45 protein-coding genes, 1 pseudogene and 1 other annotated feature (1 of these 47 running past the window's edge) are annotated in these 57,671 nt (G+C 35.6%); of the genes and pseudogenes, 4 read left to right on the forward strand and 42 right to left on the reverse strand.

Annotation, left to right across the window (positions count from 1 at the left end):
* Positions 1-400 precede the first annotated feature (400 nt).
* The 32 genes and pseudogenes from secG to RTP52_RS06580 form a co-directional block, all read right to left on the reverse strand.
* Positions 401-646, reverse strand: coding sequence for a preprotein translocase subunit SecG (secG, locus tag RTP52_RS06425; protein WP_312103592.1), 246 nt, complete (start codon positions 644-646; stop codon positions 401-403).
* A gap of 79 nt (positions 647-725) precedes the next feature.
* Positions 726-2,270, reverse strand: a complete 1,545-nt coding sequence (gene gpmI, locus RTP52_RS06430; RefSeq protein WP_312369965.1) for a 2,3-bisphosphoglycerate-independent phosphoglycerate mutase — start codon at positions 2,268-2,270, stop codon at positions 726-728.
* Positions 2,271-2,792: 522 nt separating this feature from the next.
* Positions 2,793-3,659, reverse strand: a complete 867-nt coding sequence (locus RTP52_RS06435; RefSeq protein WP_312103587.1) for an EamA family transporter — start codon at positions 3,657-3,659, stop codon at positions 2,793-2,795.
* 249 nt (positions 3,660-3,908) lie between these two features.
* Positions 3,909-5,894: a class I tRNA ligase family protein gene (locus tag RTP52_RS06440; RefSeq protein WP_312369968.1), complete on the reverse strand. Its 1,986-nt coding sequence runs from the start codon at positions 5,892-5,894 to the stop codon at positions 3,909-3,911.
* 28 nt (positions 5,895-5,922) lie between these two features.
* Positions 5,923-6,262: a binding site (T-box leader), on the reverse strand.
* A 109-nt stretch (positions 6,263-6,371) separates the two neighbouring features.
* The gene (gene tpiA, locus RTP52_RS06445) at positions 6,372-7,118 is read right to left on the reverse strand and encodes a triose-phosphate isomerase (RefSeq protein ID WP_312369970.1); all 747 of its coding nucleotides are present in this window, start codon (positions 7,116-7,118) and stop codon (positions 6,372-6,374) included.
* Positions 7,119-7,260: 142 nt separating this feature from the next.
* A complete protein-coding gene (locus RTP52_RS06450; protein WP_312369971.1) occupies positions 7,261-8,454 on the reverse strand; it encodes a phosphoglycerate kinase in 1,194 nt (397 codons plus the stop codon).
* A gap of 190 nt (positions 8,455-8,644) precedes the next feature.
* The gene (gap, locus tag RTP52_RS06455; RefSeq protein WP_312103576.1) at positions 8,645-9,655 is read right to left on the reverse strand and encodes a type I glyceraldehyde-3-phosphate dehydrogenase; all 1,011 of its coding nucleotides are present in this window, start codon (positions 9,653-9,655) and stop codon (positions 8,645-8,647) included.
* A gap of 283 nt (positions 9,656-9,938) precedes the next feature.
* The gene (lepB, locus tag RTP52_RS06460) at positions 9,939-10,535 is read right to left on the reverse strand and encodes a signal peptidase I (protein ID WP_312103574.1); all 597 of its coding nucleotides are present in this window, start codon (positions 10,533-10,535) and stop codon (positions 9,939-9,941) included.
* Between the two features lie 11 nt (positions 10,536-10,546).
* Complete coding sequence (gene lepB, locus RTP52_RS06465) at positions 10,547-11,152, reverse strand: signal peptidase I (RefSeq protein ID WP_312103571.1); 606 nt, start codon at positions 11,150-11,152, stop codon at positions 10,547-10,549.
* Positions 11,153-11,231: 79 nt separating this feature from the next.
* On the reverse strand, positions 11,232-11,480 hold the full coding sequence (rpoZ, locus tag RTP52_RS06470; protein ID WP_312103568.1) for a DNA-directed RNA polymerase subunit omega: 249 nt from the start codon (positions 11,478-11,480) through the stop codon (positions 11,232-11,234).
* Positions 11,481-11,516: 36 nt separating this feature from the next.
* Positions 11,517-11,792 carry a DUF370 domain-containing protein gene (locus tag RTP52_RS06475; RefSeq protein ID WP_312103565.1) on the reverse strand — a complete coding sequence of 92 codons (276 nt, stop codon included), beginning with the start codon at positions 11,790-11,792 and terminating at the stop codon, positions 11,517-11,519.
* A 12-nt stretch (positions 11,793-11,804) separates the two neighbouring features.
* Positions 11,805-12,683, reverse strand: coding sequence for a YicC/YloC family endoribonuclease (locus RTP52_RS06480; protein ID WP_312103562.1), 879 nt, complete (start codon positions 12,681-12,683; stop codon positions 11,805-11,807).
* 234 nt (positions 12,684-12,917) lie between these two features.
* Positions 12,918-13,874: a TIGR03943 family putative permease subunit gene (locus tag RTP52_RS06485; protein WP_312369974.1), complete on the reverse strand. Its 957-nt coding sequence runs from the start codon at positions 13,872-13,874 to the stop codon at positions 12,918-12,920.
* 101 nt (positions 13,875-13,975) lie between these two features.
* A complete protein-coding gene (locus tag RTP52_RS06490) occupies positions 13,976-15,181 on the reverse strand; it encodes a CobW family GTP-binding protein (RefSeq protein WP_312369976.1) in 1,206 nt (401 codons plus the stop codon).
* A gap of 368 nt (positions 15,182-15,549) precedes the next feature.
* Positions 15,550-17,448, reverse strand: coding sequence for a glycerophosphodiester phosphodiesterase (locus tag RTP52_RS06495; protein WP_312369978.1), 1,899 nt, complete (start codon positions 17,446-17,448; stop codon positions 15,550-15,552).
* A gap of 121 nt (positions 17,449-17,569) precedes the next feature.
* The gene (locus tag RTP52_RS06500; RefSeq protein ID WP_312103551.1) at positions 17,570-18,856 is read right to left on the reverse strand and encodes an MFS transporter; all 1,287 of its coding nucleotides are present in this window, start codon (positions 18,854-18,856) and stop codon (positions 17,570-17,572) included.
* 518 nt (positions 18,857-19,374) lie between these two features.
* Entirely contained in the window at positions 19,375-21,924 is a 2,550-nt protein-coding gene (locus RTP52_RS06505) for a DUF2298 domain-containing protein (protein WP_312369980.1), read from the reverse strand.
* Positions 21,925-22,040: 116 nt separating this feature from the next.
* Entirely contained in the window at positions 22,041-22,748 is a 708-nt protein-coding gene (locus tag RTP52_RS06510) for a glycosyltransferase family 2 protein (protein WP_312107244.1), read from the reverse strand.
* Positions 22,749-22,832: 84 nt separating this feature from the next.
* A complete protein-coding gene (gene glf / locus RTP52_RS06515) occupies positions 22,833-23,927 on the reverse strand; it encodes a UDP-galactopyranose mutase (protein WP_312369982.1) in 1,095 nt (364 codons plus the stop codon).
* Between the two features lie 17 nt (positions 23,928-23,944).
* Positions 23,945-26,041, reverse strand: coding sequence for a hypothetical protein (locus tag RTP52_RS06520; protein WP_312369984.1), 2,097 nt, complete (start codon positions 26,039-26,041; stop codon positions 23,945-23,947).
* 171 nt (positions 26,042-26,212) lie between these two features.
* Positions 26,213-28,288, reverse strand: a pseudogene (gene recG / locus RTP52_RS06525) (ATP-dependent DNA helicase RecG); the annotation flags it as partial.
* A 306-nt stretch (positions 28,289-28,594) separates the two neighbouring features.
* Complete coding sequence (locus RTP52_RS06530; RefSeq protein WP_312104668.1) at positions 28,595-30,277, reverse strand: DAK2 domain-containing protein; 1,683 nt, start codon at positions 30,275-30,277, stop codon at positions 28,595-28,597.
* A gap of 20 nt (positions 30,278-30,297) precedes the next feature.
* Positions 30,298-30,654 (reverse strand): Asp23/Gls24 family envelope stress response protein, encoded by a 357-nt coding sequence (locus RTP52_RS06535; protein WP_029503882.1) that lies wholly within the window; start codon positions 30,652-30,654, stop codon positions 30,298-30,300.
* 623 nt (positions 30,655-31,277) lie between these two features.
* The gene (locus tag RTP52_RS06540) at positions 31,278-31,475 is read right to left on the reverse strand and encodes a large ribosomal subunit protein bL28 (RefSeq protein WP_029503881.1); all 198 of its coding nucleotides are present in this window, start codon (positions 31,473-31,475) and stop codon (positions 31,278-31,280) included.
* A 170-nt stretch (positions 31,476-31,645) separates the two neighbouring features.
* Positions 31,646-32,059 carry a GerW family sporulation protein gene (locus tag RTP52_RS06545; RefSeq protein WP_312104665.1) on the reverse strand — a complete coding sequence of 138 codons (414 nt, stop codon included), beginning with the start codon at positions 32,057-32,059 and terminating at the stop codon, positions 31,646-31,648.
* The gene (locus RTP52_RS06550; protein WP_312369986.1) at positions 32,059-33,249 is read right to left on the reverse strand and encodes a DUF2953 domain-containing protein; all 1,191 of its coding nucleotides are present in this window, start codon (positions 33,247-33,249) and stop codon (positions 32,059-32,061) included. The genes RTP52_RS06545 and RTP52_RS06550 overlap by 1 nt, the downstream gene beginning before the upstream one ends.
* Positions 33,250-33,290: 41 nt before the next feature.
* Positions 33,291-33,599 carry a hypothetical protein gene (locus tag RTP52_RS06555; protein ID WP_312104661.1) on the reverse strand — a complete coding sequence of 103 codons (309 nt, stop codon included), beginning with the start codon at positions 33,597-33,599 and terminating at the stop codon, positions 33,291-33,293.
* A gap of 321 nt (positions 33,600-33,920) precedes the next feature.
* A complete protein-coding gene (locus RTP52_RS06560) occupies positions 33,921-35,318 on the reverse strand; it encodes a hypothetical protein (RefSeq protein WP_312369988.1) in 1,398 nt (465 codons plus the stop codon).
* A gap of 243 nt (positions 35,319-35,561) precedes the next feature.
* Complete coding sequence (locus RTP52_RS06565) at positions 35,562-36,716, reverse strand: ABC transporter permease (protein WP_312369990.1); 1,155 nt, start codon at positions 36,714-36,716, stop codon at positions 35,562-35,564.
* Positions 36,703-37,908, reverse strand: coding sequence for an ABC transporter permease (locus tag RTP52_RS06570; protein ID WP_312369992.1), 1,206 nt, complete (start codon positions 37,906-37,908; stop codon positions 36,703-36,705). Before RTP52_RS06570 ends, RTP52_RS06565 begins: the two co-directional genes overlap by 14 nt.
* A gap of 19 nt (positions 37,909-37,927) precedes the next feature.
* Positions 37,928-39,352, reverse strand: coding sequence for a pyruvate kinase (gene pyk, locus RTP52_RS06575; protein ID WP_312104651.1), 1,425 nt, complete (start codon positions 39,350-39,352; stop codon positions 37,928-37,930).
* 38 nt (positions 39,353-39,390) lie between these two features.
* Complete coding sequence (locus RTP52_RS06580) at positions 39,391-40,257, reverse strand: hypothetical protein (protein WP_312369995.1); 867 nt, start codon at positions 40,255-40,257, stop codon at positions 39,391-39,393.
* A gap of 323 nt (positions 40,258-40,580) precedes the next feature.
* Between RTP52_RS06580 and RTP52_RS06585 the strand changes: the two genes are divergently transcribed.
* Both RTP52_RS06585 and RTP52_RS06590 read left to right on the forward strand, forming a co-directional pair.
* Positions 40,581-42,365: an Rqc2 family fibronectin-binding protein gene (locus RTP52_RS06585; protein ID WP_312369997.1), complete on the forward strand. Its 1,785-nt coding sequence runs from the start codon at positions 40,581-40,583 to the stop codon at positions 42,363-42,365.
* A 160-nt stretch (positions 42,366-42,525) separates the two neighbouring features.
* Positions 42,526-43,350, forward strand: coding sequence for a histidinol-phosphatase HisJ family protein (locus tag RTP52_RS06590; protein WP_312369999.1), 825 nt, complete (start codon positions 42,526-42,528; stop codon positions 43,348-43,350).
* Between the two features lie 278 nt (positions 43,351-43,628).
* On the opposite strand, the gene mnmA is transcribed toward RTP52_RS06590, so the two are convergent.
* The 3 genes from mnmA to nifS all read right to left on the reverse strand — a co-directional run bounded on the left by mnmA (position 43,629) and on the right by nifS (position 46,744).
* Positions 43,629-44,702 (reverse strand): tRNA 2-thiouridine(34) synthase MnmA, encoded by a 1,074-nt coding sequence (gene mnmA, locus RTP52_RS06595; RefSeq protein WP_312370000.1) that lies wholly within the window; start codon positions 44,700-44,702, stop codon positions 43,629-43,631.
* 356 nt (positions 44,703-45,058) lie between these two features.
* Positions 45,059-45,499, reverse strand: coding sequence for a Fe-S cluster assembly scaffold protein NifU (gene nifU, locus RTP52_RS06600; protein WP_312106590.1), 441 nt, complete (start codon positions 45,497-45,499; stop codon positions 45,059-45,061).
* Between the two features lie 48 nt (positions 45,500-45,547).
* Positions 45,548-46,744 (reverse strand): cysteine desulfurase NifS, encoded by a 1,197-nt coding sequence (gene nifS, locus RTP52_RS06605; protein WP_312370002.1) that lies wholly within the window; start codon positions 46,742-46,744, stop codon positions 45,548-45,550.
* A gap of 527 nt (positions 46,745-47,271) precedes the next feature.
* Between nifS and RTP52_RS06610 the strand changes: the two genes are divergently transcribed.
* Positions 47,272-48,801 (forward strand): putative polysaccharide biosynthesis protein, encoded by a 1,530-nt coding sequence (locus RTP52_RS06610; RefSeq protein WP_312370004.1) that lies wholly within the window; start codon positions 47,272-47,274, stop codon positions 48,799-48,801.
* A 139-nt stretch (positions 48,802-48,940) separates the two neighbouring features.
* Here RTP52_RS06610 and RTP52_RS06615 read toward each other — a convergent pair whose 3' ends face one another.
* The 7 genes from RTP52_RS06615 to RTP52_RS06645 form a co-directional block, all read right to left on the reverse strand.
* Complete coding sequence (locus tag RTP52_RS06615; RefSeq protein ID WP_312106081.1) at positions 48,941-50,719, reverse strand: hypothetical protein; 1,779 nt, start codon at positions 50,717-50,719, stop codon at positions 48,941-48,943.
* Positions 50,720-51,243: 524 nt separating this feature from the next.
* Positions 51,244-51,462 carry a hypothetical protein gene (locus RTP52_RS06620; RefSeq protein WP_312106083.1) on the reverse strand — a complete coding sequence of 73 codons (219 nt, stop codon included), beginning with the start codon at positions 51,460-51,462 and terminating at the stop codon, positions 51,244-51,246.
* Positions 51,463-51,658: 196 nt separating this feature from the next.
* A complete protein-coding gene (locus tag RTP52_RS06625; protein WP_312370006.1) occupies positions 51,659-52,924 on the reverse strand; it encodes a cytochrome P450 in 1,266 nt (421 codons plus the stop codon).
* Positions 52,925-53,298: 374 nt separating this feature from the next.
* Positions 53,299-53,901: a helix-turn-helix domain-containing protein gene (locus RTP52_RS06630; protein ID WP_312370007.1), complete on the reverse strand. Its 603-nt coding sequence runs from the start codon at positions 53,899-53,901 to the stop codon at positions 53,299-53,301.
* Positions 53,902-54,065: 164 nt separating this feature from the next.
* The gene (locus RTP52_RS06635) at positions 54,066-54,410 is read right to left on the reverse strand and encodes a GIY-YIG nuclease family protein (protein WP_312370010.1); all 345 of its coding nucleotides are present in this window, start codon (positions 54,408-54,410) and stop codon (positions 54,066-54,068) included.
* Positions 54,411-54,575: 165 nt separating this feature from the next.
* The gene (proC, locus tag RTP52_RS06640; RefSeq protein WP_312106089.1) at positions 54,576-55,373 is read right to left on the reverse strand and encodes a pyrroline-5-carboxylate reductase; all 798 of its coding nucleotides are present in this window, start codon (positions 55,371-55,373) and stop codon (positions 54,576-54,578) included.
* Positions 55,374-55,408: 35 nt separating this feature from the next.
* Positions 55,409-56,197 (reverse strand): helix-turn-helix domain-containing protein, encoded by a 789-nt coding sequence (locus tag RTP52_RS06645; RefSeq protein ID WP_312370012.1) that lies wholly within the window; start codon positions 56,195-56,197, stop codon positions 55,409-55,411.
* 321 nt (positions 56,198-56,518) lie between these two features.
* Here RTP52_RS06645 and RTP52_RS06650 point away from each other — a divergent pair, with 321 nt between their 5' ends.
* Positions 56,519-57,671: the 5' portion of a glycoside hydrolase family 2 protein gene (locus tag RTP52_RS06650; RefSeq protein ID WP_312370014.1), read on the forward strand. 512 nt of this gene lie beyond the right edge of the window; the window shows 1,153 of its 1,665 coding nt (coding positions 1-1,153); its start codon is at positions 56,519-56,521; its stop codon lies beyond the right edge, outside the window.

Raw genomic sequence — 57,671 nt, forward strand, 5'->3', positions numbered from 1 at the left:
AACGAATAATAAATAAAAGAAACTAGAATTGATATAGGTTCTCAGAAATTAATGATTTGGTGAAATCACTAATTTCTGAGAACCTATATCAATTCTAGTTTCTTTTATTTATTATTCGTTTTATGTAGCTTTATTATAATCAAAATCAACAGAAACTTAATTCTACTGAAAGAAATCTGTGATTAAGATAATTTTTTTTATTCCTTTACAAAAGATACTCTGTTTTGGGCTCTTCCTATTATAACATGACATGTGCCATATCAAAAGAAAAAAGTGAAAAGTATAACTATGACTTCAAAAAAACGAGAATAAATGGAACCCCACCTTGAAGCTGACATGCTTCTCTTTGGAATCATCCACTTATTCTCGCTTTACATTTCACTTATGTGTAATCAATTTCCTATAAGCCCCAATTCATATTTAGAACTACAGAAATAACGATGAAAAGAGCTCCTAAAAGTTTTGTAATCTTTACAAGCGCGCCCTCCATGGAACGTCCTTTGTTCTTGCCCCAATAAGTATCTGCAACGCCGTTGATTGAACCAGAAAGTCCTGCAGACTTACCTTCTTGCATTAAAACAACAACTACTAATCCTAAACAGATGAGAACGTATACAACTGTAAGTATTGCTCTTAATATTTCCATCAATAACACCTCCTAAAAGTCACACTGAATATTTTACCACAATCACGGAAATAAGACAAGTAGTAACTGATTTTGGAATTTATTTTTTGATTAATAAAGTTTTTCCAGTCATCTCTTTTGGTTGTTCCATCTCCATCATTTCAATTAAGGTTGGAATGATATCAGCTAAACAGCCACCTTCTCTTAAGGTATAGGATTCATCATAGTTTACTAAAATAAATGGAACTGGATTTGTAGTATGAGCTGTGAATGGCTCTCCATTTGTATAGTCTACTAACTGCTCTGCATTTCCATGATCTGCGCAGATAAACATCTGACCATCTACAGAAAGAAGAGCATCATAAGCCTTACCTACACACGTATCTACTGCTTCTACTGCCTTGATTGCTGCATCAGAAATTCCGGTATGACCAACCATATCTGGATTAGCAAAGTTAACGATGATAACATCGTATTTTAATGATGTGATTGCTTCTACTAATTTCTCCGCTACTGCATTAGCACTCATCTCAGGCTGAAGATCATAGGTTGCGACCTTTGGAGAATTCACTAGGATACGATCTTCTCCTTCGTTTGGTGCTTCCACACCACCATTAAAGAAGAAGGTAACATGAGCATACTTCTCTGTCTCAGCAATTCTAGCCTGAGTCTTTCCATGTGCTGCAAGATATTCTCCGAATGTATTTGTAATAGATACCTTTTCAAATGCTACGCTCTTATTAGGGATTGTAACATCATACTCTGAGAAACAAACATAAGTAAGAGGTAATCTACCACTCTTACGAACAAAGCCGTCAAAATCATCAGTACAGAATGCCCTTGTAATTTCTCTTGCACGGTCAGGACGGAAATTAAAGAAGATAACGGAATCATCTGCTTTAATAGGAGCAATTGCCTTACCATCCTTAACTACTACAGTAGGTAGAACGAACTCGTCATTTACACCTTCAGCATAGGAAGCAGCTACTGCTTCTACCGCATTCGTAGCAGTGGTACCTTCGCCATCTACTAAAGCAGCATATGCTTTTTCTACACGGTCCCAACGATTATCACGGTCCATAACATAGTAACGTCCCATTACAGAAGCAATACGGCCTACGCCTAACTCTGCCATTTTCGCTTCTAGATCTTCCATAAAGCCCTTACCAGAGGTTGGCGCAGTATCTCTACCATCTAAAAACGCATGTACATAAACATTCTCTAAACCATGTTTCTTAGCAAGCTCTAATAATCCATAAAGATGTGTAATATGGCTATGAACACCACCATCCGATAATAATCCGAATAAATGAAGTGCTGTATTATTCTTTTTACAATTCTCTATTGCTTTTAATAATTGTTTATTTTCAAAAAATTCACCATCTTTAATTTCTTTTGTGATACGGGTTAACTCCTGATATACTATTCTTCCGGCACCCATATTAAGATGTCCAACTTCAGAGTTTCCCATCTGTCCCTCTGGAAGACCAACTGCCATTCCAGAAGCATTTCCTTTTACATATGGATAGTCTTTCATCAATTTATCAAGAACAGGCTTTTTGGCTAATGCTATTGCATTACCTTCCGTTTTCTCGTTTAATCCAAATCCATCCAGTATCATAAGTACGGTAGGTTTTTTGCTCATAATTTATTCTCCTTTTGTTCAATGTAGACTTATGTCATACAATTTTTTAGCATGTCATATTACGGCGTTAAAAATTGTATAACTTCATACGGTCAAATATTTCCTATGTAGTGCTTTTTTCCTTTGTTAAAAAAATAGCAGAGGCACTACTTCATTCTTTTCTATCATATCATGATTTATTCATTAGTCAAGAGAATTTCTGTGTCAGCTACCCCTTTTAGCGTTTCAGAGGTACCTGTGCTAATGTCATTGGGATTGCAAGTTTTATTATATTTCCCACTACACTACCTTTTGAAAAATCATTTGTTTAAGCCATGTTATTTTCCACCTTATTTCTGTCTTGATACGCAATTACGGAAGGGTACTATTAAAATACCCTTCCGTAATTCTAGACCCCTTAATTTATTCTGTCAAGTTTCTCACTTTCTGTAAACCTAAAATGAAAGCTTAACATAAGAGTACAACTAGTAAAACATATAACATAAAGTTTGACAATTCCTACTCAACCAAATTTTTAGTAATCTATTTAATCAGCAATAAAAACGTCCCAAGTACAATGGAAGCTAATCCAATAAAGGCTTTCTTACTTAGTTTTTCTTTAAATACAAAACAAGAAAAAGCAATCGTGACTACGATACTTAATTTGTCAATAGGTACAACCACACTAGCTGGTCCAGTCTGTAGCGCTCGATAAAAACATAACCAGGAACCGCCTGTTGCAAGACCGGATAAGATTAAAAACAACCAACTTTTCCGTTCTATATATTTTATAGTATTTTGCTTCTTGGTTATAAACACCACAATCCAAGCCATAATTAATACAACAACGGTACGAATTGCAGTTCCTAGGTTGGAATCGACATGTTCAATTCCAACTTTCCCAAGTATAGAAGTTAAACTGGCAAAGATTGCAGAACCAAATGCGTATAGGATCCATGCTTGCTTTTCAGTTTTCTTATTCTTTTCACCCTGTTTCTTTTCTATCATCAGGTAGGTGCCTATTGCGATAAGGATATAAGCAATAGCCTTAATTACAGTTACACTTTCATGAAGAAATAGAAAAGCGAAGCAAAACGTCAATACCGTACTGGACTTATCAATTGGAGTTACTTTATTAATATCTCCAAGTTGCAATGCCTTAAAATAACATAACCATGAAGCACCGGTAGATACCCCTGATAATATTAAAAATACCCAGGACTTAACAGCTATATTACCAATACCCCCTTGGCTATTCACAAGGAATACCATAATCCATGAGAAGATGAGAACTACAATTGTTCTTAATGCTGTTGCAACATTCGAATCTGTATTTTTAATTCCACACTTCGCTAAAATAGCTGTCAAGCCTGCAAATAACGCTGATAAAAATGCAAATAATATCCACATATCCTTCTACTTTCCACCGATTCGTTTCAATGCACCAATCGAATTGATTTCCTTTCTGTATCCTATGAAATAACTAATTCGTTAATGCCATTATAATTTTAATACAACCGATTAAAAAAGCAACTATTTATTCGAAGTATTGCAACAGTTCTATAAGTGAAATCAACTATTTTATGATGAGTATAATGCAACCGTACTATGAGTGTATTGCAACAGTCCTATTAGTGTAATGCTGTTAAAAAAATAAGACTATCGTTCAAACTGGCTTGGATGCTTTGCAAAAAAATCAACTCTTGGCTCCAAATACTTAAGCTCATGTTCCTTTTCTGATGATATAAAATAAGATAGAGGTTCAAACACGTGATCCCACGAAAAGAACTCTTCTCCAACATTTAGATATTCTTGTATCATTTCACAACCTCTTGGTGCAATAGGATGAAGTAATATGGAAGTGGTACGTACACCATGGAAGCAATCAATTAATAGTTGTTTTAATATCTCTTTATCTGCAGATTCCTGTGCTATCTTAATACCATTCGCCCAACGTTTATTCATAGAACGAATATAAGAATCTAATACATACGTAATACTATGAAACTCATGGCGGTACATATGCTCTTCATAGGTTAAGATAGCATCCTTCGCCTCATCGATTACTTCCTGACTTACAGCTCCAATTGGAAGCTTTCCATCAAAATCAGATTGTACCTGATAAAAACAGGAACGAATCAAACGGTTAAACACATTCGTAAGAAGATTACCATCCTTTAATACCGGATCTGCACCAGTTTGTTTATCTTTTGGCAAATATACCTGTGGCATAAAACTAACACTCTTATTCGCTAACCCTAAACTTAAGAAATGGATTCTAAGCTGCTCATCAGTATAATAATCAAGAAGCTCACCAGCCATCGGAGGCTTGACATCTGAACTGCTACTTGCCTTTTTATCCATAAATAAAATATGATTATTGGCAACAAGCATTGGAAGTTTTACTTTTGTCATATCAATTTGATTTGCATCTTCACTAAAGAGAACAGCAAACATCGCCATCTCAGCAATTCCATAAAAGTAAATATTATCTTCACCAATAAATTGATACACTTCACTATCCTCATGAAGGAAATAATCCTTCCATAAATCCTCGTCCTTCCCTTGAAGTCTTAGATATCCTCTGGTAAATGAAATTGGTGCCCAGAGAGATTCTGGCCATACCCAAAAGGTCAAATCTTTTTCACCCGGTACCGGTACTCCCCATTCGATATTTCCTGTTAAACGAAATGGTACTAATGTTTTACCGGTACGATAGCGAAGCCCTTCTGCAGCTAAGATATCTTTTGCTCTATCTCTATCGTTTAGATTTTTAAACACAAAGGTTACAGAAGACTTCTTCTCCTCATTAATAGTCTCATGTGTTGGAAGTTTTTCTTCTAATTCCTTTAAATCCTCAATTTGCTTTTTTAATACATAAATTACAGGTGCTTTTAAAAACTCTTCGATTGTATTAAGTAAATACTTTCGTGATACCGTATTCTTTCTCAGCCAATCAATCCTAGTCTGAAGCATTTCTGTACAGTCTTCTAATCGAAAGTACCAGTTACTAACCTCTTTCATGATTGGGGTTTTCCCAGATAATGTACTTTGGGGGTTTATCAAGTCACTTGGCATATATTGATGCCCTAGGGAACATTCGTCTGCATAACCATGTTCGGATTGGCAACCTTCAATCGGACATTGGCCTACAACCTGTCTACCATTTAAGAACACATTAAAATCAGGGTCATAAAATTGTGTTGTTGTTAGTTTTTCTAAAAATCCTTGTTCTTCTAACTTTAAAAATACTTCTTCTGAAACCTTCTCGTGAATTTTACCAGCCTCTCCTAATGCTGAGGCTGCATAAAGGTTTGGAGCTATCTGATATTTTTCGAGTACTTCTTTTTGTTTTTCATGATTCCCACGAACATAATCCATAATGGAACCAATATCCGAATTCTCTTCTTTTCTTTTGCGATAACTTTCTAAGATAGGAGAACCATAACAATCAGTTCCCGAAACAAATATTACATTTTCTTCTCCGATTCGATCTCGTAGAAACCTTGCAAAGGTATCGGCATGAACAAACATGCCACCAACATGGCCAAAATGAAGTTCTTTATTGCCATAAGGCATACCTGCTGTAACAACTGCGCGTTTTGGAAATACAGGACGCGTCTTCTCAATCTTTAATTCAGACATAAAAAAATCACCTCTTGCGTTATATTTAGCAAGGGGCGAAGGAATTCGCGGTACCACCCTATTTCATTGATACGTCACCATATCAATCTCATCAAGTACACTAAGATACTCTAGTCCTGTAACGGGGACAAACGTCATAGCATCAATAATATTAGGAATCAAGCATTAATACCTAGGTAACCATTAATACTCTGACTACCATTAATACACTGGCAATCATTAATAATAATTTAATACTCAAGCATTCCTAATTTCATATCCGTATGCAGCTCCGAGCCTTGTTTCATCTATCTTTCACTACCTTCTTCCACCAGACGAAGGTTCTCTGTAAGTGTTAGAAAGACTACTCTTCTCTTCTTAGCCTTTTTCTTGTTTTCTGTATTATAGTTTTAAACTTTGTTTCTGTCAAGGACTAATTGATTGAGAAATTATAAGTATAAAAAAGGGAGTTGCACTCCCTTTTTTATACTCTATGACTTATTTATAATTTACAATCTGTCCAAAGTCAGGTTTTAAGCTAGCTCCACCAACTAATCCACCATCGATATCTGGCTGAACAAATAACTCTGGTGCACTTGCAGCTGTAACACTACCGCCGTACTGAATACGGATAGCTTCTGCAGTTGCCTCTCCATAAAGCTCGTTAATACATACACGGATTGCTGCACAAACTTCCTGAGCCTGCTCTGTTGTTGCAACTTTACCTGTTCCAATTGCCCAAATTGGTTCGTAAGCAATTACGGTTGTTGCTGCTTGCTCTGCTGTAACATTTAAGAAAGCTATTTTGATTTGCTGACGAATCCAGTCAATTGTAATTCCTTGCTCTCTTTGTGTTAAGGACTCACCACAGCAGATAATTGGAGTAATACCGTGCTCTAATGCTTTTAATACTTTCTTATTTACTGTAATATCAGTCTCTGCAAAGTATTCTCTTCTTTCAGAATGTCCAATGATAACATATTTAACACCGATATCTGTTAACATATTAGGAGCGATTTCTCCAGTATAAGCACCACTCTCTTCATAGTACATATTCTCTGCACCAATAGAAATGTTTGATCCCAATGCTGCTTCAATCGCAGTTGTTAAAGAAATCGCTGGTACACAAAATACTACATCTACATCATCACTTTTCACTAATGGCTTTAATTCTTCTATTAATCTAACAGTCTCACTTGGAGTCTTGTTCATTTTCCAGTTACCTGCAATAATTTTTCTACGCATTGTTATTTCTCCCTATTCTTTTTTAGTCTATTATGTATGATGGCTGCTTGTTAGGAGCGCATACCGCTTCCAAACAAACAGCCATGCATCGACTATTGTATTATTATAACCAATAAAAACTGAAAAGATTTATACTTTTATTTTATTTATCGTTAGCTGCAACTACACCTGGAAGCTCTTTGCCTTCAAGGAACTCTAAGGAAGCACCGCCACCTGTTGAGATGTGAGACATCTTGTCTCCAAATCCTAACTGATTAACAGCTGCTGCAGAATCACCACCACCGATGATTGTTGTAGCATCAATATCAGCCATAGCTTGTGCTACTGCGATTGTACCCTTTGCATAATTAGACATCTCGAATACACCCATTGGTCCATTCCATACTACTGTCTTAGCACTCTTAAGAGCATCTGCATAAAGTTCGCATGTCTTTGGTCCAATATCAAGACCCTCTTCATCTGCTGCGATTTCTCTACGGCCTACTATTCTGGATGGAGCATCGTTACTGAACTCTTTTGCAACTACTGTATCGATAGGAAGTAATAAGTTAACACCATTCTTCTTAGCCTTTTCCATCATTTCTTTTGCATAATCAATGTAATCAGCCTCTAATAAAGAATTACCAACTTCTTCTCCAAGAGCCTTCATGAAAGTATAAGCCATACCACCACCAATGATAAGGGTATCTACTTTATCAAGAAGGTTGTTAATTACGGAAATCTTAGAAGAAACTTTAGAACCACCAAGGATAGCAACTAAAGGTCTTACTGGATTATTTACTGCATTTCCTAAGAAGTCGATTTCTTTCTGCATTAAGTAACCAACTACTGCTGTATCAACATACTGTGTGATACCCACGTTAGAGCAATGTGCTCTATGAGCTGTACCGAATGCATCATTTACGAATACATCGCAAATGGAAGCAAGTTCTTTAGAGAAAGCTTCACCATTCTTTGTCTCTTCTGCTCTGTAACGAGTATTCTCAAGTAATACTACATCTCCATCGTTCATAGCAGCAACAGCAGCCTTTGCATTCTCACCAACTACAGTTGCATCTGCTGCGAATTTAACTTCTTGAGAAAGTAATTTAGTTAAAGCCTCTGCTACAGGAGCTAAGGATAACTCTGGCTTTGGCTCTCCCTTTGGCTTTCCAAGATGGGAGCAAAGAATAACCTTTCCACCATCATTGATTAATTTCTTAATCGTAGGAAGTGCTGCTACAAGACGAGTATCGTCTGTAATCTTTCCCTCCTGTAATGGTACGTTAAAGTCACAACGAACTAGGACTCTTTTTCCTTTAACATTAATATCATCAACTGACTTCTTGTTTAACATGTGCAAACTCCTTTCTTTATCGAAACAGAGAAACAGTTTACCTGTTTTCCTGTCAAATTTTTATGGATAAGAATAATTCCCCATAATCAATACATCTATTAAATATCTATAGGTCAATTGCAACGCAATTTCTTATAAATTTTAAAAATGGGCCCGGTCCATAGAGACCGGACCCATACTGGATCTTCTATTATGCTAATTCAGCAAAGTACTTGATCGTTCTTACCATCTGGCTTGTGTAAGAATTCTCGTTATCGTACCAAGAAACGACCTTAACTAAAGTCTTTCCATCAGGAAGCTCTGTAACCTTAGTCTGAGTTGCATCGAATAAAGAACCATATCTAATACCAATGACATCAGAAGATACTAACTCTTCCTCTGTGTAACCAAAAGATTCGCTAGCTGCTGTCTTCATAGCTGCATTAATTTCATTCTTAGTTACTTTCTTGTTAACAACTGCTACTAACTCAGTAGTAGATCCTGTAGGAACTGGAACTCTTTGAGCTGCACCGTCTAATTTACCAGCTAAATCTGGAATAACTAAACCAATTGCCTTAGCAGCACCAGTGCTGTTAGGAACGATGTTACAAGCAGCTGCACGAGCTCTTCTTAAATCGCCTTTTCTGTGTGGTCCATCAAGTACCATCTGATCACCTGTGTAAGCGTGGATTGTAGTCATGAAACCTTTTTCAATTGGAGCTAACTTGTTTAAAGTATCTGCCATAGGAGCTAAGCAGTTTGTTGTACAAGAAGCTGCGGAAATGATAGTATCTTCAGCTGTTAATGTATTTTCATTTACGCTGAAAACGACAGTAGGAAGATCATCACCAGCTGGAGCGGAGATAACAACCTTCTTAGCACCAGCATCAATGTGTGCCTGAGATTTAGCCTTGGATACATAGAAACCTGTACACTCAAGTACAACGTCTACTCCAAGTGTTCCCCAAGGAAGTTTAGAAGCATCTGCTTCAGCATAAATTTTAATTTCTTTACCATCAACTACGATAGAAGACTCTTTTGCTTCTACTGTGTGTCCGTCATATCTTCCCTGAGCTGAATCATACTTTAACAAATGAGCTAACATTGCTGGGCTTGTTAAGTCGTTGATTGCTACTACTTCGTAACCTTCTGCGCCAAACATCTGTCTGAATGCAAGACGTCCGATACGTCCAAAACCATTAATTGCTACTTTTACTGCCATGATTAAATTCCTCCTAAATGAAATTTTATAATATACTGTCATAAATGCTAATCAAAGTGGACAGCTATTAATTTATTTCTTAGATTGTTAAGATTTTGTCAAAGACTAAGTCTGACTATAACCAAAATCCTTCTCTATTTTACCCAATTTGTAATATAATTTCAAGCAAATTTTATTTTTTTACTAATTATTAACACTTAGGCTATAATTCAACCTTTTCCCATCTTTTTTTTGTGCATTTTATATTTATTATTTTGTTAAAGATAAGGCTAAAAAATAAGTATTATTTAATCGGCCCCATCTTATTGATCGGCCATAAACGAAAGATTGCTCTACCACCAATGTTTTCTTTCTTAACAGGCCCCACTTCTTCATAGCGACTATCTAGACTCACAGTTCTATTATCACCAAGTACAAAATATTCATCCTCTGCTAAAAAAATTGGATCCGCCGCAATTCCAGGATTTCTTATTGGGTCTTTTCCAAAGTCTTCCGTCAGTAATTTCCCATTAATAAAGATTTCCTCACCAATGATTTGAACTTTTTCTCCTGGCAGACCTATAATACGCTTGATATAATATTCTTCATCTTCTTTTCCATGAGGATAAAATACAATTACATCAAAACGCTTTAATTTGTCAAAATGATAAGATATTTTCTCTACCCATAGATTCTCACCATTCTGCAGTGTTGTTTCCATGGAGTCTCCTACTACTATTGTTCTTTGTAGTATATATCTAGGTACAATAAAAGCTGCAAAATACAAGGCAACTATGTAGATTAAGATTTCTAACACAATTCGTTTCCTCGAACTCTTTCCTTCTGTGTGTGCCACTTCAGTTTCTAAATCATGAAAACCATCTACTGGTTTATCCTCCATGCTATCACCACCTATTTATGTTTTACTATACCAAAATCTTTAAACGGCCATATTGTACACCACGCACGGCCCAATATTGCATCTTGTTTTACTACCCCAACGCTTGGATCTCTACTATCTTTACTATTATTTCGGTTGTCACCAAGTACAAAATATTCACCTTCGCCAAGAACGATTTTTTCTCCAGCAATACCTGCACCCTTAATAACATTTTCAAGTCCGTAATTCTCATCCAAACGTTCTCCATTAATAAAAATTACACTATCCATTATTTGAACTGTTTCCCCTGGCAAACCAATCACTCGTTTAATATAGTATAACTCTTTATCATACTCATAAGGTCTAAAAACAATGACATCAAAACGTTTTGGCTCTGATAAGCTATACGATATTTTCTCTAAGAGCACATGGTTATTATTATGGAGAGTTGGTTCCATGGAACTTCCATTCACTTCAACAGGTTGTATTATAAATCGCTGTACTAACAACACAACTAAAAATATAATGATAAAGTAAGCTACCGTCTCTATTGATTGTCGCAAGAACGATTTGGCTTCTCTCATTCCTTTATCCTTTTCCACAGTTGCTGTCTCCTCTATTTTAATGTCATTACTCATAATTTCCCTTTCACTGAAACAGGCTGTTGCAAGTCGTCCTATAAGACATCTTTACAACAGCCCTCACACTTGTTATAACTTATTCATTTTCATATTCATCATCTTCGCTTACGATCTTTACCTTTGATTTGTAAAGTTCTTCCACTGCTACAGAAAGTGGTTTATTGCAACTACTTTCTGTTAAAGGTTCTGCGCCGTCAATAATTTGTCTAGCACGCTTTGCTGTAGCTAATACGATAGAATAACGGCTGTTAACTACTGGCTGTTCGCCTGGTTCTACCTCGCTATTTACTACCTGCATTAAGTCATTATAAGATGGATGTAACATCTGAATATCTCCTTCCTTGACAATCCTTAATTTATTTTACAGAGCTTGGAAAACTTCATTGCCTTCTATGCTCTCTCGTTGGTTCACACGATTTGCAATTGTCTCTGGAAGCAATGCTGATAATACAATCTGTCCAGTTTCCATTACAACAACTGCTTTGCATTTCCTTCCACAGGTTGCATCCACACAGCTGCCGCTATCTTTTGCATTCTGAACCATTCTTTTTACCGGAGCTGCCTCCGGACGTATTACAGAAATCATCTTTCCTGCATTTATTACATTACCAAAACCAATGTTAATCAGTTTATTCAACCGTATCCCCTCTTACTCAATGTTTTGTATCTGTTCTCGTATCTTTTCAATTTCAGTTTTTAAATCGATTGCTTGATTCGATACAGACAAATCATTCGCCTTCGACAAGATGGTATTAGCCTCACGGTTCATTTCCTGAGCAATAAAATCTAATTTTCTTCCCACATTTACTGCTTCATTCAGAGTGCTCTTCATATTGTTGATATGTGCACGTAACCGAACTGTTTCTTCATCTACACAGATTTTATCAGCAAATATAGTAATCTCTGTTGCTAAAACACCTTCGTCAATGGAGGTTTCTCCTAATAGTTCCTTCACTTTATCGGATAGCTTTTTGCGATATTCTGCTACGATTTGAGGTTCTCTTTCTTGGATAAATTCAACAATCGTTAACATACTATCTAACTTTGCATGAATATCTTCTAACAAATGCTCGCCTTCTGCGATTCGTGTCTCCACAAATTTTTCTGCAGCTGCTCTTACTGTTTTCTCAAGTAATTCCCACAGCTCTTGTTCATCCATGGTCTGTTCCTCAAGAGTAAAAACATCTGGAAATCTTGATAATATGGAGGCTCTAATATCATTCTCTATACCAAAATCCCGGCTCATTTTTTCAAGACCGTTATAGTATTCTCTTGCAATATCCTCGTTGTACTTAACGCAAGCTTTACCTTCCGTGTAATCCTCGTATGTAATAAATACATCGACCTTTCCACGGCTAATATATTGTTTCAGAACGTTTCGAATACCTGATTCAAAAAAGTTTAATTTCTTAGGCAATTTTACCGAAATCTCAAGGTAACGATGATTGACAGATTTTAACTCTACAATCAACTTACGTTCCCCGGTATCAATCTCACATCTACCAAAGCCAGTCATACTCTTTAACATATCAGCTCAATTCCTCTCGTGATAAGTTTATACGGATATTGGTACCTCGTCGTCTTGGTACAATATCCAGCCTACTAAACAGGCATGTTTTATGAAATAAATTCTTTACACTTTGGAATAACTCCTGTGATTCTTAGTTAACCTGCTGTCTCGATTAGCCATTATCTAAAACATTATATATAAAAATATATTGTTCGTCAAGCAATTTCTAGTTTTTGGTGATTAATTCCATGCTTAGTTAAAGTACACTAATTTTTCTTGTGGTTCCTCTGCCATTTCGATTTTCTTTGCATAAAGAACCGGACCTTTTCCATGATATTCCTTATAGTATTCAACCCGTACCTGAGCTGTTAATGTAATCCACATACGGTTCTTTAACTGATCAATAGCAACTGGTCCCGCATAATCGGTCTTACATAAGAAGCCGATAAATGCGATATCATCCGCGCAACAAGTCATTGCAAATCTACCAGGTACAAATGCTCCCTTTGGAAACCTCTCTGTTTTATATACCATGGCACGGAACGTAATTGTTTTCCCTTGATACATCTTTGGATTATCCATTGCATGCAAATACCATAAACCATAGTCATCATCACATAAGTCAATGTGGTCTGCTGTAATATCAAATGGAAGTACTTCTTCCCCTGCATCGGTAGTTACCCCGTCTACAGATTCATATACAATCTCAGCTTTTCTATTAACAGGCTTAATGGTACGTCTTATCGCAATCTTGTCCGTAGATTCGTCACAACGATTTACTATGACAGTATCCGAATACTTAAATTGTGAAATCATAATGGATTTAAAGTTGCTCATATAGTTTTGGTAGGTGGATGCATCGATTAATGTGATAATCTGTGCCATAACAAGAGGCTCAGGTAACTCCATCTCTAAAAATTCTTCAGTATCCCACATACCATTGTACTCTATCATAACCCGCTGAGGTTTATAAAGCTCATAACAATGTTTCAAAAATTCTTCATTTAATTTATCTTGATCTTCCACGACAACCACATCAACCTTTAACTTCGCTAACATGGCCTCGTCATATTCTACTTCTCCTTCTTCACAAACAAGGAGTAAGGTACGGACGGAATCTGTAAACTCTGGGTCTTTCATTGTTTCTAGTACAAACGTACTTTTTCCACTCTCTAAAAACCCATTGACTAAATATACTGGTATCTCCATATTATCCTCCATGTACCAATTCAACTGAATATGGCATTTCTATATCATTGAAAAACTTTCTTTATTTCAACTTATCTTCTAATTTCATTCTTTTATCTTTCTTAAAACAATTCACTGATGGCTTTCGTATCTAACTTGCTTCCAATTACACAAATTCTTCCTGTGTAATCTGCTCCTCCACGACGTATCTCAAATTCTCCTGGAACCAAGTCAAAGTGGAACCACTCGCCCTCCACAGAGGATACAATGCCTTTCGCACGTAGGATAATTCCAAGATTCTCTGCTTCTGAAAGGGTGTTAAGTACCTTTTTAAGTTCCGCTTCTTCATACTTATGCGCTGTTTCCATACCCCAGCTTGTAAACACTTCATCAGCGTGGTGATGATGATGATTGTGGTCATGTCCATGGTCATGACAGCTGCAGCCTTCATCGTTGTGATTGTGGTCATGATCGTGTCCACAGCAATCTTCATGATGATGTTCGTGGTCATGATCGTGTCCGCAGCAATCTTCATGATGGTGTTCGTGGTCATGATTGTGTCCGCAGCAATCTTCATGATGATGTTCGTGGTCATGATCGTGCCCGCAACAATCTTCATGATGATGTTTGTGGTCATGATCGTGCCCGCAACAATCTTCATGATGTTCGTGGTCATGAACATGTCCGCATGATTCGCAAATGCCTGTCTCACTTAACATCGTATCCATCAAATCATTCTGATGTTCAATTGCACTTAAAATATGTTTTCCATCAATTTTATCCCATGGTGTTGTCACTATCGTAGCATTTTGATTATGCTCTTTGATTAATGCAAGACTTGCTGCTAATTTATCCTCTGTAATATCACCGGTACGGCTAAGTATAATCGTTTTAGCACTTTCAATCTGATCATTGAAAAACTCTCCGAAGTTTTTCATATACATCTTACACTTCTTTACATCAACTACAGCTGTGTAGCTATTTAATACTACATCATCGGTAAGTACCCCAGACACAGCTTTTAATACATCGGACAATTTTCCAACACCAGATGGCTCTATAATAATACGATCTGGATGATACGTATCAAGAACCTCTTTTAGTGCTGTACTAAAATCTCCAACTAAAGAACAGCAGATACATCCTGAATTCATCTCGGTAATTTCAACACCAGCTTCTTTAAGAAAGCCACCGTCAATACCGATTTCTCCAAATTCATTTTCTATTAATACAAGTTTTTCACCTTTTAAGGCTTCTTCTAATAATTTTTTAATTAAGGTTGTCTTTCCAGCTCCAAGAAAACCTGAAATAACATCTATTTTTGTCATAGTAATCCTCCATTCTTGTGCTTTCGCACCTTTTCCTACCGACAGCACCTCGGTAAGGTTTACTTATCTCTTCTAATTTCCTGCCATACATTATACTTCTCTTTATCAAGTATTTCAATGTCACTACTTAGTGGAAATTATTATATTTTAATATTTTTTTCTAGCAGTTTTCATAGAAAATGATATGCACTTAGAAACTTAACCCAAGTGCAATAGTAATAAGGACTGTACTTATTTATCTATATGCTTACAAGAATACTCCCTAACCTCTTAGGTGGAAGATGAATTGAGCGCAGCTATCCTCTAGTTACTTTGTAGCTGTTGGACTACTTGCCCAAGAAGCACCCACTTCAAGTGTTTAGTACATGTTACTTGAGCAAACTCTTAATAAACTCCAAGAAGGTAGAATTTAGTCCTTCTCCGTACACAATCTCACGTACACGAACCGGTTGATCGGTAATGATATTATCTACCCCCAGCTGCTTCATACGTTCTATCTCTGCAATCGAGTTAACAGTCCACGCATGGATTCCTTTACCTAAACTGTGCGCATAACGAATCATTTCTCTAGAAATAAAGCTTGACTTGACACTAAAAAAGTCTGCATTTTCCCAATTATAAAAATATCCATAAGCAAACGACATTATATATCCTGTTTTTATATCTGGATTGAGAGCCTTTACACGTCCTAGAGCACCATAGTTTACTGAACTTAATACACACTGCTCTTCCATATCATACTCTTCAATTAATCGAACTACCTCTTCTACAAGTTGTTTTTCATGGCTATTAATCTTTAATTCAATATTTAACTTCATCGTATTTTGACAAAGGGCTAAAACCTCTTCTAACTTAGGGATCCTTGTTTCTTCAAATTCCTTACCAAATTTCTTTCCCGCATCAATTTTCTGCAGTTCCTCATACGTTAAGTTCCAAATATACTTGTTTTTCCCTGTTGTTCGTTTTAGATTCGTATCGTGAAGCAGTATTATTTCCCCATCCTTTGTCTCCTGAACATCGATTTCTGCATAATCACTAAGATTATCAATTGCAGCCTGGATGGCTGGTATGGTATTCTCTGGTGCTACACTTGAAAACCCACGGTGCGCAGTTATCGCGGTACCAAACAACGGCTCACGATTTGTTAATATATTACTTTTAAAATTTTGTTCAAAATACAATCCAACTAAAGCAAACGATAATCCACCTACAAAAACTACAGTTCTCGTATACTTACTTTTACGAATTCGAAACCAAATACTACGATTTTCAAAAACGAAAGAATCTTCAACTTCTGATATCTTTTCTTGCATTGCAAGGATTTGTGCCTCTCCTCTCATATCTGTTAGCTTATATTGTAAGAATAACCTTGTAACAAGTGAACAGTTTACAATAATAGATAACACTCCAGCTATTAAAGAAAAGTATAGATTTATCTGATCGAAAGTTGTTAGAAATACCGCTACCACAAGATTTTCGCTTACTGTCCAATAGATAATCAAACCAGATAGAAATACTACAGCATAATACAGAGCAATGTAAAATAAACATAAAAGCACATTGTAACCTATCATCGATGAAGCAATCTTGGTACCATGTCCTTTTAATGTTTTACAGCTCATCCGATAAGCATCACGAAAGTTCATTTCATCAAAGCTACAATAATGTAATACAAAGATACCCCGATATAAGAAATAGGCAGCTGCAACGAGTAATATAAGTAAACCAATCACTACAACTTTATAATCTAGAATCGTATTGAAAAGATAAGCAGGTATTCTCATCTGCATAATCATTCCCAGTAAAAGAGGTAAACTATACACAAAATAATAGAATAAAGCATAAAAATTAAGCGCTCGGTTTCCTTTTCTCCTAATCAAACGAAAAGATTCCCATAAACCAGGGAAAAACACATGACTTACCCTAATTTTTCGAAACCTTAGACTACTATGATAGTATACGATCAGTGACATCATCTCCACATAGATAAACACAGAAATCAAAATGAGTAACAAAGCAATACCAGCTATCGATGCTGGTGATGCTATGAACGCAAACAAATTCTCTAAGGTGAGATAACTATATCCTGAAAGCTTTAATGAACCTTTCATAAGTACACTAACTAGCGGTACCATAACAATTAAAAAGATTGCTTTATAAATAAATTCAAATAATATTAATGTCTTTATATTCTTAAGTTTACTAAACCAATTTTTTGATAACCATTGTTTCACTAATTTTTCCGTCTTCTTTCTTTCGTTTTCCATACTCACTTGTCACCTACTATTATCCAAGTGCTCCTATCTATTTTGACACAAAAATGGAGATATTACAATACAAATATAGTGTTCGCAATATCTCCATGAATGGGTTAATATTTATAAATCTTTAATCGTCGACATCAAAGTTTTCCAACATCTTCTGCTTTTTTTCTGGCTTAGCATCACCATGTTTTACAAATAACATCGTAATAAATGATCCGATAGAAAAGAAAACAGCATAAGGGAATAACGTACGGTAAGAAACAAATTCTAATAACGCACCAGATATAATTGGAGTCATGATCTGAGCTGTCATGGAGAACGTATAGTAATAACCTGTATATTTACCCACATCACATCCCTTACTCATCTCAACAATCATCGGATAAGAGTTTACGCTAATTGCAGCCCATCCCATACCAGTGATTGCAAAAACAACATTAATTAATGGTGAATATTCTAAGAAGAAGCATCCACACACATAAGAGAATGTAATCAAGCTAATACCAATTAAAATCGTCTTCTTACGACCAATTTTACTTGCAATGATACCAATCGGTATATAGCTTACAATCGCTGCTCCCGTCGCAACCAAAAGACAGCTAGTAAAACCACCTGTGCCAAGTTTCCACACAACTTCGGTATATCTAGAGAATGCTGTTGTTATCGCATTGTATGCTGTAAACCATAAAAAGATAGATGCTACCAAGAAGATTAAACTCCGTTTTACTTCTGGCTTCATCGGTTCTTTCTTAACCTCTGCAGTTTCTTTTGGCTCATCCACATTATAAATTGCAACTTCTTCTCTCATCTTATTTTCACGGATTGTGATAATTAAAACAATAACAGCGATTATCATAATCAAAGCTACTGCGGTATAAAGTGGTATGTAATTTGGTATGTAATCTGGTGAATCCTCTTTCTTCACTAATAGTCTAATTAACATTAAACTGATTAATCCACCAATTGCACCCATTAAATTAATAATAGCATTCGCCATACTACGAAGTGGCTTAGGTGTTAAATCCGGCATAAGTGCAACTGCAGGTGAACGATAAGTCCCCATGGATATGAGCACTAGACCAAGCGCTATAATAAAGACTACAAATTGCTTTTGCTGGTCAGCAATTGGTATTATCATCATGAATATCGTTGATGCGATGGTTCCTACGACAATAAATGGTGTCCGCCTACCCAATCTAGTACTCGTTTGATCCGACAGCATACCAAATAGAGGTAATAAAAATAAAGCAAGAACATTATCAAGTGCCATGATTACCCCAGTAACTGTTTCTCCTACCCCAAACGTATTCTTTAGGATTAATGGGATAATGTTGTCATATAGCTGCCAAAAACAACTGATCGATAGAAAGGCAAGACCTACAAAAAACGTACGCTTATAATTTAATTTCATAGAACCCTCCCAATACATTTTGATGCCTGTATTATACCATATTCTACCGATTTATTAAAGTAAAAAGTGTATGAGATACTAGAAATATCGAACTCTATCATAATTTATTTGTAGCTAATAAATTGTACTAATTGATTGTATCACTCTAGGATTTCTTAAGATTTAACAAATGGCTTATTAATTTTAATTGATGGCTAATTTACATTTCGCCTTAACTAACCCTATAGGTGAGTGTACACCTCTTGGAGAGTTTTAGATTTATATGAAAATTTCAGCGTAATTTCCAATAAGTCTAGAAAAAGCTGATTCCTGTACTATACAGAAATCAGCTTTTATCTACAAGCTTTTATTTACTAGCTCTTATTTACCAGCTTTTGTTTACTAGTTTTTACTTACTAGCACTAAAATACCTTAATCAAAGGTTATATTTTAGAAATGTAATTTTAAATTAAGAATTAATAGTTATAAAGTTAGTTATAAAGTTCTTTTAACTTCATACTTACCTGAATATTCTCGTATTATGGGTTAACATGAACGATAAATGTTTCATAATCTTTTCCGGATCGAGCATCAATCGAGAATACGATATCTCCTAATGTTTTCAGTAGCTCATGATTTTGTGTTCCAAATTTTTCAGCTTCTAGTTTACCAACATAGATGTATTCTACATGATATTCACGTAATTTTTCTATAATTTCATTCTCATCCATTGAGGTATAAATTAGTTCCACTACTTTTTCTCGTTCCGCTACTTCTGGTGGTAATGCACTATCTGCTCCAGATCGCCATAACCATTCATGAGTTCTCCAACCAAGAAGTGTCGGAAGCCCGGTTATGACAGAAACTCGTTCATAAAACGTATAGCTATCCCCATTCGCTTCAAGAACTACAGGTTGTCCTGTAATATTTTGATTCAGCCAATTCGTTGCTAAGAAGTCATCCGCGTTTTCCTTTTCCATAAATGCAGATGCATCCAAACCTTTATAATTCTCTGTTTTACGAATATCACCAAACCAAGACTTCATTGATGTTACACTGTATCCGGTAGTCCATAATAAAAGGATTAAACCAATCACAGCAACTATTTTCCTTAGTATCGTTCTACCAAAACGGAGAAAGCGAATTAAGATATAGCCAAAACATAAACCAAACATGATAAACCCTTGATAGGTCAATTTAAACATGGTATTGGCACGCTTGTGACTCGGATAGATGTCCTTCACATAGATAATCTCAGGTAGTATAATAAGCCCCATTGCGCATAGTGCCATGATAACAATAAACAAATCAGCAACCTGAAGACTTTCTATCCACTGGTAAAGTTTATTCTTCTCTCCACCATAGGTTACTGTGGTTTCATAACTCATCATTAGCTTCTGAATGCGATTTCCGCTAAAGTTATTATATTTTGCTTGCTTTGCTTCTTTTTGTTCAAACTTTAACTTCTTATAGCTTGCTTTTTTCTCCGTAATGAAACCTTCCTTTTTTAAATCGCGGTACCTTGTTATGACAAAATAACCGCAAATAATAAATGGAAGACCCCATAATATTATCATTTGATGAATCATTGATCTAGCTTCTGTTAAATAAATACTAGTGGAAATTTGGTTGAAACTCTCAGTAAAAGGTTTGCATACTACGCTAGATATTAACATTATGATAACTGCTTGTGCCGCGGTTAATATTACAGCAACTCTTGAAAACTGGTAGATTACCAAATTAGAAAAAAGGATTACAGCACCTGCCACGACAAAGTAGATTGGGAAATCCCAAAAATTCGTCATATGGAATAATCCTATAAAAAAGCCTAGCAACAAGATGATTGGATGAAATGCTTCTTGTAGAAAATCCGGTTTTTGTATGGTAATTCCATAACGAATATCATCCATTTTCTGTTTTCGATATAATAACCATGCAAATAATAGGCCTAACACTGCAAGAACAAAGATGATATTAATGACATGAGCATGAAGATCCCCTAGGATAAAAGAATAAGACGGGAACTCATGAATTGTCTGATCTGTTTCCACAACTGGATCATATCCAATATAACGTGTTGAGTTAGGAAACCAGTAACTGGAAACTTCCTTTCCTGATACCTTTTCTAGCCATGGTTTTATATGCTTATAAATTGGATAATGCATATTTCCAGCAAATACAACTGCAAAACCAGAGATTAAGCCAGATAAGGTACACCATAAACCTTTCCATTTACTCTTTGATAAAACAAAATGTTCTCTAGCAGTTTTTCTACGACGAAGTGTACTATCCATTAAGAAAGTTCTCATCACATTATAGATAATGGAATAACACTGGGTAAAAGCAATACCAGCTAGTGTCATGAGCATTAGATTATATCCAAATTCTACACCGACACCGCTTAACTTCGAAAGATAGGTACCTAGGTATTGTCCTAGATAATAGTAATTTATACTTCCCCCAGAAAACCAAGTATCAATCGGCGGCATATACTCCGTTCTCATCATACTTGTCATAAATCCATAATCCATCATTTTTTCTGTACCGTATGCCTCTGGTTTAAATCCTCTCGCATAACACCAGAATAAAAACATAACAAAAAACATGACTTCTACGGTAAGTATTGATTTCACCTTATCCACATCAAGCTGATACCAGTCATTTAGAAGACACTTTTTCTCTACTCTTCGATTTTTTAGATAATAGGACAACCCGATAACCAAGAGATTAACGAGAAAGCAAATTACTAGTGTGATTATCGCGTTCTCCCTAGTAAATTTTAATAAGCGCAACGAAGATAAATACCATAGCACCCAGCCTGCTACTGCAATTCCAATCGCTTTTGAAAAAATCCATCCACTATCATGAAAGTTTTTAAACAATACTCCAATCAGAGGATAAAACGTAATAGTAATCGCAAGTAAGGTCAACCACCACGTTAGAAAAGGAGTAAAATCCTCTTTCAATAATTTTTTGCCTACAAAGAATGCAATCAAATATATTATGATACGCATTGCATAGGGAATAATGATTTTTGTAAGACAGGAGGTAGCTCCTGAATTACTCCCTTTTTTGTTCCGTTCGTTCATACACTCTAACCTCCATTTACCAGTATCCTGCGAATCGGTAACACAAATTCGTAGGGTGAAAAATCTTTGATTTTTCACCCTTTTAAACATGCCTGCTCAGAAGCAATTCACACTGCTTATTTTAGGCATTTGTTTATTTGTATAAAGTCCTTATAAGCCTTTTTTCCAATCTTTACAATCTTTTTAAAATTAATAGAATTCACACCACCTTGACGCGGACGAAACGTAATCGGCAGATAAAGAACCGGTAACTTCTTCTTTGCATAAATTACCGAAATAATAACATTTGATAGGTTAAAATTCTCCGGAACAAGTTTTAATTGTTCCTTTAATATATCCGCTTTCATCAAGCGAAATGGTGTGTTAGCATCTGTAACTTTTACATGAAAGCATATCCTACATACGTATTTTAAAGTTTTTGTAACGAATACTCTGGATAATCCATCTTGTCTGCCTTTACGATGACCAATCACCATTGCATATTGCTCTCTTTTCTTCCAAAAATCCCAGAATTCCTTTGGTAACGTCTGACCATCAGAATCTGTTTGGAAGACATAATCTGCTCCCGCTTTAATGGCATAATGATATCCATACAATACCGTAGCGCCGTGACCGCCATTTGGTTTTGTAATTGGCTCAAAAGCTGGAAGGTCCTTAGCTAACTTTTTCATCAGCTCATACGTATGATCTTTGCTTCCATCATCAATCACAACTAGCTTACTACCATTTCCGATTTTTTCAACAATAGGATACCATTCTCTAACTACATTCTCGACATTCTCTTCTTCGTTATATGCAGGAATTACAATGTATAGTTTGTCCATTTGCTTCCCATCTCCATTCATTTTAGCCATATACATACGCACTTTATCTTTGCGCAATATAAGCGTCTTTATAGGTATTGCTTACTATTTTTTCTCCAAAGACCCAAATAAATCCAATGCACTTCTTACAACCGCATCCATATTATAATAACGATATTCTGCAAGTCTTCCTAAGAAGTGTACTTTTGTTTCTTTCTTCATCTCTTCTTGATATAAAGCGAATTGTTCTTTGCACTCTTTGGTTGGGAAAGGATAATAAGGTTCTCCTTCAGAACCTGGGAACTCTTTTAGTATTGTCGTCTTCTTATGCTCTTGCCATGTCATTTGTTTAAACTCTGTGATTCTTGTAAAATCATAGTCATTTGGATAATTTACTACTGGAGCCTCTTGATACTTCTCACAATCCATGGTTTCGAATTTAAAATCAATGCTGCGGTATGCTAATTTACCATGTTTAAAATTATAAAAATAATCTGTAGGTCCTGTATAGATTAGTAATTCATAGTCTAAATCATCAATAATCTCTTTATAATCCGTATTCAATAAGATCTTTATCTTTTTATCTGCAATCATATTCTGGCACATCTTAGTATAACCATGCTTTGGCATACCTTGATAGCGATCGGTAAAATATCTTGTATCACGGTTATAACGAATAGGAATACGACTAATCACGGAAGTATCAATCTCTCCTGGATCAATTCCCCATTGCTTCTTTGTATAACTTTCAAAGAACTTCTCGTAAATGTCGACTCCTACCTTAGATAATGCCACATCTTTACTTGTTTTAATCTCATCAATTGCAACTGCTTGTTTTTTTATAAACTCTTCTACCTCTTCACAGGAAAGATTCATATTATATAACTTGTTAATCGTCTCCACTGTAATTGGCATTGGAATCAAATTACCATCCACATAAGTTAATACCCTGTGCCAAAAGTCATTCCACTCCGTAAACTGACTTAAATATTCGTAGACACCTCTATCATTTGTGTGGAAGATATGTGGTCCATAGTTATGAATTAAAATACCATCTTCATTGTAGGAATCAAAGACATTTCCTCCAATATGGTCTCTCTTCTCAATCACTAAAACCTCTTCCTGCCATTCGTTTGCGATACGCTGTGCAATGGTTAGCCCTGCTAATCCTGCTCCAACTACTACATTCTTAACTTTCATGAATCGTCCTCTCTTTCCTATTGTACTAATTTTTGTGTGGTATCATAAATCGTGGTATTCCACTCTCCTTCTCCCGCCGAAAATACCGCTTGATACGTGTTTCTAATATTCTCTTCATTCACAATATATAAATCAGATGTTCTGGCATCATAGTCAACAATAATGTAGCGAATATTTTCTTGCTCCACCAAACTTATTAACTCTTCTGTGGTGTCCGCTTCATACATTCTTGTCACCATTGCTTGTCTACCTTCCGTGTCATAACCAGCTGACCATCCAAAGTATGGCCATCCAAGATATAACATACCTCCCCCAAGAACAACCTGATTGAGTGCGTAATACGGTGATAATATAATATCTTTCGCAGTTGTATGATCCATAACCCATTCGGTTACTTCATCTTCCATATTTAGTACCACATAATTACTTCCACTATTCTTCTTTAATACAACTAAATATTCATAGAAGCCGGTACAAGTTAGAATGATAACTAAAATTCCACTGATAAATTTTAAGAAAATGCTGCGATTTTCAAACAATTTTACTAGAAAAATAGCGGCAAATATTCCCAGCAACATAAGTGACATCATAATGTACTTATGATTTACTGTTACATCAGCGGTTAATGAAACAGTAAAAGCAAAGATAAAAGGTGCTGAAAACGCAAATAATACCCACCTTCTTGTCCCCTTTAAAGATAAAAACGATAGTAAAAGGATCGGGAATAAGATGCCCGTTAACCGTTTTATATAATCTAGACTACCAAAAAAAGTCGGATTTTCCGCTATAAAACCAAATAAAAAATTGGTCTCGATTGCAGAGCCGGAGATAAAAACTTTGGATTGGATTACGGATAGTGTTGTTGCAATCACAGCTGTTATGAGAAGCTCCAGCCTACGGTCTGAGACAATTGCTAATACAAACAGCACCAATAAGATTCCAATCGTAACTGCTCCATTCCAAAATGCCAGTGCACCAATCATGAGCCCAGACATAATTGCTAGCTTGAAATCCTTAACCTTCCAACCCTCCCATTGTAAGAAAAGAAGTTTTACAAATTCTATTCCCTTACCGAATAACGATTTAACACTTTGCTTCTCACTTACTTTATTCGAAACTACGATCATTCCCTCCGAGGCACGATATAAACCTTCGTAAGCAAGTGGTATGAATAGCAACAACATAAGTAACATAATTGGAAGCGTGAATGCAAAATGTCTCTGATTACAGTATACATTTAGATTCCATAATCCCCAGTCCTCATGAGTGGTGTACGAGAAAAATGAAGAATTTGCTATTAGAGCTTCAAAGATACCAGTACCTTTTGGTAACTCAGATAAATACGTAAATAAACTAGGTGAACTTCGAAATGCAAAAAATAAGCAACTTAGGAAACCTATAGCACGTTTTCCACCAAGTTTACATCCCAGAACATATAGTAAGCTAAAGGTGCTAATCATACCAATTGCACTTGGTATATTAAAAGCATAGTCTAATCGCATACCTAAAAATTCTAAGTTTCCAACTAAGAACTGAAACATAAAGTGATACCGGATATCGCTTCCAGCAAAATGGGAATAAGTTGTTGGAAAATTATTTCCATGAGAAAACGAACGTATCATACCAATGTGTGGTGAAAAGTCACTAAAAACCGAATTTCCAACATAAAGTTTTCCATGTGCTACGAAAAATGTTTGCCACATTAACTGAATAGACAAAAAGACTACAAAGGCTAAGAAAATCCATTCCGAGGTTGTTAAGCTCATTTTGCGATCTGGATTTTCACGATCCGCCATTTTAAGTACTTTTTTTGACCAGAATTTTTGAATTAAATATAGCGCTGATATCACCAGACAAATCGACATAGTGATTCCATTTGCAAAAATTAACGGCTGTGGTTTATTTCTAAAAATAAGTGCTAATAAATAGACGAGCCAAGTTACTAGAATGGTTCCAGAAATAAACCAAGCTGGTAATAAAACAAAATACTGATTTAATTCTATTGGATTGCCACGAAAAGACTTTGTTGTGATTTCCCTTAGCTTTGGAAATGCAAAGGTGCATATCATACAGCCTGTGACAAAACATATCATCAGATATAAAACTGCAGTCAATGAATATCCTCCTATCTTAACTATACTTTCGTACAATTCTTTCCTAAACTCTATTATTATACTATACAACAATTGGAAAGGAAAGGGGGTAACACTCCCTTCCTTTACCAACACTTTTTTCACTAAAATTGAACATTTACTATTACAAGATAACTAAATCTAGCCTCTAGGTTATAAGGTGCTCATCGCAAGTCGCTCAAACTTATCCGAAAGTGCAGGATAATTATCACATAAGCTAAGATATTCTTCCGCAGTTAAATTCTTTGCAGCTTCATTTGCGGCCTTTAAAACGGAAGCATCCTGATAAATGTCGCCAATCTTAAATTCTAAATCACCACTTTGCCTAATACCAAACAAATCACCAGGTCCTCGAAGCTTTAAGTCTTCACTTGCTATAAAAAATCCGTCATTTGATTTGTTTAATATTTCAAGACGCTCCATTGTCTCCTTACTACTAGAGCCACTTACCAAAATGCAATAAGACTGATGCGCTCCTCTTCCAACACGCCCACGAAGCTGATGAAGCTGCGCTAACCCAAATCGTTCGGCATTCTCAATCATCATAACTGTAGCATTCGGTACATTAACACCTACCTCCACAACTGTTGTGGACACCAGAACTTTGATATCCCCTGAGGCAAAACGCCCCATGATATCATCTTTTTCCTTCGGTTTCATCTTACCGTGAAGATATTCAATTCCATTGATAGAAGGCAATGCCTCTTTTAGCTTTTCGGTATATTCTACAACATTTTCCGCTTCTATTGTTTCGCTTTCTTCCACCATTGGGCAGATGACATAGGCTTGTCTGCCTTCTAAAATCTGCTTACCGATAAAACGATAGGCTGTTTCTCGGTAGTTGGAATCTACTACACAATTCTTTATTGGTAAACGATTTGCTGGCAATTCATCCACCACAGAGATATCAAGATCCCCATATAGAATAATCGCAAGTGTTCGTGGAATTGGCGTTGCACTCATAACAAGCACATGCGGGTTATCTCCCTTATTTAGTAGACTTTCTCGCTGCTTTACTCCAAAACGATGTTGCTCGTCTGTAATAACCAACGCTAGATTATCGTAAATAACCTTCTCCTGTATCAAAGCATGGGTTCCCACAATAATATCAACTTCATGATTTTCTATTCGCTGATAAGCGTTACGTTTCATAGCGGCTGTCATGGAACCTACTAATAATTCAATTTTAATATCAAACCCTGACAAGCTCGATTGAAGAGCTTCCAAGTGTTGCTTCGCTAACACTTCGGTTGGTACCATAAAACAACCTTGATACCCATTCTTTGCTACAAGTAACAAGGCTAAAACCGCCAGTATTGTCTTACCAGAACCAACATCTCCTTGAATTAAGCGATTCATCGAGGTGTTACTAAGGAGGTCTTTTTTAACCTCTTCCCAAACTTTTTTCTGCGCATTCGTTAATTCATATGGAAGACTCGCTATAAGCTCGGAAACCTCTTGTTGTTCTTTGATAAGAAATCCATTTAGAATACTGCCTTTATTCTCCCTTATCCTTTGTAATATAACAGTATATAGAAAAAATTCATCAAAGACCAATCGTCTTCTGGCTTCCAGCATCGTATCTCTTGCCTTTGGGAAGTGTATTTCTTTTATTGCTGCTTTTCTTGATATTAAGTTCTGTTCTTTTAAAATAGATTTTGGTAAAAACTCTTTAAAATCATCGATCTGGCCTAAGACGATATTTACAGCTTTCGATACTGCATGATTGGTTAAACCTTCGGTCAACGAATAAATTGGCTGCATTACATTCAATAATATTCGATATTCTTCTTGTTTGTAAATCTTTGGCTGCTCGATCACCAAGGAACCATTCTTTCTTGCAACTTTACCACGAAAGATAAATCTTGCTCCCATACGCAATGTATTCTTTAAAAATGGCTGATTAAACCACGTTAATTTAATCATACCAGAAGGGTCACGAACCATGCAGGTAATAATCTGAAGATTTCGTATCTTCTTTACTTCTGCAATCGTAGCTATTCCAGCTTCAATCGCTATTGTCGTTCCTTCTACAGCACCACTGATTGGTTTTGGCATCTCATATACTTCATACCCGCGAGGATAATGCTCTATTAAATCATTCACGCTAAACAGCGATAGCTTATGAAATTTTAGTTCTGTTTTTTCCCCTATTCCCTTAATTTTTCCCAAGGAATCTGTCAACTGCATCGCATGAACCCTTTCTTTCTTAAAACTTTTATTACAAAAATACTACCATAGTTATCCTATAGTTACAAGTATCATTCCCAATTAGATAACCCAATAAGTGTAACCTTTTTACGAAACGTTATGTACAGCAAAAGCAAAACAGAAGCAGACCAAAAGAGATCAATGATTTTTTTGGCTACCGAACAACTATGTCTATGAAGAAAAAAATAGGTTTACAACAGGAACCACCCCCACCCCAACACAGAGACAGAGCCAAAAAAAATCGTGTATTTGAAGAAAAAATTTTCCGTTCAAATACACGATTTTTATAACACTTCTTTTTTTACATGATTTTAAAATATCTAGTTATTCCACTGATAATACATAATAGTAAATTGGCTGACCACCCATATGAATTTCAACATCAACCATTGGATACTTCTCAGTAATTTGGTCTGCAATTTGATTTGCATCCTCTTCTGTTACTTCAGCACCATAGTATAAGCTTATTAACTCAGAATCGTCATCTACTAAATTCTCGATTAGCTCAAGTGTTGTTTCACTTATATCAGTTCCAACGGAAAGAATAGTCTTATCACCAATACCCATGATATTACCTTGTTTAATTTCTTTACCATCAATATTTGTATCACGAACCGCATAGGTAACCTGACCAGTCTTTACACGAGTCATCTCTTCAATCATTCTCTTTTGATTTTCTTCTGTTGATTTATCAAAGACATAGTTAATGATTGCTGTGATGCCCTGAGGCACTGTTTTTGATGGGATAACTACTATTTCTTTATCCTCAGTCAGATCTTTTGCTTGTTCTGCAGCTAAAATAATGTTGCTGTTGTTAGGTAAAATAAAGATGGTATCTGCATTTACGTTATCAATTGCATTTAACATATCCTCGGTACTTGGATTCATGGTTTGACCACCTTCAATCAAATAATCAACTCCAAGACCAGAGAAAATATCATTAATACCCGCTCCAATCGATACAGCTACAAAACCAACTGGTTTTCTAGGTTCTTTTTTCTTTACTTCAACTGTTTCTATATTTTTAGCAGCCTGAGCAGATGCATCGGCGATTAAACGCTCATTATGCTCTTCTCTCATGTTATCTATTTTCATTCTAGTTAACGAACCATACGTCAATGCACGCTGGATTGCAAGTCCAGGATCATTCGTATGTACGTGAACCTTAATAATATCATCGTCAGAAACAACTACAATGGAATCACCAATAGATTCAAGATATCCCTTGAATTCATGTTCTTTCTTCTCATTGTATTCCTTCTCAACCATGATAATAAATTCAGTACAATAGCCAAACTTAATGTCTGCTGTAGCAATATTTTCAACATCAACTTTTCTCATAGTGGATGGTGTACTAGTGGTAGCTGGAGTAATCGTAATGTCTACTTTCTTACCAAGCATTGCATCGTATGCACCTTTTACTATCTCTAATAATCCCTGTCCGCCAGAGTCTACTACTCCTGCTTCCTTTAATACTGGAAGCATCTCTGGTGTACGAGCAAGAACTTCCTCCATACGCTTAATTACTTCTGCTCCAAAGTATACTAAATCAGTAGTCTCATTTGCAAGCTCCGCTGCTCTTTCTGCACCGCCTCTGGCAACAGTTAAAATGGTACCTTCCTTCGGCTTCATAACTGCTTTGTACGCTGTCTCGACTGCTTTCTGGAATGCATTTGCTAAAACAATAACATTAATTTGCTTGTGTTCTACAATTTCCTTTGTCAATCCACGAAATAGCTGAGATAAGATAACACCAGAATTACCTCTAGCTCCACGTAAGGACCCACTTGAGATCGCTTTGCACAAATCTTCAACGGTTGGGTTTTCAAAAGTACTAACCTCCTTCGCTGCTGACATAATAGTTAATGTCATATTTGTACCTGTATCGCCATCCGGAACTGGAAACACGTTCAGCTCATTAATGTATTCCTTCTTCACTTCGATGCTTTTTGCTCCTGCAAGAAACATTTTCTGCAGAAGTTTTGCATCAATCGTATTCAAAGTCACTTGTTTGCTCCTCCTTAAATCTAGTCGATGACTCTTACGCCCTCAACAAATATATTAATTTTTGCGACTGTAAGGCCCGCAAATTCCTCTACTTTATATTTTACATTGCTAATCAGATTTTCTGCAACAGCAGATATACTCACGCCATAAGAAACAATAATATGAAGATCAATCGTCATAACATTATCCTCAATAACTACGTTAACGCCATGATTTAAGCTTTCTCGCCGTAAAAGTTTTGCTAAGCCATCTTTCATGCTAACGGAAGCCATACCTACAACACCGAAGCACTCAATTGCACTTGAGCCTGCATATTTGGCGATTACATCCGTATCTATAGCGATTTCACCCATTTTGGTAAACATCGTTCCATTCATACGTAACCCTCCAATCTAATTCGTATATTAATCTATTATAACCTGTTTTATTAAAAAAAGAAACAAAATTTTGATAGCATCTTAATGAGTGCATCTTTCATATTTTTCTTAATTCCTACAATCCTTTTGCGCATCCTAAGATTGCCTAGGATTACGCACGTCTCACTTCCTAAGTAAAGATTTATCCTCACTCAATCATGCTAAATTTAGAAGTTCATAAACTCGTGCCTTTTAATATTAGAACTTCTTCTCACACTTCGATGGATAACATGCTACTTATCGCATATATATGTATAAAGCAGCTAAAATAAGGCTTGATTATGAAAAGAATGCTTGGTTTCATCTTTTTTTGGATAGCTGTCGGAATGACAATTATGCTATTCATCACCAATGGTCTTTTGGCCATATGTATTATCATCCTGTTCCTTATTCTTGGCTATAATCTCTTTTGTTGTTAGTAGACCATTTTATTATAGAGATTGAACAGTCAAAGATACGAGACTTAGGAAATATCTCACATTGCAAGCAATGAAACCTCAACAGATTGTTTTTGCATATGATATACAATAGTTCCTACACAACAAAAAAGGGTGTCAGTATTATGACACCCCTTTTTATATGGATTAAGCACGTTCTACTTTACCGTCTCTTAAACAAGAAGTACATACGTACATCTTCTGTGTTCCTCCGTTAACCTTAATACGAACAGATTTAACATTGGACTTCCACATCTTGTTGGATCTTCCAGAAACCTGACTTCTGGAATGGCTCACAACTTTACCAAAGTGAGCACCTTTATCGCAAACTGCACATTTTGCCATTGAAAAGCACCTCCTTAATTAAATTAGGCCTTGCGTCTCCCTGCTTAAGAGCCGCCAGCATCGTGCATAAATTACACTGTGACCTACAAACAAAACTATTCTATCAGAATTTAAGACATAATGCAAGCAGAAAATGATTTTTTTCTACTGCGTTACTTACTTTAAAATTTCTATTCTAAGTCGTCCTCTTTCCCATTTAGAATTTCAAACGCCCTATCATTTATTTCTTGTTCTTCTTTTTTCTTCTTTGGATCCTTTGTAAAACGATCGATTACATCTGGTACCATATCAATAATCTTTGTTACCATATCTTGATTTTTCACATTTACAAGTCGAATCTTTCCGTCCTTAATCACAAGTACTGAGCTAGGAGTTATTTTACCACCCATAGCCCCTCCAGCATTGTTCTTTTTATCATTTGTAAATGCTCCTGCACCAACACCAAAGCTAACATCTACTAATGGTAATATGATGGTTCCATCTTCAAATTTTACTGCATCCCCAACTACTGTTTTCGTAGTAATAAAAGAATCCATACCTTTAAACAATGACTCTACGGTTTGGTTAAAATTCTGTTCTGCCATTATAATAACTCCTCCTTTAATAGCTTTGTATTTTTAATTAATCGTTTGAAATTCTCATCTCGTAATAACTTTATTCCTATTATAAGTAAGTTAAATAATCTTATTCTTCCCTTAATGAAAAGCTCACCTTCTAAAACTTCTTCTTCAAAGTCTGGCACTACTTTAAGATACTTACCATAATATCCGTAGAAAGCGGATGCTACTCCAAGTATTTGTCCCGTCGAAGCTGGATCTCCTGTGCCAAAATGAATATAACCTTTGGCTTTGGTAGGTTTTATATGCTTTAAAAGCTTTTTGATACTTGATAGTCCTAATTTCATACCTGCCCTATTCTCATCAAGCTTAAAATAAGCAACCACTTTTCTTTTTTTCTCCCAAAGACCTTGTAGTAAATTCCTTATGGATGATAATTTATCTTTTAATTTATGAAAAACATTTTTTAGATTTTTTATCTTATTCCAAACCGAGGTAAAAACATTCTTTATTTTTCTATATAACTGTTTGATTTTAGATATAAAACGTCGTAAGAACGAGATTTTTTTGCTAGTATTTTCACCAGCATTTTTATCATTATCGAAAGATTCCCCATCTTCTGCCTCGTCTATCGTATTTAAACTTCCGGGTATACTACTGGAATCTTCACTTAGATTAGACACCTTATCTTTCGTTAATATGTCCTTAGACTCTAAATCAAAATCAACTTCTGGTAAATCATCCTCTAGTTTTTTATCTTCTATTTTTTTATCTTCTATTTTTTTATCTTTTAATTTTTTATCTTCTAATTCTTTCGATAATTGTCTGGAATCATTAGACTTATCCTCTAATAATTGCTTTTTATCAATATCAGAAGGTACATCCTCAGGACGTTGTTTCTTTTTCCTATATTCCTTTTTCTTTCGCTTCTTTTTCTTATGTTTTTTCTTACTTGAATCGTCATTATCATAAAAACGGTAACCTGCAATTCGAAGTACAATACTTAGCTTTTCCTGTAGATATAATACTCTTAGATGTACCAGTCCAAAAGCCCAAGTCACTTTTCCTCTTACCACAATATCCGAATATTTCTTTCCCTCAAAGCGATAACGGATTGGAACAAATAAGACAACCAGAACAACTAATAGCAGTAAACCTAAGAGGACTGCTATCACTATCCCGATTATTTTTAATATCAGTAATAAAATATGAAGCATTCTATTATTCCCCAATCTTATATGCTTGTCTTAACAATTTGCTAAGCAAAATACTCTCGTACCTTAAAATCACCGGTGGCCTTATAAATTTCTACAAGCATTTGCATTATAACTTCCTTGGCTTCTTCCATATTATAAGCTAATCCAAGGATATGAACTTCACTATTTTTTATGTGAGGAAGCTTTAAATGGCTAGCTGGTATGATTTCGAATAGATTTTGGACATTGGAGGCAAAGATTATGCAGTAGATGTTAGGTGCTTTTCTCCCATGATTAATCGCATAAATCATTCGCCTATGCCTTTTTTTGATGGATTCGCCATAATACAATTTTTCACTCCATTGAATCATGTTCTCCTCATCCTCTTCCTCTTTTTGGTTATCTCCTAAATTATATCACATTTTCCTATTAAAAATACAGCAGATTTTATGCAAAAATACAGACTTATCAGAAGTTGTAAAACAAATTCTGATAAAAGGCATGCTTTTTCGTTTCAATAATAAAAGCTTATCAGAAATTGCGAAGCAAATTCTGATAAAAGGCGTGCTTTTTACGCCGTCAATACTGATTATTGAAACATGATTTTTTGTTTCAATAATATAAACTTATCAGAAATTGCGAAGCAAATTCTGATAAAAGGCGTGCTTTTTACGCCGTCAATATAGCTTACTTTAATCAAATAATTGTTTTAAAAGAGAAACACTCGCAACGCGTTCAGCTACATCACGGCAACTTGCTAAGGAATTTCTCATATAATCTCTAATTTCTGTAGTATTACTAAAAAGTACCGGCATCTCTCTTAATGTCGCTGCAATACGTGCGCGATTCATTAACTTATTTCCTTCGCTTAACACATTACTAAACTCGTCAACAAGTTCACACCATCTTTTTTCTAAAAATGATTTATCTACTGTTTTTCCATTCCACTGTTTATCTAAGTCAATAAATAAGGAATTGGAGACTAAGCTTTGGGATAATACAAGACATTCTAAATGGTGTGTTAACATAAGTGCCTGTGCAAGGTCTTTATGATCTTTTTTAATTAAATCAATCATAGCCTCGTCTTCCGTAACACACTCTAAATACTGCTCTAATTTCCCTTCTGCTACTGAAAATTCGTCCACTAAGTCTTCTGGAATTGAGATAAACTGCTTCTCTTGTAATAGCATTGTAATCTCTTTTACTATGCCATTTAGTAAGTTCCCTGTGGCTACTGCTTCTTTCGAAGCATATACTTCATTTAATAATACACTATAAAGAGCATTCACTGCCTCTTCCAGTGCATAGTAACTTTCTGTCTCAACTTGTAAACGGGAAGTAACATCACTAAGTACTATTTCTAATTCTTTATAATCAGATTCACTAAGGTTTTGATAATCTGCATTCTCAAGACGCTTTACAGCCTCCATAAGCTGTGGAAAATCTTCTTCCATATGATCTGGTTTATAGATACCTGCTGCAGAACGAAGCATGTATATAAAATCTTCTACCGTACTCTCTTCACTACCTTCATAGATAGAGAGACTTTCTTTTAACATATCATAAAATCTATTCTTCGTCATACGAACTGGCAACTGTGAAAGCATACTACGAATATGCTCGTTCATTACCAATCGGTCTTCATCTGCAAAAATCATGGAAACAAGTTCCTTTACTTCTGCTTCGACATCAATGTCTTCCAAATCACCCTTGTAGTTTGGCTCGATACGATTTAGCATATATTCATACAAGGAAAAGCGATCCGCATAAGAGGTCAAACCTTGCATAATAGAATTAATCGAGGTACGAAGTTCATGTAACTTCTTAATTCCCTGTTCTCTCTTAGTAGCATCAAACTCTGCAAGTATCGTACTTAAGACAATGTCATTTACCTTGAGAATGTGATTTTTAGCTCCTTCTGAGCATTCACCAGATACAAGCATCTCAAACACATTATAATAATGCATAGCAAAGCTCATACCACTATAAGCATAATAGTCTGAGGAAATATGATTTAACAACATTGGTAAATGTACCTCTAATTGTTTTCCCTTACGCACTTCCTGCTCTATCTGTTTTCTATTTAACATATTATATTTATCTCCATTCTTACAAAATCTCTTTTCTTAACATCTAATGACTTAGTAAGTGTGTGTGTCACACATACAACAGTAAATAACCTCTATTCTTCCACTAAACTTATATTATAAGTGATTAATAACTTTTCATCTTAGCCTACTACGTTTATGGTTGTACACTCACTTCTCATTGTATGCATACTAGATAAGTTTTTTAACTTATTTGTTATAAGACCGAGGATTAAAATACCTAAATTAGATATTGATTATTATATCAACAAATTTCTCAATAAACCACCCGTTTGGTGTAAATTTAAAAACATTTAAGAAATCAGCTTTTAATACCACCCCTAAAAAAGAAAGGAATCCACTTGCTCCTAGTACTAAAACCATAATAGCACCAAACAATTGATATGCAATGAAGCTACGCACGATTTTTGTAAGGAACAAAAATAACAGCGATATCATAAGAGCAAATGCCAATGATAATAATAGTAATCTACCAAACGCCTGCGGTAATTTTGTATAATAGCATACACAGGAAATAAAAACTACACTTAAGGTTAGCGATAAGATAAGCACGCTTCCTATTGTGCCAAGGTCTTTTGACCATCTGGAAACCATCGATATCTGTACCCTTTTTTCAATTCCTTGTTCTCTCTCCATACATACATAGGTATAGGAAAACAGGATAACAAAGGAAAGTAGGATAGCAAAAAGACCTGCAATAACTTGTCGATAGATAAGGCTGTTATCTATCTTTTCAAACATCTCCTGCCCGTTTGTTGTATCGGAAAGTGTAATATCAAATTTAAACTCAAACTCATTATTTTCTCTTAACTCTTTTGCATATTGATAAAAGTCCTCTTTTGCCTCTAGGTTTTTGTCCTTTAAGATTGCAGCATATCGAGATGCGGTACGCTCTACACAGATCTGATACATCATCTCACCGGCAAAAATATCCGATAAAACTGATACCGATTGGTCTCCCCTTACTTGATATGTTGTAATTAAATGAGTTAAATCACCATCTTTCAGTTTTTCTTCATACCCTTTGTTGATTACATAAAAACAATGAATTTCACGTTTTTGTAACATACGTTCTAACGTATCCATATCTTTTTCGATCACTAGAAATGATTCCACGGTATGGAGGTTTTCAACTAAACTCCTCGAACTATCCGTTGGGGTTTCTACTCCATGTTCCGATGTTACATCAAGATTAATTAACCCAATAGGAATCTTGCTCTGCTTTGTTGCCGCTTGATTTAACGAATTACAAACTAGGAAAAAGCTAAGGACAGAAAGTAAAAATACAATAACTGTTCCCTTATCCCGAAGAACTAACCGCAGAGAAATTGAAATACGATTTAATATATCTTTCATCACAGAGGTTTTAGATATCTTCACGTACCATTCCCTCCTTTCTTCGAGAAACAATCCCAATGCAAACGACTAGGAATAACATAAGGAGCACCATACCAAGAATAAAAATTAGAGATAGTGTCTTATCATTTAGATGTAACGTAAAACATATGTTTAAAAACCAATAATTTGGTGATAACCTTGCTAATTGTTTCATAGCATCCGGTAAATAAAAAAGAGGAATTAGCCCAGCACCAATAATTGCGCAAAATAATATGAAAGCGTTCGCTACTAGTAAGTAGTTAGGTAGTTTTCGGATTAAGGTTCCAAGAAATAAAAATACCAACACTGTTGTCCCAAAATATAGGATAGAAAATACGATTTCAGACAAATTTGTTTTAGGAAGCAGACCAACCTGTCCTAAACCGTAGAATATAAGTACCGGAGCAGAAAAAAGTCCCAAATACAAGATAAACTTTGCAAACACCACCGTCGTAACTTTCGTACCCATTGTAGTCAGACGAGATACTATGCCATTTTTTCGCTCTAATAATAGATCCATTCCTGCAAATACAGCAAGATAGGATAAAAGAAGGAAGAATGCTTCATATGTGTAATACGTACGTAATGGTATTCCTGTAACATCCTGTTTTTCTATATAATCAAAAAAGTTCTCTCTTCCAAGAGCAGTAAATACTAAATCATAGGAAATACGGAAATTTTCAGAGTCAATAAGATTTTGTGGCATGGATGCTTCCTGCATCATGTCATATAATGCGACGCAGTTTATTTCAACTGCAGATATGTATTGTTCATAACCGAGTAGCATGTTTTTTAAGAGAATTGCTTTTGTGGTATCTTTCTTACTAATCACAGCTTGCATCGGAATATTTTCAATATAAATTAAACTTTCTGCAAAATTAGGTGGGATTAACAAATACATCGTTAATTCCCCGTCATCAAATTTTTGCTTTATCTCATTCTCTTCCCCCACTACAACACTTACATATTGGGAGAATACCTCATTGTCTTTAAAATAAGATAACATAAGAGTTGAATATTCGGACATGTCTTTATCAATAACGCCGATGGTGATGCCTGCCTTCGATGAGGCAGGTTCCTCGGACGCATAAAAAGCAGTGCCTATTATAAATATAATAAGCACAGCAGTGAGAAACATCCATATTTGTTTATTTTGTCCCCAAACTTTGAGGTCCTTTTTCATTAAATTCCACATGAATGCCCCCTACGGTTGATTACTCAATAATAACCGCCTTTATCATATTAGTTACGCTTGACTTACCAGCTGGTACACCTGCTGTTAAAATCACAACGTCGCCTTCATTCACATAGCCATGTTCACTTACTGTCTTTACCGCTTCATCTAAAAGATGATCAGTAGAATTCACTTCATTTGCCTTTAATGGTTGAACACCACGGTAAATCTGCATCTTACGAAGTGTACGATCTAAAGGAGATAATCCGATGATTGGACACTTTGGACGGTATTTAGATACCAAACGAGCAGTATAACCAGAGAAACTAGAAGCAATAATTAATTTTGCATCAAGGCGTCCAGCCGTAGCAACCGCTGAATAACTAATCGCGCAAGATACATCTTCGTGGCCTGCTGCATATTCATTATTGTTACATGTCATAGACTCGTAATGTGTTTCTGTTTCCTTTGCAATCTTCGCCATCATCTGTACTGCCTGAATAGGGTATTTACCAGCAGCTGTTTCACCAGATAACATGATAGCATCTGTTCCATCATAAATCGCATTCGCAACGTCTGTCACCTCTGCACGGGTTGGACGTGGATTACGAATCATAGAATCTAACATCTGAGTTGCTGTAATAACTGGCTTAAATGCCGCATTACACTTTTGAATCATGGTCTTTTGGATGTATGGAAGAGTTTCTGGCTCTACTTCTACACCAAGATCACCACGAGCAACCATAATTCCGTCTGTTTCTGCAATAATTTCGTCTAGGTTTTCCATACCTTCCATATTCTCGATTTTCGCAATAATTGCGATATCAGAATTACAGTCATGAATAATTCCACGAATTTCACGAATCGCTTCTGCATTACGGATAAAGGAAGCTGCGATAAAGTCTACTCCTTCATTGATACCAAAGATGATATCTGCTCTATCTTGCTCTGTGATTGCTGGAAGCTTAAGTTTCACGTTTGGAAGGTTAACACCTTTTCTACTACCAAGCTCACCACCATTAATAACTTCACAGATTACCTTTTCTTCGTCTTCAATTTTTTTAACCTTTAACTCAATCAAACCATCTGCGATTAAGATTGATCCACCCACTGAAACATCCTCTGGAAGGTTTTTATAAGTAACACTGATAATTGAACTATTACAAGGAACATCCTCTGTTGTAACAATTATCTGCTCACCTTTTTCTAGGGTAAATTCTCTACCATTCTCTGCAAGTCCGGTACGAATCTCTGGTCCTTTGGTATCAAGAAGAATCGCGATTGGTAGACCTAATTCTTCACGAACCTTCTTAATTTTTGCAATCATTTCACCATGACCTTCGTGATTTCCGTGGGAGAAATTCAATCTCGCAATGTCCATTCCGCTTAAACACAATTCCTTAATCATCTCTTCGGATGAAGTTGCTGGCCCTAAGGTACAAACAATTTTCGTTTTTTTCTGCATCTTTCAAATTCCTCTCTTTAACTGTCCTGTTCTCTGTCTTATCGATGCACATGTTCATGAGTATATAAGTGATCCATACAGTACTCATAATTTCCGTCGCATTTGGAACAAAATCTGAATTCTAGGCTTTCATCATCTAATTCCGTTCTGCCACATACCGCGCACTTATGTCTCGTAACAGTACTCCTGCCTTGAAACTGAATAACATTGTCTGGATTGTGAGCGTTTCGTACCTGACGCTTGTAATTTGCTCTTCTTTTGTATTCCTTTGGAGATATTCTTCTGTAATTTCTTGTAGCAAAGAAGAATATTAGGAAATTTAATATTGCCAAAACCATTGCGATACCGTCAAACCATTGTCCCCGTTTCACAACATCATATATTTGATATACATATATTGCTGCATATATATAGCCAAGGACTTTTACCTTGATAGGAAGAACAAACATGAGTAAAAGTTCAACATTTGGATATAATGCTGCAAAGGCAAAAAACATTGCTTGATTGATATAAGTAAGTCCAAACGGAGCATTATAGCCAGTTACAGTATAAATTACAACGGTAGCAAGAATATTAAACAAGATACCACTAAAAAAATAAAGGTTAAAACGGAATGCTCCCCAAGAGCGTTCAAGTGAGCTTCCTATCCAATAATAGAGATACATCTCAATTAGGTAGAAAAACAAGTTAAATCCGTTTAAAGGTGGTACTTGAATTAAGAAGGTAACCAGTCTCCATACCTGTCCCTGCAATACTTTGTCAATATCGAGTCTTAGGTAAGATATAAGGTAAGGATTAATTAGAGTGATTATAAAACCTACAACATATAAGCCTATCACATAATTCATTAAATTGTGAATAGCATATTTGCCGAATTTTCTTTCTAATTTATTTAAAAATTTCATATAATACCTCCGTTTTCCTATTCGGTACTGCCACTATCCTCAAACTATTATATGTATTCATGCTAGGCTTGTCAAACGAAACTGAATTATCTTAATAATCTTTTTACTTTCTATTTAGTATACGCATAATTTTGACACTGAAACTGGTATTATGATATAATGCTTAAGACATTTTATTCAAGAAATTTTTCTCTAATTTGTGTGAAAAATATTTAGTGATTCAATTTGCTTTTTCGAATTAATATCAATGAGCATTTCTGAACACATTTTAAAAATGTTACTTTGATATATAACGGCGCAAATGCGTCAGAATAGGGGTTAATATGGCATTTGATGGTTTTGTGATATCCAATTTATTATATGAATTAAAGGAAAAGCTTGTTGGTGGTCGTATCATGAAAATTAGCCAGCCAGAAAAGGACGAGCTTGTACTTACAATTAAAAATTACGATCAATATAAACTATTTTTATCTGCATCTGCGGGTCTTCCACTTATTTATCTAACGGAGCAAAGTAAACAAAATCCTTTAAATGCTCCGAACTTTTGCATGCTCCTTCGTAAACATTTAAATAGCGCAAGGATACTCTCAATCACCCAACCTGATTTCGAACGTATTCTACAGTTTGAAATCGAACATCTAGACGAGATGGGAGATCTACGAAAAAAATATCTTATCGTTGAAATTATGGGAAAACATAGTAATATTATCTTCTGTGATGAAGAATTTACAGTAGTTGATAGTATCAAACATATCTCTGGCTTTGTAAGCTCTGTAAGAGAAGTGTTACCTGGAAGGAAATATTTCATTCCTAAAACAATGGAAAAGTTAGACCCTACTATAATTAGCTTTGATGATTTTAAAAATCAAGTTATGTCAAAGCCTATGTCGATTGGAAAAGCACTCTATAGTACGTTAACTGGAATTAGTCCACTTCTTGCAAATGAGATATGTTATCGGTCGAGCCTTGATTCTGAAGCCTCCACTGCAAGCCTAAGTGAGGATTTAACTTACCACCTCTTCCAGAATTTTATACGCATGATGGAGGTTACCAAATCAAAAGAATATACTCCTAACATCGTTTATCGTGGGAAAGAGCCTGTTGAGTTTTCTAGTATTCCTCTAACATGCTACCAAAGTGCAGATGGATATGAAGAGCGTAACTATGATAGTATATCCAGTGTTTTAGAGAACTTCTATGCTTCCAAAAATACCGTAACACGAATTCGTCAAAAGTCTGCAGACCTACGTAAAATTGTTGCAAATGCAATTGAACGTGAGTCAAAAAAGTATGATTTACAAAAAAAGCAGCTCTTAGATACAGAAAAAAAAGATAAATATAAAGTTTACGGAGAATTATTAACTACTTATGGTTATCAAGCAACTCCTGGGGATAAGTCAATTACGGTTTTAAATTACTATACCAACGAAGACTTAACCATTCCGTTAAATCCTGAGATCTCAGCTCTTGAGAACGCAAAGGCTTATTTTGAACGATACAGTAAATTAAAGCGTACGTATGAAGCCCTTAGTAAATTAGTTGTCGAAACGGAAGAAGATTTAAAACATCTCGATTCCATTCGTACATCCCTTGACATCGCTATCGCAGAAAATGACCTTGTACAGTTAAAGGAAGAATTAATGGAGTATGGCTATATTAAGCGTCATTTTGGCCGAGGCGATGGAAAGCAGTCTGGAAAGAACGGCAATAAGCAAAAGAAGACCAAAATAACAAGTAAACCTTTTCACTATCTTTCCTCCGATGGTTATCACATGTATGTTGGAAAGAACAATTACCAAAATGATGAACTTACATTTGATTTTGCTATTGGAAATGACTGGTGGTTCCATGCGAAAGGCATCGCTGGTTCTCATGTTGTTGTAAAAAGCAACGGAGATGAGCTTCCAGATCGTGTATTTGAAGAAGCTGGTAGTCTTGCTGCCTATTACTCTAAGGGTAGAGAAAACGAAAAGGTTGAAATTGATTATACAGAAAAAAAGAATGTGAAAAAGCCAAACAAAGGAAAGCCTGGCTTTGTTGTTTATTACACCAACTACTCCCTTATTGCAACTCCGGATATCAGTGCCTTAACTTTAGTCTCCGACTAGATTATGAGCTAGAAGACAAAGGATACTCGTAATTCACATGTCAACCAAGCTGATAAACCGCTACTTACTCGTAACCCATTACAACTACGTTACTATTTCAGTGGAAACTTGTATTCCCACTGAAACAAGTTAAAATACACGTTTGAGAAAGGACTTACCTATGATACTTGCAGATTTTCATACCCATACAAATTTTTCAACCGATTCTGATAGCACCCCCGAATCCATGATAGAGCGTGCTATCTCTATGGGATTAACCACCTATTGCATTACTGATCACATGGATTATCGTTATCCTCATGGAGAAGAGGGTACCTTTACCTTCACTCCTAATGATTATATTACATGTCTTCAAGAGTTAAAAAAACACTATGCGAATCAAATTGAGCTTTTAATTGGAGTTGAGCTCGGTCTACGAAATGAACCAGAACTAAAAGAAGAGGTGCGAGAATATTATAATTCCTTATTATCCACCTACCCTTTTGATTTTGTTATAGGTTCTACTCATGTACTGCAAAATACAGATCCATATTATAAAGAATTCTGGACAACGAATACAACAAAAGAAGGAATTCTAGCTTACTTTCAGTCCATAGCTCATAATGCGAAATATTATCGTGGATTCCAAATACATGGACACCTTGATTACATTATCCGCTATATACCAGAAACTCTAAAGGCTTATGATTACCTTGACTACAAGGATATTCTGGATGAATGTTTAAGAACTCTTATCGAACATGGAATTGGTATTGAATGTAACACCTCAGGTTTTAAATATAAGCTATCAAGTCCTCATCCAAAAGCTGAGATTTTAAAACGCTATTTAGAATTAGGTGGAGAAATCTTAACCATTGGCTCTGATGCTCATAAACCAGAACATATTGCTTATGATTTTACAGTAGCAAATGATTTATTAACAAACCTTGGTTTTCGCTATTATACGGTATTTCGTGATAGGAAGCCTACGTTCTTGAAGCTATAAGAAAGTAGAAGAGATATCAAGATATAAGGCAGACTGAAGAAACGTCATTTGGCTTAGCCAAACGTTGGAGGGCAACTTAACTAGTTGGCTAGATAGATGGTCCGATCTAAAAGTTATACCTTGGGAATAGGCAATAAAACTACAAGATAATATAGCTCTACATTTGTAATGGAACAAGATTGAGAACAATCATACCCTAAGTCTTGAAATAGAGCAAAAAAATCGCATCTGACAGAAGCAATATTAATCCTTCTGTCAGGTGCTTTTTTTAAATGTCCTTATTTTATTATAGTTCCGCCTCCAACAACGATATCTCCTTGATAGAAAACAACTGCTTGTCCAGGTGTAACCGCACGTTGTGGTGTATCAAACTCACAAGCTATCTCATCATCTGATACTTTACGAATCGTACATTTGGAGCCTTCGTGATTATAGCGAATCTTTGCAATAACTTCCATACCATCTTCAAACTCTTCTACTGCCATTGCATTTAGTTTATTTGCGATCAAACGATCTGTGAATATCTCATCATTACTTCCAATTACTACTTCATTTGTTTCAGGGCGTATTTCTACAACAAAAGCAGGACGTCCAAGTGCAATACCAAGTCCCTTTCTTTGACCAACCGTATAATGAATGATTCCTTGATGTTTACCAAGGATATTTCCCTTCGTATCTACAAAATTACCAGGTATGATTTTCTCACCTGTATAATCTTCAATAAACCCAGCATAGTTATTATCTGGTACAAAACAGATTTCCTGACTATCTGGTTTATTTGCAACCAATAATCCTATCTTCGCAGCAATTTCACGCACTTCGTCCTTGGTATACTCACCAACTGGCATTAATGTTTTGCTTAATTGATCTTGTGTTAAATTATATAATGCGTAAGTCTGATCCTTAGCAGCAGTCGCGGATTTCTTTAAAGCAAATCGTCCGTTTGGTAAAGTTACAATCCTAGCATAATGACCAGTAGCGATATAATCTGCTCCAATTTGCAATGATCTTGTAAGAAGTGACTCCCACTTTACATAACGGTTGCAAGCAATACAAGGATTCGGTGTACGACCCGCCTGATATTCCTTTACAAAGTAATCCATAACATTAGCTTTAAATTCCGATTTAAAATTCATCACATAATAAGGAATATCTAAAGAGTTAGCAACTCGTCTAGCGTCATCTACTGCGCTTAAGCCACAACATCCTCCATTTTCCTCTACTGTTTGGTTATCCTCATCCTGCCAGATTTGCATTGTAACACCAATGACATCGTATCCAGCTTCTTTTAAAAGGTACGCTGCTACTGAGGAATCTACACCTCCAGACATACCAACTACAACTTTTTTCATCTTTTACCTCATTTCTCCGAATCTTGAAACGTGTGAAACTTAGAAATTCTTAGGCAGCATCTTTTGGTGCCTTAGAACTTCTAAAACTTCACACTTTCCTCTATAACAACAAACCTATCATCAATCTTTACTTACAATACCACTATAATACGAACATTTGCAAGCATTTACTAGACTCCATACAAGAAAAAGTGCGCTATTCGAACTTTTCCTTGTCATGAATGAAAAAATCAACAAGGCACTGTTCCATCCTAAGATTTAAAACAGCGCCTTGTTGTTTCATGTCAAAATGAGCTAATGAGCATCATCTTCTTAAATTCATTGTCATTTCATTCATATCTTGATGATTCATCTAATTAATACTCTTCTGTTTCTTCCTCATCTTCATGAATGTCATTCTTTGGCTTTTTTAAACCTTCAATTTGAATACCATGCTTTTCAGCATAATCCCAAAGAGCTGCATGGATTGCTTCTTCTGCCAATAAGGAACAGTGTACCTTAACTGGAGGAAGACCATCAAGAGCCTCCATTACTGCTTTATTTGTTACTTGTAAAGCCTCTTGCACTGTGAGACCTTTTACTAATTCTGTAGCCATGCTACTTGTTGCTACTGCTGCGCCACAACCAAAAGTTTTGAATTTTACATCTTGGATAACTTGGTTTTCATCAATATCAAGATACATTCTCATGATATCTCCACACTTAGCATTACCAACGGTTCCGACACCGCTCGCATTTTCTATTTCGCCAACATTTCTAGGATGTTGAAAATGATCCATAACTTTTTCTGTATACATAACTGTTCCTCCATTTTCTTTTCTAATATCTTGGTATGTTATCTATTATTATTCTGCACGATTCTTTGATAACTTCTTCATAAAATCTTCGTACAGTGGTGACATCTGTCTTAACTTTTCAACAATCACTTTTATTTGATCGATTGTAAAATCGATATCTTCTTTTGTTGTGTCCTCACTTAAAGTTAATCTTAATGAGCCATGTGCAATTTCATGTGGTAATCCAATTGCTAATAAAACGTGAGATGGGTCTAGGGATCCAGAAGTACAAGCGGAACCACTTGATGCTGCAATTCCTTGCATATCAAGCATGATTAATAGTGATTCTCCCTCAATAAATTGGAAACTTAAGTTTGCGTTATTTGGTAAACGATTTTTACGATGTCCATTTAATCTTGTATATGGAACTTCTTTTAATACTCGTTCAATAAGATAGTCACGAAGTTCAATTTCTCTCTCAGTTCTTTCCTTTAAATTGGATGCTGCAATCTCAACTGCCTTACCAAATCCAACAATACCTGGTACATTTTCAGTACCTGCTCTACGCTTTCTTTCCTGACCGCCACCGTGAACAAAGGAACGTAACTTAAGACCATTTTTAATATAGAGGAAACCAATTCCCTTTGGTCCATTTAATTTATGACCACTGGCACTTAACATATCGATACCAAGTTCCTTCACATCGATTGGCAACTGTCCAAATGCTTGAACTGCATCGGTATGGAATAAAATATTGTGCTGCTTCGCAATTTCACCAATTTCTTTTACCGGCTGAATCGCACCGATTTCATTGTTTGCATACATAATTGATATTAAGATAGTGGTTGGCCGAATCGCAGCTTTTAATTGATCAAGTTTAACAATTCCGTTTTCATCCACATCGAGATAAGTAACTTCAAACCCAAGTTTTTCTAAGTACTCACAAGTATGCAAAACCGCATGGTGCTCAATCTTACTTGTAATAATATGATTACCCTTATCGCGATAAGCTTCTGCAACACCTTTAATTGCCCAGTTATCAGACTCAGATCCACCAGCGGTAAAATAAATCTCATTATTCTCACAGCCTAAGGTCTTAGCAATGACATCTCTTGCTTCTGTAACTGCTTTTCTGCTTCTTGTTGCTATTTCATACACGCTGGAAGGATTACCATAATTCTCATAAAAATATGGTAACATTGCCTCTACTACTTCCGGTCTGGTCTGAGTGGTAGCAGCATTATCTAAATAAATCATTTTACCCATTCCGATCTCCTCTTTTCTCTAACCTGTTTTCGTTCCTACTGACTTATTTTTTGTCTATAAACTACATTTTCTCTATTATTTCCATATGACATGAAATCATACGATATTACTAATATATTTGCTCGCTTTTATCATCACTTTTCTCTCTGCAATGGATTTTCATCCCATTACAGCTTTCGGATTTCAAGCTTATCACTAATCTTGCAAAGTAAAACACTACAAGCTTCTGATATATTTTACGCATCGATGATTCTCTTGTGAAAGAAATGCCAAGGTCTTCCATATTTCCTATCGGTATTTCTCTAACAATGTTGTCTTTTTTCGACAATTCGGTTATATCCTAGTGATTTACTATGATATCGTCATTTTAACCCCAGATAATCCGTTTGTCAATCCCTGTAGTAAAAGATTTATGACATTTTGTGACCTTGTGACATCAACTTTGCTCTATAACGTATATCTTCGTACTTTTTGAATATATTTTATTAATTCCACTATGCCCCGACATCCGGGAGGAGACTGTACACATGAGTAAAAATACAATTATCAAAGGTACCCTGATTCTCACGTTTGCAGGGTTGCTTACCAGGCTGATTGGTTTTTTTTATAGAATCTTTCTGTCTAAGGCTTTGGGTGCAGAGACCCTTGGTCTATATCAGCTCATTTTTCCTGTCTATGGTATCTGCTTTACTATTTATGCCTCCGGAATTCAAACAGCTATCTCAAAGCTTGTTGCTGAAGAAGCCGCGAAAGGCAGTACCAAAAGCGCAAAACGAGTTTTAAAAACAGGGGTTTTACTATCCGTAACGATTGCTTCCATTCTCTCAATCATCATTTATAACTCGAGTGATCTAATAGCAACTAAACTTTTGCTTCATCCTGAGAGTGCATCTTCTCTTCGCATACTTGCTTATGTTTTTCCATTTTGCGGTATCACCGCATGTATTAATGGATATTACTATGGATTAAAAAAAGCTGGTGTCCCTGCACTAACTCAACTGGTTGAACAAATTATCCGAGTTGGATTCGTTTATTTTGCGGCACTTTATTTTGGCGGAGGAAAAATAAAAGCTACTTGTGAACTTGCTGTTGTTGGTATAGTATTCGGTGAAATTGCATCGAATATTTATAATCTAATCTCACTAATTACACAAAAAAAAGAACACTATTCTTCTGCCGGGGTAGAGGACCAATACCAAAGCCGTTTTCTTCGCGCACTTTTTAAAATGAGCGTTCCCCTAACTGCAAACCGACTCTTTATCAGTGTCTTACATAGTTTTGAAGCAATTCTAATTCCTGCTATGCTTCAAAAATCAGGGTTAACCGCTTCTGAGGCATTAAGCTTATTTGGTATCCTAAATGGTATGGCAATTCCCTTCTTGCTATTCCCATCGACAATAACCAATTCCCTCTCTGTTTTACTACTTCCAGCAATCTCGGAAGCTTCTGCAAAACAGAATACGAAACTCATTGCACATACCGTCTCAGTTTCACTCAAATACAGCCTAATCCTAGGCATCTTTAGCACTGGATTTTTTCTGTTCTTTGGATCGCCTTTAGGAATGTCTGTGTTTCATATTGAGGAAGCTGGAACTTATCTGGTGGTAATGGCTTGGCTTTGCCCATTTCTTTATACTGCAACAACACTTAGTAGTATCATAAATGGATTGGGAAAGGCTCATCTAACTTTCCTTAATTCAGTAGCCGGACTATCCCTTCGTATCATACTACTTGCTCTTATCATACCAAAGTTCGGTATCTATGGATATTTGATCAGTGTTTTAATTAGCCAATTATTAACCACTGCACTTGATGTTATTATCGTGGTAAAAAATATACCCTTTAAGTTTGATGCTGTTAACTCTTTACTTAAGCCAGGCATAATTACCTTTTTTGGTTGCTCTGTCTTCTACCGCGCTTATTTATTTTTCAAAACGGTCCTTGATATACCAGACGTTGCCTTAATCGTCTTATGTGCATTCGTACTTACCGTAGTTACTGTGTACTTACTAAAAGCAACGAATGCGATTAAAATGGGTGAATGGAAAATAACCTGATGATAGATAAAAAAATACAATATCACTATTGTAACAACAAAAGACATAATTTAAAAGAGATAGTTTGTTATTCTTTAAAATCGAACGGAATAACGAACTATCTCTTTTTTATTAAGAATTAATAATACTATCTTTTTGCTCATGGTGTTTTGAGATTTTCTGCCTTTCCATCGGAATGGCTCCCAATACTCTCCTTCATAATTTCCTTTTTACATATGGAAAATATCGCTTCCTCTAATATTTTTTCTGGTAGCATGAATACATATTTTTGAGGACTTGTTATCATATCATCTGGAAACTTAGGGAATAAAAATCCCTGTCCAACCATGGTATCATTATTTAACTTCGACATCCCACGTTTAAAGCTATCAAGGTAATTCCCATAGTGTACACAATAAAGCTTATAAGTATTTCTTAACTCTCTTGGAATTACCTTACTCGTATATTCGTAGAGAGCATTCACAGCAACTAACCGATCAAAATAAAAAGATGCTGTATTATAATCTGTAATAGTTATGAGGAAAAAGCGATTTTTTGTCATCCCAATATGAGCTTCTATTCCGGTGAAGATTTCCGAAGATTCCGGTATCGACTGTCTTACCTCATCAAAATAATTATCCATAATACACTCAAATACAATTTCTACCGTTACCTTTTCCTTCCTCACCTCTTTTAGCTTATCAAAGCAGGCAACTAACAAAATACCAAATACTCTTGGAACTCCTTGTGAACCACAGATTAGGTGTTTAAAACTATCTTTTGAGAATAAAAGTTCTACAAGGTAATTTGATAGACCATTTCGCTCTTCTTCTGTCATTACGATTCTTGGCGATACGATTAGGCCATTTGGTAGTTGAATAACTTCCTCGTACTTCATTTCAAATAAAAAGAAGTTTAACATAGCATCTTTAAAGAATTGATATGCCTTCTCATTGTTATAATCAAACATACTGTCAAAATTAATGCTATTATGCTTAAAGATATCCTGAGAAAGTTCAATACCTTCTCGAAAACCGTATTCTTGCCTTGTTTGCATACGATATTCCGACCAAACAGAAGCTATCTTAACTACAATAATGCTTGAGCTAAAAAACAACTGTTTCAATACTTGGGCTACTTTGGGCTGTATCGTTATAGAGGTATCTCTATCAATCTGAGTAAACTCATCAATGCAGATATAAAGAGTACGATATCCCATAGTCTTAAGAATCTTTTCGATACTTCTCCTAATCTCATTGATATCAATCCGATAGACATACTGCTTATCCTTCGTCGTTCTAATCTCTCGACCCGCTTTTTTCCCAAAAGAAAATCTCATCGAAAGAAGTCTTGATAATATATGATCTGTTTGTGACACCCCACTGGTATCCGCACTTAAGTTAAACTCATTCTCCTTCACATTGGTATGCTGTGAACTTTCTGTTCCTGTCAACAGAGTTATTTTCTTCTTACCTTCTTCAACAAGTTGGGCTAACTTTAATATATCATCCTCAACCTGACCGAATTTTTTTGGCTTTGGACGTAATGTTCTTTCTTTTTGCGTAAATTCATTCATTAAAAATGTTGTAAATTCTAACAACATATTCTGTACGCAATATGCTATATTATCTTCTAATGCTCCACTCATTATCTCAATACTATTGGGAATACACTCATCCAATCTTACGTACCAGCAAGAATCCTCCGAATGTTCTCCTTTTCTCACTTGATTGACATAATGGGTAAATGCTTTGAGAGTTGTTGTCTTACCTGTACCCCTTCTACCAAAGATTATCTGACATTCCTTTTTTAAAAGTTCATCAAATACTTTTTTATTTGCGCAAACATGATAGCACTGTTCCATGTTTAGTTGATTCGCATTCGAATAAACACTGCTCTTAATCCTTTGAATCACCTTTTCCCTGGAATACTTGCTCATACTCAACCCTCCAATGATTATTCCCCCCAATATCTTTCGTATGGCGTACTCCTTATCTACTTGTATTACCATAATTTTACTATCTTTTATCGCTTGAGTCAATCCTATTTTCTGATACATTGTCCCTAAATCTCGAAATTGTTTCTAATTCTTCACTTAACATCATCTATTTTTAGCGTTTTCTCTTATCATCAAGTTAAATTCATATTAAGAGAAGCTTTTAATTATTTATTGTAAGTTAAAATGATATTAACCATTAAGTCAGAAAGAGAATAAAAGGATTAAGAAATTAGAAATAAGAGATTAAAAGAATTAGGGAGTAAAAGAATAAAAAATCTATTGATATAATTAAGCAAGAAAATCATGCTTTACGGACTTTTTCCTTGTCATGAATTATTACAAGTTTGTAATGTATGTTAATGACGAATAAGGAGGCAAAAATGCCTCCTCCTTTTCTCTTATCAATACTTACGATTAAAAAGAACTTTTATTATAATCATATTACCTAAGTAATAAATTAGCCCTTATACAATATCAAATGTAAAAACACATGAATTCATACCATTACTATCTAACGGAGAAGTTACAACCTCTTTTACTCTTAAATTTACTCCAAGCATAATCTCATAGTGATACTTAAAATGCCCACCGCAACAAAAACAATATGTCTTTGAAACAGGATAATCACGTTTCAATTTATTAAAATTAGAGCAGGCACATGCAAATCTTTCACCATGTACCAAACTCTAAATCAACCGCCAAATCTGAAAAACGCACAAGAAAACGACGGTTCTGATCGTTACTTCAAACCGTCGTTTATCTTTCATTTTGTCTTATCATTACCTGCCGGCAAAAGAAGCCTTTCTATTATCCTTCGTTTCGAAACTTTCTTTGCTCTTATGCAAATCATTTTTAAATGTATACCTTATGCAATCATTTTTATATAGAGGTACGAGTTTTAATATTCCTCATAATAAATCCACTTTCAGGTAAGGACGGAATTTTTACTAGACTATATCTCAATTTTTGAGCTGGGATTTTAAATTCTAATTTATTTACTAGAAAATCCAAGCTCACTTTCATTAGATCTATCGTAATCCCCTCTCCCGGACATCTGTGTCCCTTGGAAGGATCGCCGCCACCTTGAGGTATAAAATCAAATAAATGCTCTCTCTTCTCGGAAAATCGCTCCGGACTGAATTTGTAAGGATTTTCCCATATCCGCGCATCATGATTTATACCGTAAACATCAAGGATTACAAGCGTACCTTTTTTGAAATTGTAACCTTTCCACATAAAATTCTTCCTTGTAATTGCACCTAAAAAAGGAGTAAACGGATAGTAGCGTCTTACTTCCTGTACAAACATTTCTCGCATATTTTCATCACTGGATCGTAATATTTTAAAATATTCTCTGTGTTCGTATAATGCATAAGCCGTAAAGGTAATAAATGTTGAAATTGCAACTACTGGACGTAATACATTAATTAGTTCCACTGCAGCCATTTGAGTATCCAGCAGTTTTCCGTCTAAATCCTTGTAGTAGGCTACCTGATAAAGTGCTGAGTTTCTCCCAGGCCTTAGTTTACCAGATCTGGTAGATTCTATGATACCTCTTATCCACTTTTCAGTCCGTTTTCTTGCTTTTTTCCCTTTCCAATACTCCGGTCCGATAGCACTAAAAGTATTCACCATTGTACTAAAATCCTTCGCTCGGCAGTTAACTTCGGAGGCTGGTAATGGTACTCCGGCCCATTCACATACCGATTGACACAAAATACGATTCACTTCATCATAGAGAACAACCTGCGAAGCACCTTCCCATCTGCTAATAGCCTCTTGCCACTTTTCTGTTGTAATCTTTGATAGCCGATCCTGTTCTTCCTGATTCATGATTGTCATGAATAGTTTCTTTCTGTGAAGGTGCCTCCGACCATCCATCGTTTGAATCGCATTTACTCCAAAAAGTGTTTTTTGAATTCTCTTAGGTAACGCTCCCTTTTTTTTCATTAATATTGCATTGTAAAATAGCTTTGCTGCTTCTTTTCCACTGATGCAAATTGCTTTTTTCCCGAGTATGCGCGTTTCAAATAAATCAGAGGAATATCGTTCCGTTCTGTTTTGGATAAATAGATATCCTTCCTTCAATAGAGTAAGTGTGTTATCAATACATTTATCGCGTGGAATCTGTTTTTTTACTATCATTTCCGTTTCTACTCCTATCAATTTTTCTCCAGTTCTGTGCATCGGAATACTTTTAAAGAGATAGCACAGGCACGAATTTTTACATTCAATCATTGTTTTAAGTTTTATGTTGATAGGATAATAATTCCACCATATTAATAAATTATTCATGATTTAGGAAGTTCCTAATTCATTGGATTCGTATCAAATCGTTTGGCGTTTATGCATCGCGATTTTCATTCAATTCACTTAGACTTCAAAAGTTAGCTTATCATTCATAATTTCAATCTTTCATAATATAATAGTTTCAATCTTTCATAAAAAAGAAAAGATATCACCCCTTCGGTAATATCTTACTCTGTTTTGCATTATTCATTTTGCTTATTCGTTTTGCATTATTCGTTTTCTAATTCCATTGGCATCGCCCATAAACCATGCTCCGTACAATATGCATATAAAGTACCTTTGTGAAATGACAGCGGAATACGCACAGCACAGGATTGTTCGGGATATAAACGGGTTAACAATACCTTATCCGTTCTCACGCAAGCAATAAAAGAAATATAGTGTCCCTTGCTCATGGGATGGTCAGAAGAGACATAGTAATCCAAATCGATTTCTTCCATGGTAAAAGTATGCTCTGAAAGGTGCATTTGAGGTATAAGTGGTGTAAGTTTTCTTCCACAGCAGGAAATATTACCACTACCAGTACCAGTTAAAACATTGCCACAGAATGGACATACATAAAGTTTAATCCTTTTCATATTCCCGTTATCGAAATGGTTCATTCTGAGTTTTCCCTTTAACATTTGTTCCAAATCTACACCAAGCACAATCGACAATTCTCCAAGAATAGATACATCTGGACATCCAAAACCATTTTCCCATTTTGAAACTGTTTTGTTCGAAATATTTAAGGCATTAGCAACTTGTTGTTGGGTGTAACCATGTTCCTTACGGAGCTGTTGAATTAATTTTCCGACTTTCTCACAATCCATACAAGCCACCTCCAATCTTTTTGATGATAACCTATCAAAAGTTACTTCTTTACTACTTATGAAAGGAGCAGTATCTTAGTCTTCGAGCCGATTATAACAACACAATTTTAACTCCGTTTGGATATCATGGATTCAGATTCCCTACGACTGCATGCATGAACTAATTAGAGCCAAATCTTACTTGCCCTATTGTTCATTGCAAAGCACTGTTCCCTTAATTCTTCCAATTTAGCGGTATGGTTTTTATTAGGGTCTTCGTATTTTAGTATCTTAATAACTGAAATCTCAAATCCGTTCTGTCCATATATATTCCAGAGTTCCTGCATCCGCTTATTGGGATGATAGTTTGCTGCAAGTTTTGCATTGTTACTATTAAAATCTGCCTTCGTATCCTTTGAGATACCTAAAAATGATTCTCCTGTTTCTTTACAAAGATAGGATATGACGCCCATTTCTGGACGTCTGTTTTTATACGCTTCTATAAGTTCCTTTTTTCTCACACTATCCATATTATTTCACCTCATAATAAAGATAACAAGGAAAAATAAGAAGAGCAATCCACGCTCCGTAGACACTGTCTATTATCTTAATACTTCTATTTTCTTGATTGTTTTATTTTCTTGATTCTTCTATTTTCTTGATTCTTCTATTTTCTTGATTCTATTTTCTTGATTCTATTTTCTCGATTTTTCTATCTCATCAATTGCTTCAATCACAGCTGAACGTAATCCTTTTTTCTCAAGGGTAGCTACACCAACTATGGTAGTTCCACCAGGAGAACATACTGCATCCTTCATAGCACCAGGATGAGCACCAGTCTCAATCTGTAATTTTCCTGTCCCTGCTACCATCTGACTAGCCAATCGATAGGATACATCCCGTGGTAATCCATGCTTTACAGCCCCATCTGCTAACGCTTCCAAAAACATACTGACAAATGCTGGACCACATCCACTTAGTGTTCCTGCCACTGTTAATTGCTTGGTATCAACGAATTCTAACAGACCTATGTTAGAAAATAGTTCTGCAACAATATCATACTCTTCCTTTGTTAGGGAGTGAAGGTTTTCGCAAATAATGATACCCTCTCCGATGGACACAGGAGTATTCGGAATCGTACTTAGATGATGAGTTCCTGGTGCCAAGATAGACTCGTATTTTTCAAATGGATAACCTGCTGCAACGGAAATGACAATTTTTTTCTGTAATAATTCCTTTATTGGTGTAATAACTTCTGGAATCATAAAAGGTTTCACCGCAATCACAATGATATCACACTGTTCTACCAACTCGTTCGTTGATTTACATGGAATCATACCTTTTTCTCTTGTATTTTTACATAGCTTCTCATAGTTTTTTGCACTCGCATAGATTTGCTGCGGTTTCACAACATTCTTATACAATAGCCCATTGGCCAATGCCTGCGCCATATTTCCAAACCCAATAAATCCAATCGTTATATTTTCTAACATATTAACCTCGATTCTGACGCTTTAGCGCCTTTTTATTATCCTTTAGAAAAACTATTTTTTCTATATTCCGAAGGAGTAACTCCAACTATACTTTTAAACTGCCTCATAAAATGTACCTCATTTTTATACCCACATTCATTAGCAACTTCTTTAATTGGCATGTTAGTTTTTGATAAAAGATCTTTTGCGTAGCTAACTTTACACTCAATAACATCTGCAACACATGAAATTCCGAATGTTTTTTTATATATTTTTTGTAGATAAGTATTGCACATATTCATTCTGTCAGCTAGCATATCCACCCGCCATTGCATTCCTGGATTACTATAGATTTCTTCTCGCAAGCGAACCAATTCTGCATAATGCGGATTGATGTATTTCTTTGAGTTACAGTTACTAATTACTTCACTTAATTTCACAAACATCGTTTGTAAAAGCAAAGTCATCGTTTTTTCCTTCTTGGTGTTCATAGAATAATATTCGTTGGACATTAATCGAATCAGTTCACAAACAAAAGTATCATCATATATCTTTATGACTGTATTGAGTGGAATATGTAGCGAATTGAAATAATCAGTACCTGCATCTGACTTAAAGTGAATCCAATCGTTTATGTAAGTGTTACTATAAGAGGAGTAATGTTGTGGAAAATCAATGTCATATATAATAGCAGAACTACTTTCCGCTATTATTTCTTTCCCATCAATTTCAAATAATGCTGGCGTTTTTATCAGTAAAAACAGATAAAAAGGATAACCATTCGGTCTTGATACTTTAAAATTTTTATCATGAGTTCCGTTACTTCCAATTCGTATCACTTCCATAAGTATTCTCCTCTAGGCTAGGATATATCAGTTATTGACCATGATATATTATTGAAATTATATTTGTCAACATCTTATAATAGAGCTTAGCAGAAGTTTGAAATTCTGATAAGGTGCATTTCTTCATTATCAATCTGTTTATCAGAACTAAAATTAGTTCCGATAATATAGCTTACAAGAATTTTGATTCTATAAACTTCTGATAAAAGATGCGTTTTTTGCACCTGTGATCCTATAATCAGAAATTGATTTCAGCTCCGATTATAGGTGTCTTACAATAATACAATAGATAAATACGTTTATACTGAGAGGAGACTTTTCATGATTCGATTGTTTGAACAGCATCAGATTCGAAAAATTAAGGAACTGGATGGTATGTGGGATTTCTCACCTGAAGGAGATTTAGCAGAGTACAAGTTACCAGTCCCAGGTTGTTGGGAACAACATCCTAACTTTAGTACCTATAGAGGTAAAGGAACCTACCGTAAAACAATAGTTATTACCGAACCTAGTACATTAAGACTTGAGTTTAAAGGGGTAAGCCATACTGCTGATGTCTACTTTGATGGGGAACTCATCGCTCATCACTATAATGCTTTTACACCTTTTAGTACCATTATAAAACAAGTACAAAAGGGAACGCATGAAATTAAAGTACTAGTTGACAATGGCTTTGGAGAATACTCCGCATTACATATTCCAAATGATTATTATACCTACGGAGGTATTACAAGACCTGTTTCCTTAGCATGTATCTCAGATACCTATATTAAACAGATCAAATTTACCCCTTCCTTCGAAGATGGTGTATGGTATGGGAAATTAGATGTTGTGATTCATAACACCTCAAGCAAACTTGGAAGATTTAGTTTCGTTAGCACAATAGATCATTATGAGATGAGTTTTAACGATGTAGAAGTATTGGGAAATAGTGAATCCACTGTTACTATAAAACAACAGTTCCCTGATATAACCCCATGGTCTCATAAAAATCCAAAACTTTATTCTATACATACCATCCTATCTTCTAATGGGAATGCAATTGATGATCTTATCGAGAGGGTTGGCTTTCGAACGGTTAACGTTATAGGTACTAAATTACAAGTAAACGGGGAACATGTTTTTCTAAAAGGATTTAACCGACATGAAGACTATGCAACCGTTGGATGTGCAATTCCTCTACCATTGATGGTACATGATATGGATCTTATGCAAGACATGGGCGTAAATGCACTAAGAACATGTCACTATCCTAACGATGAGATATTCCTAGATTTATGTGATGAGCGCGGTATTCTAGTATGGGAAGAAAATCATGCTAGAGGGCTTCTATTAGAAGATATGCAAAATCCTAACTTCGATAAACAATGTGAAGATTGCAATCGTGAAATGGTTGAAAATCACTACAATCATCCTTGTGTTATAATCTGGGGTATCCTAAATGAGTGCGCCAGTGAAACAAAAGAAGGTAGGC

Origin of the sequence: Lachnoclostridium sp. (assembly GCF_031997925.1) — a bacterium.
GTDB lineage: Bacteria > Bacillota > Clostridia > Lachnospirales > Lachnospiraceae > Lachnoclostridium.

Bases quoted from the DNA above. Each gene is read 5' to 3' on its own strand.
- secG (WP_312103592.1), bottom strand. From the start codon at position 646: ATGGAAATATTAAGAGCAATACTTACAGTTGTATACGTTCTCATCTGT.
- gpmI (WP_312369965.1), bottom strand. From the start codon at position 2,270: ATGAGCAAAAAACCTACCGTACTTATGATACTGGATGGATTTGGATTA.
- RTP52_RS06435 (WP_312103587.1), bottom strand. From the start codon at position 3,659: ATGTGGATATTATTTGCATTTTTATCAGCGTTATTTGCAGGCTTGACA.
- RTP52_RS06440 (WP_312369968.1), bottom strand. From the start codon at position 5,894: ATGTCTGAATTAAAGATTGAGAAGACGCGTCCTGTATTTCCAAAACGC.
- tpiA (WP_312369970.1), bottom strand. From the start codon at position 7,118: ATGCGTAGAAAAATTATTGCAGGTAACTGGAAAATGAACAAGACTCCA.
- RTP52_RS06450 (WP_312369971.1), bottom strand. From the start codon at position 8,454: ATGTTAAACAAGAAGTCAGTTGATGATATTAATGTTAAAGGAAAAAGA.
- gap (WP_312103576.1), bottom strand. From the start codon at position 9,655: ATGGCAGTAAAAGTAGCAATTAATGGTTTTGGACGTATCGGACGTCTT.
- lepB (WP_312103574.1), bottom strand. From the start codon at position 10,535: ATGGAGGATAAACCAGTAGATGGTTTTCATGATTTAGAAACTGAAGTG.
- lepB (WP_312103571.1), bottom strand. From the start codon at position 11,152: ATGAGTAATGACATTAAAATAGAGGAGACAGCAACTGTGGAAAAGGAT.
- rpoZ (WP_312103568.1), bottom strand. From the start codon at position 11,480: ATGTTACATCCATCTTATAATGACTTAATGCAGGTAGTAAATAGCGAG.
- RTP52_RS06480 (WP_312103562.1), bottom strand. From the start codon at position 12,683: ATGTTAAAGAGTATGACTGGCTTTGGTAGATGTGAGATTGATACCGGG.
- RTP52_RS06485 (WP_312369974.1), bottom strand. From the start codon at position 13,874: ATGGAGATACCAGTATATTTAGTCAATGGGTTTTTAGAGAGTGGAAAA.
- RTP52_RS06490 (WP_312369976.1), bottom strand. From the start codon at position 15,181: ATGACAAAAATAGATGTTATTTCAGGTTTTCTTGGAGCTGGAAAGACA.
- RTP52_RS06495 (WP_312369978.1), bottom strand. From the start codon at position 17,448: ATGGAAAACGAAAGAAAGAAGACGGAAAAATTAGTGAAACAATGGTTA.
- RTP52_RS06500 (WP_312103551.1), bottom strand. From the start codon at position 18,856: ATGAAATTAAATTATAAGCGTACGTTTTTTGTAGGTCTTGCCTTTCTA.
- RTP52_RS06505 (WP_312369980.1), bottom strand. From the start codon at position 21,924: ATGAACGAACGGAACAAAAAAGGGAGTAATTCAGGAGCTACCTCCTGT.
- RTP52_RS06510 (WP_312107244.1), bottom strand. From the start codon at position 22,748: ATGGACAAACTATACATTGTAATTCCTGCATATAACGAAGAAGAGAAT.
- glf (WP_312369982.1), bottom strand. From the start codon at position 23,927: ATGAAAGTTAAGAATGTAGTAGTTGGAGCAGGATTAGCAGGGCTAACC.
- RTP52_RS06535 (WP_029503882.1), bottom strand. From the start codon at position 30,654: ATGAATGGAACGATGTTTACCAAAATGGGTGAAATCGCTATAGATACG.
- RTP52_RS06540 (WP_029503881.1), bottom strand. From the start codon at position 31,475: ATGGCAAAATGTGCAGTTTGCGATAAAGGTGCTCACTTTGGTAAAGTT.
- RTP52_RS06545 (WP_312104665.1), bottom strand. From the start codon at position 32,059: ATGGCAGAACAGAATTTTAACCAAACCGTAGAGTCATTGTTTAAAGGT.
- RTP52_RS06550 (WP_312369986.1), bottom strand. From the start codon at position 33,249: ATGCTTCATATTTTATTACTGATATTAAAAATAATCGGGATAGTGATA.
- RTP52_RS06555 (WP_312104661.1), bottom strand. From the start codon at position 33,599: ATGATTCAATGGAGTGAAAAATTGTATTATGGCGAATCCATCAAAAAA.
- RTP52_RS06560 (WP_312369988.1), bottom strand. From the start codon at position 35,318: ATGTTAAATAGAAAACAGATAGAGCAGGAAGTGCGTAAGGGAAAACAA.
- RTP52_RS06570 (WP_312369992.1), bottom strand. From the start codon at position 37,908: ATGTGGAATTTAATGAAAAAGGACCTCAAAGTTTGGGGACAAAATAAA.
- pyk (WP_312104651.1), bottom strand. From the start codon at position 39,352: ATGCAGAAAAAAACGAAAATTGTTTGTACCTTAGGGCCAGCAACTTCA.
- RTP52_RS06580 (WP_312369995.1), bottom strand. From the start codon at position 40,257: ATGAAATTTTTAAATAAATTAGAAAGAAAATTCGGCAAATATGCTATT.
- RTP52_RS06585 (WP_312369997.1), top strand. From the start codon at position 40,581: ATGGCATTTGATGGTTTTGTGATATCCAATTTATTATATGAATTAAAG.
- RTP52_RS06590 (WP_312369999.1), top strand. From the start codon at position 42,526: ATGATACTTGCAGATTTTCATACCCATACAAATTTTTCAACCGATTCT.
- mnmA (WP_312370000.1), bottom strand. From the start codon at position 44,702: ATGAAAAAAGTTGTAGTTGGTATGTCTGGAGGTGTAGATTCCTCAGTA.
- nifU (WP_312106590.1), bottom strand. From the start codon at position 45,499: ATGTATACAGAAAAAGTTATGGATCATTTTCAACATCCTAGAAATGTT.
- nifS (WP_312370002.1), bottom strand. From the start codon at position 46,744: ATGGGTAAAATGATTTATTTAGATAATGCTGCTACCACTCAGACCAGA.
- RTP52_RS06610 (WP_312370004.1), top strand. From the start codon at position 47,272: ATGAGTAAAAATACAATTATCAAAGGTACCCTGATTCTCACGTTTGCA.
- RTP52_RS06615 (WP_312106081.1), bottom strand. From the start codon at position 50,719: ATGAGCAAGTATTCCAGGGAAAAGGTGATTCAAAGGATTAAGAGCAGT.
- RTP52_RS06625 (WP_312370006.1), bottom strand. From the start codon at position 52,924: ATGATAGTAAAAAAACAGATTCCACGCGATAAATGTATTGATAACACA.
- RTP52_RS06630 (WP_312370007.1), bottom strand. From the start codon at position 53,901: ATGGATTGTGAGAAAGTCGGAAAATTAATTCAACAGCTCCGTAAGGAA.
- RTP52_RS06635 (WP_312370010.1), bottom strand. From the start codon at position 54,410: ATGGATAGTGTGAGAAAAAAGGAACTTATAGAAGCGTATAAAAACAGA.
- proC (WP_312106089.1), bottom strand. From the start codon at position 55,373: ATGTTAGAAAATATAACGATTGGATTTATTGGGTTTGGAAATATGGCG.
- RTP52_RS06645 (WP_312370012.1), bottom strand. From the start codon at position 56,197: ATGGAAGTGATACGAATTGGAAGTAACGGAACTCATGATAAAAATTTT.